Consider the following 56,654-nt stretch of genomic DNA (forward strand, 5'->3'; position numbering starts at 1 on the left):
CTGCTGTGCGGCCGGGGTGGACATCTCGCGCGGGCCGAGCGTCTTGCGGAAGATGAACTCCGCCTGTTGCACATAGGGTTCCACGTCGATGCCGTGGGTCTTCAGCACCTGTTCGAGGGCGCCGTGGTGGCTCTCGGCGTGCATGGACTCCTGCCCGATGAAGCCGATCATGGCTTCGCGCAGCTTCTCGTCCTTGACCAGTTCCAGTGCCTCGCCGAAGGTCACCAGGAACATGCGCTCGCCTTCGGGCAGCAGCATGCTCAGGGCATTGAGGACGTGCGAGCCGATCGGATCACGCTTCATCCAGACCGGTTCGGTCCGTGACCAATCGAACTGCACATTGCGTGCCTGCAGGGCTACCTCTCCGGGTTCGGTCACCGGCGAGCGACGGCCCAGCGTCGGAAGTAGCTTCATCGGTACTCCTGGATCTCGTATCCACGTTTGCTGCGTGAGCGTAGCAACATTCTACCCATGCGTGAAACCAGGAGTTACACATATATTCGATGTCGATAACGCGAACCCCCCGCCACCCCGGATGCACCCGGGACGACGAGGGGTTTACGGCGTGTCGCTACTACTAGCTGTCGACGTGGACGTGCGGGCGCTGCGAACGACGCGGGATGGCGCGACGCAGGATCTCGCGGGTCACCGGGGCCACTTCGCCCTCGCCGAAGAAGAGGAACCGCACCAGATTGGTCAGCGGATTGCCCTCGGTCCATTCGAAGTACACGTGCGGGCACTCACCGGTGCGGTCCCGGATCGCGATGAGAATCGACGCGATGCAGTTGGGCACGGCCGCGGCCTCGACGGTCAGAATGTGGTAGTCGTCCACATCCACCTCGGTGACATTGAGCGAGGTGGAGAACTCCGAGGGGTCCTTCACGATGACCTCGAGGAACAGGATCGGCTCGGACTCGGGAATGTGGCTCTCGCGCCGCTGATCGGCTTCCTTCTCCGCGTACTCCTCGGGCGAGCGGCCGTCGGTGATGTCGTGGGTGACGATGCGGATCTCGCCGCGTTCGGCGAGCTGGTCGATCATCGCGCACGCCTTCTCGTCGAAGATCACCTCGACGGCCCGCAGTTCGAAGGCCCGGCGGATACGGGAGGCCAAGGACACCACGATGATCGCGACCACGAACAAGATGGCCAGATGCAGACCCGCGGGCTTCTCGATGATGTTGTCGATCGTCGTGTAGACGAAGATCACCGACACCACGCCGAAGCCCACCACGCGCGAGTACTGCCGCTTCTTCCAGGCGGAAATGGTCACCGCGACCGCCGCCGAGGTGATGAGCACCAACACACCGGTCGCATAGGCCGCGCCCTGCGCGTCCACGCTCGCATTGAAGTACCAGGTGATGCCGAACGAGATCAGCGCGAAAACCAATGTGAGCGGTCGAATCTGGCGTGCCCACTCCGGAGCCATGCCGAAGCGTGGCAGGTAGCGCGGCACCAGGTTGAGCAGACCGGCCATGGCCGACGCGCCCGCGAACCACAGGATGGCGATGGTGCTGACGTCATAGATCGAGCCGAAGACATTGCCGAGGTACTCGTGCGCCAGATAGGCCAGCGCGCGCCCGTTGGCCTGTCCGCCCTCCTCGAATTCCTTCTCCGGAATCAGGATGGTGGTGATGAAGCTGGTGATGATGAGGAAGGCGCTCATGATGAACGCCGCGGTGGTCAGCAGCTTGCGGGTGCCGACGATCCGGGTGCGCGGGAATTCCTTGGGGTCGGCCGGATTGCCCTTGATCTGCGGCATGACCGCGACACCGGTCTCGAAGCCGGACAGGCCCAGCGCCAGTTTCGGGAAGACCAGCAGCGCCACCCCGATCATGGCGAAGATATTGCCGTGTTTGGCGGTCAGCAGATGCGACCAGTCGGTAATCAGGTGCGGGGCCTGCGCCACCTTCACGATGCCGACCACCGCGACCACCACGTTCAGCGCCAGATACGCGCCGACCAGTCCGACCGCGATGCCGATAGCCTCGCTGAAGCCCTTGAGGAACACCGCCGCCAGCAGTGCCAGCAGGACCAGGGTGATGATCATGTTCTGGTCGTGCAGGAACGACGGCACATTCGGGTTCTCGACGATGTGCGCGGCGCCGTCGGCCGCCGAGAGCGTCATGGTGATGGTGAAGTCGGTGGCCGCGAAGCCCAGCAACACCAGGATGAAGATCTTGCCCCACCAGTTCGGCAGGAACTTGGCGAACATGGCGATCGAGCCGCCGCCGTCGTGGCTCTCCTTGGCGACGCGGCGGTACACCGGCAGCGCGCCCAGCAGGGTCAGCGCCACCAGCACGATCGTCGCCAGCGGCGAGAGCACGCCCGCGGCCAGGGCCGCGATGCCGGGCTGGTAGCCCAGTGTCGAGAAGTAGTCGACACCGGTGAGGCACATGACCTTCCACCAGGAATGCTGATGTTCCTTGGGGGCCTTCTTGGCCATCGGCCCCTGAATCTGCGAGTGGTGTTCACCCGCGTCCTCGAGTAGCCAGTTCGCGAAGCGCGAGCGCGGCCGTACGTCGGTCGTGGTCAAGGAGTCCTCCCCGGAACTCTGCGGTCCGGTTGCTTTCGTGAAGCCCGAAAATATTCCGTCAATGACGTGAAGAATCTACTCACGGCAAACCGGGCGCGGACGCACCCCGCGCCGTGAGTCCTTCAGTCGGATGTGCTAGCCCAGATAGGCGGCGATGGCATTGGCGATGACCTGCGCGAATCGTGCGCGGCCGTCGGGTGATTCGAGGACGGCGATGTCACCGGGATCTCGCATATTTCCGCATTCGATGAGGGCGGTCGGGCGCTCGGAGAAGTTGAGCCCGGCCAGATCCGCGCGCGGGTCGAGGCCGTCGGAACCGACATAGTTGGAGTTCGTGAACCCGGCCCCGACCATGGTGTCGCGCAGCGTGGTGGCCAACGCGACCGACGGCCCGGACTGGGCGTCGTTGAGCGCGGGCGAGGAGTAGGCGACGTGGAAGCCGTGGTCGCCCGCGGGCGCGCCGTCGGCGTGGATGGAGACGACCGCGGCCGCGCCGACGCGATTGCCGAGGGTGCCGCGATCGTTCACGCACGGGCCGACGCCGTCGTCGCTGTCGCGGCTCATCACCACGTGGAAGCCGCGGGCGGTGAGCAGGTCGCGAACCCGCACGCCCACATCCCAATTGAATTCGTGCTCGGTGTAGCCGTCATTGGCGCTGGTGCCGGTGGTGTTGCAGGGCTTCATGCCACCGCGCCCGTCGGGCACCTGGGCATTGATCTCGTCGGCATGGGCGGCGCCGCCGCCGTTGTGGCCGGGATCGATGACCACGGTCTGGCCCGCGATGGGCAGCAGCGGTGAGGTGGGGGCGAGGGTCGAGGCGGGAGCCAGGCTCGGCCGCGGCTCGGACGCCGAAACCGGTGTGGCGGTGAGGCTCTGCCCGCAGCCCGCGATCAGCAGGGCGCCGCAGAGTGCCGCCAGGGAATGCCAGTGTCGGTGTCGCACGGGACAAACGATAACGGTTGAATCACGAAGCCGTAAGTCAGTGTTCGAGTTTGCGCAGGATCTCGTGGAGAGTGCGCAGGTCGGAAGGGGTCAGCGACGCCAGTTCCGCAGGGGCGGGGTCGGGTGTGGCGAGCGCCTCGGCCACCACTTCCTGACCCGCCCGGGTGAGCGAGATGAGCTTGGAACGCCGGTTGGACGGGTCGATCTCGCGAATCACCAGGCCGCGCTCCTCGAGATCGTTGACCACGACGGTGGTAGCAGGGGCGTCCATGGCGGCCGCCTGCGCCAGCTGCTTCGCGGTCAGCGGGCCGACCAGCAAGCGGCGCAGCACGCGAATCCGGCTGAACGGCATGCCGGTTCGCTCCACCACCGCGCGCTTCCAGCCGTCGCGGGTATCCATGACCAGGTGGGTGAGTTGCCGCCAGACCACATCGGTCGTGGGCGTATCAGCCGGCATGAGCGGGGACCTTCTGTTCGAGCAAGGGGGCGACGCGATCTCGCGTACGGTACGCCCAGTCGGTATTGGCGGCGACTCCCAACGCGATGACGGCGGTGGCGAAACCGGCGATGGTCCACCACAATCCCGCGCCGGTGAGCGCACCACACAGTGCCACACCGAGACTCACGCCGACCTGGCGGCTGGTGGAGGCCACCGCAGACGCCGCGCCCGCGCGATCGAGCGGCATGCCGCTGACCGCGGTGGTGGTGATCGGCGCGTTGACCATACCGAAACCGATGCCGAACAGGGTGAAGGTGATGATCAACTGCCAGATCGGGGTGTCCGCGTGCAGCAGGGTCAGGCCGACGGCCGCCGCGGCCATCAAGATGCCGGCGGCCAGCAGCGACGGCCGGGTGCCGTAGCGGCCCACCAGGCGGCCCGACAGCGGCGAGAAGATCAGCATGCCCAGCGCCATCGGCAGGTAGAGCAGGCCGGTGTGCACGGCCGAGAAGTGCCGCGTGCCTTGCAGATACAGCGACATGTCGAACAGGAACGCGCCGAGCGCGGCGAACGAGCAGACCGCGATCACGGTGGCCGAGGAGAACGGGAAGCTGCGGAAGAAACGTAGATCGATGAACGGCGACGGGTGGCGCGACTCGTGCCAGACGAATCCGGCCAGGGCCAGCGCGGAGATCACGAAGATCGCGGGCTTGCCCTCGATCAGGCCGAACACCAGCGTGAACAGCACGGCGATGGCCAGCACCTGACCGATCGGGTCGATGCCGCGCGGGTTGGCCGACTTCGATTCCGGCACATAGACAGTGGTGAGCACCAAGGCGACCGCCACGATCGGCAGGTTGATCCAGAACACCGACTGCCAGCCCAGGCTGTCGATGAGCACGCCGCCGACCAAGGGGCCCATGGCCGTGGAGATCCCGACCACCGCACCCCACACCCCGACCGCGCGAGCCCGCTCCACCCGGCCGGTGAAGGTGGTCGTAATGATCGACATGGCAACGGGATTAAGCATGGAACCGCCGATGGCCTGCAGGAATCGCGCGCCGATGAGAACTTCGATGGTGGGCGCCAGGCTGCACAGCAGCGAGCCGATCGCGAAGGCGAGCAGGCCGATGCGGAAGACCCGCTTACGCCCGAAACGGTCGGCGGCCGCGCCGGAGAGCATGAGCAGGCTGGCCAGGGTGAGCGTGTAGATATCGATGATCCACTGCAGCCGCGACATCGGCGCACCCAGATCGGTGCGGATGGCCGGGATGGCGACATTCACGATGGTCGCGTCCATGGAAGAGATCAGCAGGCTCAGGCAGCAGGTGATGAGAATGATCGTCTTCCGCCGCGCGCTCAGCCCCTCGACAGTTGTAAGCACACAATGATTGTGAGGACACAACTGTTCCGAATGCAAGGGTTCACCCGAGTGGCGCAGGTCACGCCGAGGAAATCGGCGTCAGCGCTTGGGCGGGGTCAGCTTTCCGATCAGGCCCCACAGCACGTTCTGCACATCCTGGGTCTGCTGTTCGGCGGTGCCGTAGGTGTGGGCGGACACCGTGAAGCCCGGACCGAAGGAGGCCGAGGCGACTTCTGGATCGCCGAGGTCCGACCAACCCCATTTGCTGCCGAGGATTTGAGGGAGGCGGGCGGTTCCCCAGTCCTGGCGGGTGCCGTCGGCGGCCTTGTCGGCCGGTTCCTCCATCCAGGCGAGGATGGGGCTGTCGGGTTCGGTGCGGACCTTGGCTGCGAGGAAGTCGGCGACGTCGGCGGTACTGGTGGTGGACAGTTCCCAGTCGCCCGCGCCGTGGGTGGCGGTCAGGCCGTATTCGCGGGCGATGTCGTCGATGGCGGAGGGGTATTTGTGCGAGAGGCGGTCTGCGGCGGCATCGTCGGATTTGCGGATCATGCGCTCGCACAGGTCTCGGTCGGCGGCCGAGCCGTCACCGTGGCGGAGCGCGTAGTCGGCGATGAACAGCTTCGAAATCGAAAGGGCCGCACGCTCTTCGGTCTCGTTCTCGGTGCCCCAGCCCACGCCCGGCACCATCGTGCGCACCGAGATCGACGTACGCTCGGGCACCTGCAGCGGCTCGATATCGGTCGGCACCGGCAGCACATCGCTCGGCGGGGGTTGGGCGGCCCCCGCAGACGCGGCCCAGCCCAGGCACGCCGCGGTGATCAGTGCCCCGACCACTCCGGTCCGTGTACGCATCGCCGCCTCCGTCTGCCCATCGTCAACTCCGCACGCCCGGTGCCATCTCTGCACGCCCGGAGCCAACTCCGCGCGTCGACTGCCAACTCCGTGCGCTTCGTCGACTCTGTGCGTTCATCGTCGACTCCGCGTGGACGTCGCGGGCGGTGGCGCGCCGTCGCCCAGTCCACCTTGCGCTGACGGACTGGGCGGTCGACTACGACACGCCGGTCAGACCGTGAGGATGGTGCGGCCCAGGGCGGTGCGGGAGGCGATGGCGGTGTGGGCGGCGGCGGCCTCTTCGAGGGGGAAGGTCTGGCCGACGACGACTTCGAGGCGACCGGCCGCGGCCTCGGCGTGGGCTCGGTCGTGCAGGCTGAGCCAGTCGGTGTCGGGGGTCGCGATATCGAACAGGGACACCAGCGTGATGCCCTGGGCCGCAGCGGATTCTGTATCCACGGCGGCGAATCCACCTGCCGAATTACCGTAGGCGATGAGCGAGCCGCCCGGGTTGATCGTGGTGAGCGCCGCCCGGCCGATCTCGCCGCCCGCGCCGTCGAAGGCCGTCTGCACGCCGCCGGTGATGGCCCGGACCTGCTCGGCCCAATCCGGTTGCGAGTAGTCGACGACCTCGTGCGCACCGAGTCGTTGCGCCAGCTCGAGTTTCGCCTCACCCCGGGCAACGGCGATGACCCGCTCCCCCGCCGCGCGTGCCAGCTGTATCAGCAGGGTGCCCAGTCCGCCCGCAGCGGCGGTGATCAGGACCCATTGGCCGGGTTGGGTATTCGCGCGGTCGGCGACCGCGAGGGCGGTGCGCCCGTCGTGGGCGAGTGCCGCCGCCTGCACGAAGGTCAGCTCTTCGGGCACGACGGCCAGGGTGGCGGCCTTGGCCAGGGCCAGTTCCGCGTAGCCGCCGATGGGCAGGCCGCCGCCGATGCCGCTGGCGGCGGTCGGGGTGGCGACCCGCCTGCCGATCCAGGCGGTGCTCACACCGGTTCCGACCGACTCTACGGTGCCCGCCACCGCGCCGCCGGGCACGAACGGCGGCACCGCCGGGAAGTAGGCGGCGGCCAGACCGCTGCGCAGTGTGGTGTCGAGGAACATCACATCCGCGGCCGCGACCCGCACCACCGCTTCACCCGGCCCGGCCACGGGATCGGGCACCTCGGTCACCGAGAGCACCTCGGGTCCGCCGAATTCCTTCGCTTGCACCACTCGCATGTCATTGCCTCCCTGTCGATCTCGACCGCTGTCGATGGATCGAGCATCGAACCTCGACCTATGTTCAGGTCAAGCGGACCGGTGGAGATTCCTCCGAGAGCGAACTCGCTATGAGTCATTTTCGAGACAAGCAGCCTTGACTTCGACTCATCACACCGCCTAGTTTGGATGGCGCGGCGAGATCCGCCGCCCACCCCCGGGGACAAGGAAGGTTGCCTCCATGCCCACCCCGCTCCTAGACGACATTCGCCAGGCCACCCGCGCCCGCGAAGCCGCCAAGCAGGCCGCTCAGGCCGCCGACGCCATCTGGCGCGACCGCATCAAGGACGCCACCGCCGCCGGCGAACGCGTCTTCCTGATCGCCAAGGCCGCCGGTGACATCACCACCTCCCGCGTGTACCAGATCCGGGACGGCGTTCGCACCGGAACCCGCTGACCCGCAGCCGTTCCACCGCCCAGCGTTTCAATCTCTGAATCTGTGCGCCGTGCCTCGATCCTGGGGCGGGGCGTGCGAGAATCACGCGGTGCAGGATCAGCTGAAGCAGTGGCTCGAGGAGCTGACGGGTGGGGACAGCACGCGGGCCATGGCGGTGGTGACGGGAATTCCGCAGGCCACGCTGGCGCGGCATCTGGCGATGCCGACCCCGCCGGTCGAGACGCTGATCGAGATCGCCCGCGCCTACAGCGCCAATCCGGTGGAGGTGCAGGTGGTGGCCGGGATCATCACCGAGGCCGAGGCGCAGCGCGCCGGATCCGGCAGTGCTATTCGCCAGGCCACCACGCGGCAGTTGCTCACGGAGTTGTTGCGGCGGGATAAAGAGGCGGAGGAAACGGCGCGGCGCAAACCCTCTCGCGGGGAGGCCGGGGCGAGGCTGTTCCGGTGAACAGTGTCGTGACCGTCCTGGCCGCGGTGTGCGCGCTCGCCGCGGCGGCCGCCCGGTTGCCCCGCTGGCGGGCTTCCGAATCGCGACCCTTCACCATCGGCTTGGCGCTGCTGGCGGTGTGGGCGCTGTTGCGCACCCCGGCGATCAATGACTCGGCCAATGAGATGTCCCTGCCGAGCGGGCATTTCGAGGGCTTTTCCGGACTGATCGCGGATGTGTCGCTGGTCGGCGCGGGCGCCCTGATCGGCGTGACGGTGGCCGACGCGTGGGGCCGGGCGCTATTGCGGCGCGCGTTCTATGTCGGCTTGGTCGCGGTGGAGGCCGGGCTACTGCTCACCTACGACCCATTGCATCCGTCGTATGTGACCATCCAGAGCCATAACTGGATCGTGGCGCTCGCGGGCCTGGCCGTGAACGGCGCGGTGGTCACCGCCTCGGTACTGAGTTATCGCACGGCCCCGGCGCGCTTCCGATTGCCGTTGGCGCTGTTCATGTTCGCGGGCCTGAGCGGTTTCACGCTGGCGGCGATGCGAGTGGTGACCCTGCTGCGCCCGGACGGACCGCAACTGAACGCGTGGTCGCCGGTCGTGTGCATCCCCGTCTTCGGATTCGCCCTGGGCTCGTTGATCGCCAGCGTGCGGATGCGCAATCAGGTGCTGGAGGATATCGACGCCTGAGCGCGCGCCTTCGATAATGCTGGAATGCAACACCCGGATTCTGTGAGCACCACCCCCGCGTCTGCCGCGAGCACCGCCCCCGAACGCGATTCCCGACTGACCGACACCACCCGCGTCGAAGCCTTCAGCGACGGCGTCATGGCCATCGCGATCACGCTGTTGGTCATCGAGATCCGGCTGCCCGAGACCGAGGGCGGCGACCTGTGGCGGCAGTTGACAGGGATGTGGCCGAGCTATCTGGCTTATGCCGGTTCGTTTCTCACCATCGGTGTGGTCTGGCTGTGCCATCACCGTTTCTTCAGCCGCATCCGGCGTGTGGACGGGCTGCTGCACTGCGGCAATCTGCTTCTGCTGCTGGCGGTGGCGTTCCTGCCGTTCCCGACCACGGTGCTGGCCCACCATCTCGAGGACGGCGGCCAGAATGCCAAGGTGGCGACCGCGTTCTATGGTGTGGTGGCATCGTTTCAGGCGGCGGCCTGGCTCGTGATGTGGGCCGCGGTGCGCCGCAATCCGGATCTGTTCGAGCCCGGCTATGACGCCGCGTTCGCACGGCGCGAAAGCCTGCAGGCGATCGTGGGTTTCGTCGCCTTCGACGTGATCGCGGCGATCGGTCTGGTGCTGCCGGCGTTGGCGTTGCTGCTGTATCTGGTGGCGGTGCTGGCCTATGGGATCAGCACGTCCCGCGACCGCGTGCTCAGTCGGTTGTGAGCGTCGTCCCGGACAGCGGGACCCAACTTGCCGGTAGGTTCGCGCTCGGGTAGCGCGAGCCGACCGGTCCGCTTATGCTCGTGCCGCAGATCCGAATCCGCTTGCCGGACCGTGGTTTTTGACCCGGCTCGCCGACGGTGACGGTCGGGGGCACCGGGGCGTTCGCCCTGGTGAAGATCGGTGCGGAAGTGCGGAGCGTGTCGGAATCAGTCAGCCCGGCGAGCGGGGAGAAACAGACCGTTCGGACACAGCGCCCACCCTTTCCGATCGGCGTACTGGCGGGCTCGCTGGCAATCACGGCCGCCGTCGTGGCGGCCGCGGTGTTCTTCGCCCCCAATGATTTCCGGATTCCGCTGGCGGTCGGTGCGGGCGCGGCGGCCTTGCTGCTGAGCGCGGCGATCACCGTGACCGCGCACTATCGGGCCCGGCTCGGCCAGATCCGCCAAGAGGTGCTGGCCCACCGGATGCAGGCCGAGGCCCAGGTGAATACCACGGTCAGCACCGCGCAGGCGCGAATCGCCGAGTCCGAGAACAGGATCGCGGGTCTGCGTGAGCAGATCGCCGAGCAGACGCGCACGACCAAGGAGACCGAGCATCGCCGCGCGGCCGCGCTGGCCGCCTTCGCCGGTGCGGCCGGTCGCATGCAGGCCATGAGCACCAGCATGCTGGCGGAGCTGCGCGAGATGGAACATCGGCACGCCGATCCCAAGGTCCTGGCCGACCTGCTGGAACTCGATCACCGCACCGCGCAGGCCGGTCGCCTGGCCGACAGCATCGCGGTGTTGAGCGGTGCGCGTTCGGGCCGCCGTTGGGCCAAACCCATTGCCATGGAGTCGATCCTGCGCGGGGCGATGGGACGGGTCGCCGGCTATCAGCGGGTCCGGTTACGCGCGGTCACCGAGATCGCGATCGCCGGTCACGCCGCCGAGGGCATCATGCACGCGCTGGCCGAGTTGCTCGACAATGCCTGCAACTTCTCCCCGCCCACCACCGAGGTGCACGTCTACGCCGCGGAAGTGCCCGCCGGCGTGGTGATCACCATCGAGGACAGCGGCCTGGTGATGAGCGAATCCGCGCTGCGCCGAGCCGAATCCGCGGTCTCGCGTCCCCGCGGCGACTCCGACCTCTCCTCCCTCTCCGGCACCCGCCTCGGCCTGGCCGTGGTCGGCCACCTGGCCCGCAAACACGACCTCACCGTCAGCTACCGCCCCTCCGCCATCGGCGGCACCGCGGTCGTGGTGGTGGTCCCCCGCGAACTCATCACCCGCCTGGACCGCCAGTCCGGCACCCTGAGCCGCCTCACCCCGGTGACGACCGGCGAGCATCCCGTCTACACCGCACCGTCGGACTCCGCCCTTCAGCCTGCCGCGCCGAAGACCGGAATCAACCCCGTCCCAGCGAGTTCCGCCCCGGCGCCCGCCGCATCCTCCGACGTCCGCATGACCGAGGTCGCCGCCCTGATGCGCGGAGCCGACGAGGCGCGAGCTGCCACGGCGGAAGCACAGACGAGCGCGGCCGAAGCCGACGATACCCGGGCGAACCGGGCTGACAACGGAATAGCTTGGGCTGGTATCGATTCCGATCGCCATGCCGATTCGACAGCCGGTCCCGAGCATGCGAAGGAGCCGGTGAGCGACCTCGGCTCACAGCCGGTGACTGCCGGCGGTCTGCCCAAGCGCCGTCGCGGCACTACCTTGGCAGCCGTGCACCCGGACGGCCTGGCCGCCCTGCGCCCCAACGCTCCTACGTCGGCGACGCCGCCGCCCGCCCCGCGCCCGCCGTCGGCACCGTCGTCCATGGCCGCCTTCCAGCGCGCCGTCAGCGGTCGCGGCGACGCCCCGGCCGCGCTGACCAATCTCGGTGCTACACCGCACGCGCTGTCGCGCTGGCTGACCGCGCCCGATGAGCAGGACGGCCAGGACGGCCCAGGTCCCGAGCCACTCGGCTCCCCCGTCCTCGACGCGCTCCGCCGCAGCGATCGACGCCGCGACATCCTCAGCGGCACACGCCCTTACGAGCCCGCACCGCAGCCGTCGGCACCAGGCCGAGGATCCGATCGCGAGGCAGCCGACAGGCCCGCCGTAGGGGATGTGATGCCGCGGGTCGATCTGCCGCGCGACGGCACCCTGGCCCCTCCGCCGTTCCCGGTGCGGTCCACGCACGAGGATGTCGACAGCACCGCGACCCTGCTGCCCTCGTCGCTGACGGAACCATTCCGAGGCGAAAGGACCGGTGCCACCGTATCTTCCACCGGTCCCGCTGCCGCAGCGCCGCCCGCGGCAGCGCCCGCCGACGGCGAATCCGGCCGCGAGTACGGCACGGGTTCGTTCCCCGCCCCTCCGACCTCCTGGGAGACCGATCGATGACAGCGTCCGCGACACATCTGGGTTGGCTGCTGGAGCAGCTGCTGGCGCGTACGCCGCGGGCGCGGCATGCGTTGTTGCTGTCGGGGGACGGTTTGAAGATCTGCCATACGCAGGGGCTGGGGATCGATAGTGCCGATCAGTTGGCGGCGATAGCCGCTGGGCTGCAGAGCCTTTCGCATGGGGCGTCGGTGGAGTTCGGGGACGGTCGGGGCGGCGTGCGGCAGTCCATGACCGAGTTCTACGGGGGGATCCTGTTCATCGTCGAGGCGGGGGTGGGCGCTCATATCGCGGTGGTGGCCGCGGAGGACGCCGACGCGGGGTTGGTCGGGCACAATATGCGCGAGCTGGTGGAACAGCTCGGTGAGCATCTTGCCGCCGCCCCGCGGGTCCCGGGAGCGAGCGTGTCGTGACCAGACCGGACGAGGCTCCGGATCGGCTCTACACGCTGACCGGCGGTCGCAGCCAACCGGATTCGGATGCCTTCGATCTGGTGACCCTGGTGGTGAGCGAATCCGCCCCGGTGCGCGGCATGCAGTCCGAGCATGCCGCCATTCTCGACATGTGCCGCGCACCCACCGCGGTGGTGGAGATCGCTGCCGAGCTGCGACTGCCGGTCGGCATCACCACCATTCTGCTGTCGGATCTGCTGCACGCGGGCAAGATCACGGTGCGCCACCCCGATCATGCCGCGCGGCAATGGAATTGGCTGCCCGACACCACCACCCTGGAAAAGGTGCTCGTTGGACTCCGCAAGCTTTGACACTCGCCCGGCGCGCGCCGACGCGCCCCTGCACGCCGATGCCCGTCAGGGCTTGAAGATCGTCATCGTGGGCGGTTTCGGCGTGGGCAAGACCACCATGGTGCGTTCGGTGAGCGAGATCCGTCCGCTGGACACCGAGGCCACCATGACGCAGGTCTCCGTCGGCGTCGACGATCCGGCGGGTGTGCCCGGAAAGTCCACCACCACTGTGGCTTTCGATTTCGGCCGCATCACCATCGACACCGAGCACGTGCTGTACCTGTTCGGCGCGCCGGGTCAGGAGCGGTTCTGGTTCCTGTGGGATCGCCTGTTCACCGGGGCGCTGGGCGCGATCGTGCTGGTGGATCAGCGCCGCATCGCCGACTCCTGGTATGCGATCGACCGGCTCGAGCATCAGCAGACGCCGTTCATCGTGGCGTGCAACAGTTTCGGGCCGGGACCATCCTTGCCGGAGGTACGTGAAGCGCTGGATCTGGACCCGCACATCCCGCTGGTCGAGTGCGACGCGCGCGACCGCGAATCCTGTAAGAACGTCCTGATCAGCCTGGTCGAGTATCTCTACCATCCGGAGCTCGCTCCCGGGAGGAGTCCAGCATGACCTCGACCGCACCGGGCAGTGCCTGCCCCGTACCGCATGCGGCGGTGGCGCTCAGCGGCCCCCGCTTCCACACCGACCCGCAGGCGCTCTATCGCGAAATGCGCAGGGACCAAGGGCCGGTGGCCGCGGTCGAGCTGCCCGGCGGCATTCCGGCCTGGCTGGTGCTGGGTTACCGGGAGATGCATCAGGTCACCAACTCTCCCGAGCTGTTTCCGCGCGATGTGAGTCTGTGGAACCAGTGGCCCAATATTCCGCCGGATTGGCCGCTGCTGCCCATGGTCGGCTCGCCCATGCCGTCGATCTATTTCACCGCGGGTGCGGAGCATCGCCGGCACCTGAGCATGGTGGAGCCCGCGCTGGAATCGGTGGATCCGTTCGAATTGCGCAGGGTCTGTGAGGCTTTGGCGGATCGGCTGATCGACCGCTTCTGTGGCCGTGGCGAGGCCGATCTGGTGGCCGATTTCGCCGAGCCGCTGCCGGTGCTGATTCTGGCGTGGCTGCTGGGGTTTCCGGACGCCGAGGGGCACGGGCTGGCCCGCGCCATGAAGGTGATGGCCGACGGCGGCGCGGACGCCCAGGGTGCGCATCTGCAGTTCATGCAGTACATGCAGCACCTGCTGGCGGTGAAACGTGCTGTGCCGGGCGATGATCTGGTGTCGCGCATGCTGGCGCATCCCGGTCAGTTCACCGACGAGGAGTTCGTCAACGACCTGATGGCCGTGACTGCCGCGGGCCATCTGCCGACCGCCGACTGGCTGGCCAACTCCATGCGTCTGATGCTCACCGACGACCGTTTCGCGGCGGCGTTGGGTGGTGGCCGGCGCAGCGTGGGGCAGGCCATGAACGAGGTGCTGTGGGAGGACTCGCCCACCTCGATCCTGGCCGGGCGCTGGGCGGCCCGTGATACCCGGTTGGCGGACAAGACGATTCGCGCCGGCGACCTGCTCCTGCTCGGGCTGGCGGCGGCCAACACCGATCCGCACGTGCGTCAGCAGGTGGGCAATGCCGCGACCCATACCGGCAACAGCGCCCATTTCGCCTTCAGTCACGGCGAATACCGCTGCCCGTTCCCGGCGCAGCAGATCGCGGAGACCATTGCCCGGACCGGTATCGAGGTGCTGCTGGATCGGCTGCCCGATATCGATCTGGCGGTGCCCGCCCAGAATCTGGTGCGGCGTCCATCGCCGTTCCTGCGTGGAATGACTTCTCTTCCTGTTGTTTTCACACCTGTTCGCGCTCTCGGAGGTTTCCAGTGAGTTCCGCATGTCCGCACGCCATCACTATCGATCCGATGGTGGGTGATCTCGCGGGTGAGACCGCCACCTTGAGCGCCGCCGGGGCGATCACCCGGATCGAGTTGTTGGGCGTCCCCGCCTGGACGATCACCGATCACACCGTCGCACGCCAATTGCTTACCGACACACGGCTTATCAAGGACATCAACGCCTGGAAGCTGTGGACCGACGGCGTGGTGACCCGCCAGTGGCCGCTGATCGGCATGATCGACGCGGGCCGCTCCATGTTCACCGTCGACGGCCCGGAGCACCGCCGGCTGCGCATCAAGACCACTCAGGCGCTGACCCCGCGCCGCCTGGAAGAGTTGCGCCCCAGCATCGAACGGCTCACCAAGGAGCTGCTCGACGATCTGGACGAGGCGGGCAACGACGGTGCGGCCGTCGACCTCAAGCAGGTCTTCGCCTACCCGCTGCCGATGCGGGTGATCTCCGAGCTCATGGGTGTGCCGCGCGCGGATCAGCCGATGCTGCTGGAGTGGTACAAGAAGTTCTTCTCCATGGTGACTCCGCAGGACGAGCGGCTGCAGATCATCGAGGACATGGACGTCTACTTCACCGAGATGGTCCGCCGCAAGACCGCCGAGCCCGGCGATGACCTCACCAGCGCGCTCATCCTGGCCGACGAGGGCGGGGAGCCGCTCACCGAGGAGGAGGTGGTCGGCAACCTCAAGGCCCTGGTGGCCGCCGGTCACGAGACCACGGTCAGCCTGATCCTGAATGCCGTGCGCGCCTTGCTGACCCACCCCGACCAACTGGCCGCGGTGCGCGCCGAAGAGGTCGAGTGGAAGCAGGTCATCGAGGAAACCCTGCGCTACGACGGCCCCGTCACCCATCTCCTCATGCGCTTCGCCACCGAGGACATCACCCTCGGCGACACTGTCATCGCCAAGGGCGACGGCGTAGTCATGTCCTACCGCGCCATCGGCCGCGACACCGCCGTCTTCGGCGACGACGCCAACGATTTCGACATCACCCGCCCCACCGCCTCCCGCAACATCTCCTTCGGCTACGGCCCCCACATCTGCCCCGGCGCAGCCCTGGCCCGCCTCGAAGCCTCCATCGGCCTCCCCGCTCTCTTCGACCGCTTCCCCAACCTCACCCTCGCCACCCCCTCCGACCAGATCCCCAACCTCCCGGTCATGACCCAGAACGACATCGCAGCCCTCCCGATCAACCTGGCCTGACCACAGCCCCGCTAGCTCGGGAACAAGCAGGGCAACCCGAACCGGTTGCCCTGCCATCCAATTGGGCCCGAACCCAGCTCGGGATACTTGGCGTTCAGGCGAACAAGAGAAGCAGGATCGGCGTCAAAGGGACGAGCAGCCCGAGTATCTCCCACCGTCGCAACAACGGCTTCGCCGGAAACGCAGCCAGCGCGGGTGATCCCGGAACAGGTGCCGCAAGCGCACCGATCCGGACGCGATTAACCAGATTCGCCAGAATAGTGACCGGATTGGCGATCAGGAACGAAATCAACCCCCACCAGCCCTGCACCAGCGTCTCGGCAGTCATCTCCCGAAACGCCGCCACCCCACAGTCACGGCAGAAGGGCCCCACCATCTTCCGGTACTGCATCACGATAATCATCCCGCGATGGGCCCGGAAATCCAGATTCGCAGCCGGCACAGACCCGCAGAACTGACAGTAAACGTTGGACAAGGCTGGACTACCCCCCCAGTTGAGCTGTGAACCGCCGTATTCAAACACACCGAGTCCCGATACAGTCCATCACCGGTCGAGACCACCGAATCCCCTGCCGCACCTCACGATTTCGCCAACGATGACGTCACCTGGCTCAAAGTCCGACTTCTGAAGGTCTCGGAAGATGAGCCCGATAGACGTATTTTCAGGAGCTCGTCGCCCGATCGTGCACGGCACATCGACCCACGAGCACGTTCCTGAAGGACCTGGTCGACCGTCCGCACGAATCACACTGAGCCGATCACCCACCCTCACCGTCCCCGACTCGACATGTCCCGCCACCGCAGTCCCCCGGCCAGTCAGTGTGAACACGTCCTCTACCTGGAACCGGAACTGCTCGCCACACGCTGTCTCATCGGCCATGGCACGATCATGAATGGCGTTGGGCCGAGCCGGTTCACGATCCTCCGTAACCCAGCCGAACACCGGAAGTCGCGGCAGACTAGGACGCTCCGGCATCCGGCCGACCCCCACCCCTCCCGCCGACACCAGCATCGTAATCGCCAGCAACGGACGATATTTCGTCGCCGAGTGGCACATCCTGGAGGGGTTTGGCCCGGTTTGTCCTGCTTTTTGTGCCACTCGGTCTTCGGCATGAGCGGACGCGGTTGGGTCCGGTACAGCACTATTCGTCGAAGCGACGGATCTGATCGGAGCGCGCACCGAAGGTCAAGCCGACCGCGCCGGTTTCCTCTTCGTGATAGTAGTCGAGCTCGAACTCGTCGCTGGTGTACAGGTCGACAATGAAGCAGATTGCGCCGCGCGGCACGCCGAGACCCTCGAAGTCGTCGGTGGTGACCACAACGCGGTCGAATTGGTTGAACACGATGCCTCCCCACGTAGTTGGGATCCGATCGACGCGGAGTCTATTAACGGCGTACTGCCGCAGGCGCGGTGACACGCACATCGGCAATTCAGTGCGTTAGCCCAGCCCCCTGCATAGCCACGGCCGACTGATCCGGCGTCCCCGCGCATGCGCATGAAGATCAGGGAGCACTCACCGCGGAATTTTGCCCACTTTCCCTCGCTGACAGCTCCCTGATCTTGTCGCTCCGGTCGGACGAGGTTCACGCCGCCTGCGGGTCGCGGAGCACGTGCTCCCAGTGCTGGGTGTTGGCGTATTCGCGGGCCCTCGTGATCAGGCCGTCCTGCACGTGGAAGATCGCGATGTTCTGATTGTGGTAGGCGTTTCCGTTGCGGACCGTGGCCATCGAATCCCATTCCACCGTGACATAGGGCTCGGCGGCGATGATATTGGTGACCTCGATCGTGGTCTCCTTTTCTGAATCCAGCAGGCCGAAGGCGGCGCCGAGGAAGCCGTCGACGATCGCCTCGCGGCCGCGCCAGGTGCCCGACATCGGAAGGTCGCCGGGGTACCAGAACGTCGCGTCCTCGGCGTAGTAGTCGGCGACGTCGCCGCCGGTGGCCAGGGCGTGGAAGTATTCGCGAACGGTCTGCTCGGCGTTGCGGTTCATGACGTGCCTCCTGGTCGGGAGCCGTTGTGGGCCCGGATGGTTCGTCGAGACCAGTTCACCGTCGATCGCGGCCGTGACCAAGAGGCATTCCGAAAATGAAGCGATAAGCAATCGCTATTGTCACTGGCTGGGCTCACGACACGAACGATGTAGGTCAATAACGGTCCCGGGTTTCCGGTCCGATACCAAACCGTCCTGCGCCACCCATCACCGCGCGAAACTCGACAATGCAGGACGCCCCTCCGGCCTCAAATCGCCTCGGCCGCTTAATGTTCGCGAGCGTCGCGCTGGCCGCCTGAGTCAGCGCGACATGCGGCAGTACAGGACGTTGGTTCGATGATTCAGGAGCCTTGTGTTTCGCGCCCGCTACCCCTGCGCCGGAATGGCCCCGGCCTCTGGCAGGAGTTGTGCGAGAGCGTCATCGATCGGGAAATCGACAGCCAGCCAAGCGTCGAGGTTGTTCGGATCAGCCGGCACCGATTGCGATCGCCAGGAAATGGCAACGCAGTGTTCGACCACTTCGCCGGGCTCGAGGCCGGGGAGTTGCCAGGTCAGCCGCGCCGGGTAGCTGGTGGCGACAAAGTACGGAGAAGAGTTGTCCGCCCACGACCGCGGCAAGTGCTGTACCCACCGGCGCGGCAAGTGTCGGCCGGTTTCCGCCTGCGCGAAAAGCAGTTCCATGTCCGGTCCGCCCATCGACAGAGTGGTGGTCGCACTGTCGATCGTCATCGCGTCGAGGCGCTCGCCGCAGTCGGGACTGCTCTGGGAGTCGGCGGGCATGTCGGTGAGCTCGGCGAGCAATTCCAGTCCGGGAACCTGAGACCGGGCGCGAATCTGCCATACCGCAGCCCACAATGCAGCGACGGTCAGCGGCCCGCGATTGATGTATCGGCGATTCCGAACCGGGCCGGTCACAAGGTTGATCGTGGCGCTCGGATAGTTCCAGCGATGCGTGATGGCACCAGAAGGCAAAGCCTGCGCCGAAGTCGAACCACCGACCACCTCCTGGCCGAGCCGGGAAGTGAAGACCACCGTTCCGACAGGGGTGACGATATCGGCTGACCGCAATGACAAATCGAACTGTTCGGACACGAAGGCACCTCGCTGTGATGATCAGGCCGGTGTCGGAGTCTACAAATTTGCCGATTGGACAGCTCCTTCGACACGCTCATCGGCATGTCAGTGCGTTCCGCGGGCCGAGATGACCTCGGCCCGTTGATCTTCGGCTGCCTCGCATCCTGGACTTCGGACCGCCCGACACGCGGCAGAATAGTGCGTTTCCCCAGCCGAACTCACCGCGCACGCTGTCAAGGATTCCGATCGCGCGGTGCGCCTCGGGTGCTGATGGCCTTTCCGGATATCAGCGGTGTTGCCGGTCTGGTCAGGAGCAGACCGCGGCCTGTAGGGAATTGGCCAGCGGCAGCAACGGGCTCGACGCGCCGCCGGTGGCCTCGATCAGAAAGACCAGGGGGTAGGAGACGATCGCGCACTGCGGCGAGGGCGGGGGCGGTGTTGCCGCAGCGGTACCGGTACCGGTGATCACCGCTCCGGCGGTTAGAGTTCCGGCGATGGCGGCGGTGGCCAGTAGTGCGCGCATATCGATCCCAGCTTTCCTCGGAGGGGCATCTTCGCTGTCGTAGACAACTCACAGCAACTATCGAATCCACGGGACTCGGTATTTCGTCATAGCGCCCACCGATGACCCATCTCTCTCCGCGAGCCGCGTAGTGATCTCGTTCACAGCAGTCACTGGTGAGGCCGCTGCCGCGGCTGCGCCGGGAGCCAGCACGCAATAGCGGTAGAGGAACCCGGCAGTTGCGGACGTTCCCGGTACGACGAAGGCCCCGAGATGATCTCGGGGCGTTGATCTTCAGCTAGGCCGCCTGGCCAGTTCGAGTCGCGCGGTATGCGGCAGACTAGGACGCTCCGGCATCCGGCCGACCCCCACCCCTCCCGCCGACACCAGCATCGTAATCGCCAGCAACGGACGATATTTCGTCGCTGAGTGGCACATCCTGGAGGGGTTTCGTCTGGTTTGTCCTCCATTTTGTGCCACTCGGCATTTGGCAGGAGAGGAGGTTCTGCACCCTCAGCTCCAAGTCTTCGGCCGCGCCTTGCTTGTCTTGCGAGAGCGGTTGGTCAGCCGTTGCATTCGGTGGCGGCGACGTGGCCTACGTCGTGCATTCCGGCGGCGCTGCCGACCGGGGGGAGGAAAGTGTATTTGTGCAGGGCGTCGAAGGCGTTCTGTTCGGCTTCCTCGCGGGTGGCACCGGTGCCGACGCCCTTGAAGGAGGGGCCGTCGTTGCCGATCACAAGCGAGCCGCAACCGTTGGTCCATTGGAGTTTGGTCGAGCAGTTGCGGGTGCCGCCGCATTCGTTGATGGCGTCGCGGTCGGCGCGGGCTTGGTCGCGGTAGTTGGCGGCGATGCCCCAGCTGCCGTTGTCGGCGTAGGCGATCGAGCCGTAGTAGACGACGCCGGCGTCAGCAGCTGGGGCGGCGAGCACGGTAAGTGTGGCCGCCGCGGCGACGAAGATGGCGGACTTGGCCAGACCAGACATCGAAATTCCCCCTGTAAGAACAGCTTCGGTGGTGAGCAGTCACGATCTTGGTATGAACCGAGGTGTTTGTCCAAACCGATTTCCCGCTGGTACGACCCTCTGCTGCTCGCGCCGCGTTCAGTTCGTGCCGTCACCACGGCCGACGCCGTCTCCTCGGCATGAGCGGATGCTGTCTGCTGCAACAAGTGTTGCCATGTCAGGATCGCAAGATGCCTGAGCCTTCGTAGTCGGCGGCATCCAGCAGTGAGATGACGTGTTCGGCCTCTGCAGCCGGGCACCATGCCAGGTAATAGCAATCGCCGACGGTGACAGATATCAGAGCAGCTCCCAGCCGCAGGCCTTGATTGCCCGTCTCCGTCAGAAAATCTCCGGCGATATCGACAGTGTCATCCGGGTATTCCTCTGTCGCCGTGGCAAATTCGGAATACCAGTGCCACGACAGGCCCGCAGGGCAGGAGTCCAGTGAGGCGAGGCATCTCCGAATCGTCTGAACATCGGCGCGCCAGTCGAGGTTGGCTACCAATGACGGCCCGATCTCGAATTCGGTGCCGTCCAGCATCTCCAGCAATCCACTTCGAGCCAGGTCGCCTTCCTCGCTGCAGAGGTAGTCGATATCGGCATATGTACCCACGTAGGTTTCCGGGTCATCGAGAACGAGACTCAACAACGCCGTGATGTCAGTCCGATCGGGAGCAAGAATGGCCGCGAGCTGAGGTAGTGCGACACGTACGGCGTCTGGAGTATGCATGTGCTGATCCATCGACGGGTCCTCCTGTGGGTCTGCGCCGATCGAGCTCAACCATTGCAAGGTCTCTCGGCGTCACTCGACGCGTTCATGATCGCAATGGACTCCGACACGCGAAGCCCAAGCTGCTCGGTCATCGGCATGAACGCGCCTTCGTCTGGGCGGCGTCCGCAGGAACACAGGACCCATCCGGTCCCACCAACGATGCCAGCGGCCAATCCCCCGCCCAGAGGACGCTTCCCGTACACCGGGCAACAGCTCCCATCACGCGCGAGCACCGAAAAGGTCCACCTCAAAATCCGCCAAGTGACGGTTCGAGCCCTTCCGGGGCACCTACAGCATCAGCCTTGGTGAACGGGTCATTGGAGCTGTCGGTGCTGCGTGATTTCATGTGTTCGGCAGCGCGGAGGATGGCTGTGCGGAACGGGATGGGGATTGGTAGCGGTGGATCGGTTGCGGGACACGACGTTCGGGGACGCGTTCGAGGCGATGGGCCAGAGTGTTCGGTTTCGGTGGGCGTGGGGGGAGGATGAGGTTCAGCGGCTTGTTGACGCGGGGTGGGAGCGGGTCAGCGACGCCGAGCTTCGGTACACGTTCGATACTGCCGAGGGGGACGAGCGCGGTGTGGATGTGTTCGCTGCGGCATATGAGAAGTTCGAGTACGACTTCGGGTCGGCGGTGCGTATGGTGCCGGGGCGGCGGCGGTCGGCTACCTGGGTTCAAGTCGATCTTCTGATGGTGCTGACGTCGCGCCAGATCAGGCTCGTGAGGCCGGTGGGTGGACCTCGAGCGGAAGAGATCGACGGAGACGGACGGGACGACGCCGGATCGGGCGAGGTCTGCGACTGCCACTGCCATTGCGAACTCACGGGGCTCGACTACTGCAACGCCCATGCCGACTGCGGTGACTACGACGAAGTCGACTGCGACGCAGACGAAGACGACGAGCACGACTGTGACGAGGAAGACTGCGGGTACAAGAAGTGCGGCGAATGCCACTGCTGTATCTGCTGGAAGAACTGCGGCTGTGATTACTACACCACTGAGGATTGCGGTTGCGGCTGCTACGAGTGCGCCTGCGCTTGCTACAGCAGCATCATCGACGTGGATGATCGGTCCGGCGACGACGAACCGGTGACCGTGATGAACGAGTGGCCCGCCTTCGTCGCCGGATTGGCTCAGGTGCTGCCCCGGCTGGGTAAGGGCGAGCGGGTCGGCTTGACTGCCCACGGACACCGTTTCGCGAGCTTCCAGGTTCGGGACAGCCACCTCGATTGTGCGATCGCCGGAAACCAAAGCGTGCCACCGGAATACCACCTGAGTTTCGAGCAAAGCACATGGCTGATTCAGCGTGGTTGGTATCAGTATCGGGAATGCGATCGGACCTATAGTGTCCCGTTCGCCGCCGGCAACGACCAGTACGTCGATACGGTCGAGTCCGTCGTCACTGTTCTGCGTGACTTCCTCGGCATCGCCCGACCAGGTGACCTCGACATCGAGACCACCGGCGCGCCCGACGGACAGCCACGATGCCGCCTGCTGATCGCGCGCTGACCGGTTTCCCACCGGCCCCGTCGATCGAGTCGAGCCGCACCCAGAGCGGCTAGAACAGCCTGACCATGTGTCGCACGTATTCGGCATTCGGTATGAGCGCGCCCTCACAGCGCACGTCGTGGACCGGTCGGTCTGGCCAATCATGCGAGAGCGGAGTTCAAAAATGGTCGGCCCGTTGATCTTCGGGGCCGACTGCCTGGCCGGTACAAGCCACGTGGCATGCGCGGACGATTGACGCCTGCGCGTGTCTGACGCGGTCGTGAGATGGCTTGTGGCAGTTGCTATTTCTTGCCTTTCTCGTTGCCATCCACCGATGGACGTGTCACTCTACTATGGTCAGTAGTAGATGTTAGGGGATGGGGAGTGACGATTAACAGCTACCGAAGTCTTCGACAGCGAGTGCAGCCGCTGGTCCGGGTTACCGCGTGGTCGCACGCGGCTACGCGAACCGCAATCGGAATCGGAGCCCTCGCCAGTCCCGCCGTCGCGGACACTTGGGTAGGCCCGACCGGGACCGGTTCCGCGACAGTGCTACGCCCCGCATTTGCGGTCCGCGATGCCGTTCTTGGCATCGGTACGCTCTGGGCCCTGTCCAGCGGCAAGCCAATTCGCCACTGGTTTGTGATCGGCACCGCGATAGAAGCCGTAGAGCTCGCCGCAATCACGCGCAATCGCACCGAATTGCCGCCGACGCTGACCAACAAAGCCTGGACGATAGCAACTGCGGCAGGGCTTCTCGGCGGCGCTCTCGTCGCTGCGCTGCTCGACGAGCACATCTGAACGAGGAGGTGGGTAACGGCCGGTCGGTGTTGAGAGCTGATGGACCGAAATTCTCGATCGAACTCGGGTGTCCATACATAGGCGTCAGGAGTACTGCGGGCACAGGTCTTGCGTCGCGATGGCTATCCACATTGCGGCGTCGTCGCGCGAATTGTCCTCCAGTAGTGGTTTCATGACCTGCGCGTCGTTCAAGCCTTTGTCGTAGGCGTGACAGATGGCCCAGCCGAGGTTGATTCCGGCCTGTTGGACGTCCTGCGAGGCGACGCTGTCCATCAGGCCCATGCGGATCAGGTCTTTTACGAAGCTCGTCTCGTCGGCGTGGGCCGCACCCGGCGAGGCGCAGACCATGACGGTTCCGATTGCGGTGAGTGCGCACACTTCAATGGCGCGGCGGGCAAGGTTCTTCACAAGTTCTTCCAGCTCGGGCAGGCAATGACCCGGCATAGGTTAGACGTCAAAGATGGTGCGGAACAACAGTATTGGAGAACTGACAGCCTCGGATCGAGGGCTCGCGCCGCGACCGATCCGGCGACCGATTCAAATAGCAGCGAGCCGCTCATACGATCGGTCGCCAACTCCTGGCAAACTCGCGCGCGTGATGACCAAGGGAGTGTTCGTGTGGGCGACCGCGGGTGCCGCGCTGCTGCTCGCCGGGTGCGGCGGAAGCGACCAATCAACCAGGTCGGATGGTCCGCCGACTACCGTGCAGGATCAACTGGTGCTGAGCGGATCCGAATTTCCCTCGGGCACCACGATGAGGAATGTGACGTCGGAGAGCGTGCGGGCCAATCTCACCGCCGTTGGCGACACCATGACGAATTCCACCGTGACCCCGGCCGAATGCAAGGGCCCGCAACTGGATTTGAGTGCTGCCGCGAAGGATGTTCTCGGCGAGTCCGCATTCGCCGTCGCGTCCTCGAACGACATGCGGGTCATGTACATCGATTACGTGTCCAGCCAGGTCATGGACCTGAAGCAGTTGGTCGAGAACTACGCGAAATGCCCCGAGGTACAGGTTTCCGCCACCGTCGGGAACATGCAGAACGACAGCACAACCAAGCTGGTAAAGCTGACGGTGCCCGCCGACCTGTCCGGCACCGACGCCGTTGCCTACAGCTCTACCAGCACCACGGGCGGCGGTTCTCCGATCCCGCGCACCACCTATGAGGGGTTTGCGACGCTGCGCGGGCTCACCGTCGGCGTCCGGATCACCGGCCTGGCAGCCGGCTCCGCACCCGATCCGGCAACCTTCGACACGTTCTTCACGGCCGCCGTCCGGAAGGTCCAGGACGCCAAGTAATTCCGCGTACGCCGCACCCCTCGCGACCGGCGCCTGAACCGAAAATGATACGTTTGAATTCGACAATGGTTCGGGCAGCGAGGGAAAGGGTTAGTGCAGCAATGACTGGGCAACACAGGAGATCCGAGCCGAATCCCCTCTCGCGCGCCATGTCGAGTCCCGCGCTGCGCACCACGCTGACCGTGGTGGCTATCCCGTTGAGCCTGATCCTGGCCCTGATGTTCGGCGTGATCGCCGGAACCCTGCTCGGGGTGTATGCGCCCGGGTCGTTGCCGCTGCCGAACTGAGCAGGTCAGGCGTGGTAGCCGAGGCGGCGGGAGATGGCCAGGGCTGAGTCCACTGCTTCCTGGGCTATTTCCGGGAAGCGATGTGCCGCAAAGCGATACGTCGGGCCGGAGACGCTCAAAGCTGCGATGATGCGGCCGTCGCTGTCGCGGATGGGGGCGGCGACGGCGTTGAGGCCGATCTCGAGTTCCTCTTCACAGCACGCCCATCCTTGTGCGCTGATCTCGACCAACTGCGCCTGCAGCACGGTCAGGTCGGTGACGGTGTTGGGTGCGAAGGATTCGAGGCGCTTGCGCAGGCGCGACTTCAGGTCGGCCGCGGGCAGGTCGGCGAGCAGCACCTTGCCGCTGGAAGTGGCGTGGGCCGGGCAGCTCTGACCGACCCAGGTGCGCAGGGCGATTCCGGCGGAGCCGACGGCCTCGGCGACATTGATGATGCGGTCGCTGTCGAGGATGGCGATATTGGTGGTCTCGCCGACGCGGGCGGCCAGTTCGTCGCAGATGTCCTGGCTCTGCCGGCGCAGATCCAGGTGGGCGCTGCTGGATCCGGCGAGCCGCACCACGGTGAAGCCGAGCCGGTATTTGCCGCGCTCGGAGAGCTGTTCGACATAGCCGCGCTGTTCGAGCACGGCCATCAGCCGCGACACCGTGGACTTGTGCACGCCGAGTTCGGCCGCGATCTCGGTGATCCCGGCCGAACCCAGCTTGGCCACGATTTCCAGGGCGGTCAGCGCCCGGTCCACGGACTGGACCGGGGCACCGGATTCCGGTTGTTTCGCCATAACACCCTCAGTTTATGCGGCACAGCGATTTCCGCTGGCCGGAGGCTCAGGGTGCGGCCGCCCGGATCAGGTCGGCACACTTCTCACCCATGGCCATGATGGTGATGTTGGGGTTCACCGCGGGCAGTTTCGGCATGGCCGAGGCGTCGACGACGCGCAGCCCGCGCACGCCCTTGACCCGCAGTTCGGGATCCAGCACCGCCATCGGATCGTCGATCGCGCCCATTCGTGCGGTGGCGGCCGGATGGTAGACGGTGTTGTGGGTCTTGTGCATGTAGTCGATGAGTTCGTCATCGGTGACCGCGTCGGGTCCGGGAGCCAATTCCCTTGCCACCCATTCCCGTAGCGGTGGCTGCTCGGCGATCCGGCGGGCAAGCCGGATACCGTGCAGCATCACCCGCTCATCGTGGCCGTCCGGATCGCTGAAGTAGCGGGGATCCACGCGCGGTTTGTCGCGGAAGTCCCGGGAGCGCAATCGCACGGTGCCGCGTGAATGTCCTTGCGTCACATTGGGTGTGAGGCAGAACCCGTTCTCCGTGGTGGGATAGCCCCAGCGCACGGTGTTCATGTCGAACGGAACGCTGCCGTAGTGCATCATCAGATCCGGCTGGGTGAGACCGGGTTCGGTGGTGGCGAACAGCCCGATCTCCCACCACTGGGTGGAGCTGGTGACCATGGGGCACGGAGACTCCCAGAACACCAGGCCCTCGACATGGTCGTCGAGGTTGGAGCCGACGCCGGGTGAATCCACGCGCACGGGAATTCCCATGTCCCGCAGGTGTTCCGCCGGGCCGATGCCCGAAAGCATGAGCAGCTTGGGGGTGTCGATCGCGCCGGTGCTGATGATCACCTCGCGGCGGGCGCGCACGGTGTCGAACCCGGTGAGATCCGGTCGCCGATAACGCGCTCCGGTGGCGGAATCCGTTTCGTCGAACAGGATTTCACTGACCCAGCACCCCGTGCGGACCTCCAGGTTCCGTCGCTGCTCCATGATCGGATGCAGGTACGCATGCGACGAGGACATGCGCACGTTCTCGGCATCGGCATTGATCTGGAACCAGCCGGCCCCGTTGGTCACCGTCGTCCCGCGATTGAACTCCACGGTCGGCAGCCCGGCCAGCGCCGCAGCCTCGAGTACCGCGTCACCGCACGGGTCCTTGGCCGGGATATCCCGAATCTCCACGGTCCGTTGCAGTTTCGGCAGATACGGCAGCAGTCCGTCGGGTCCCCATCCGGTCGCGCCCAGCGCCTCCCATTCCGCGAGCCCCTCACGCGGCGGATGGAAGGCGATGCACGAGTTGTGCGAGGAGCAGCCGCCGAGCACCTTGGCGCGGGCGTGGCGCAGGAAGCTGTTGCCACTGGCCTGCGGTTCGACCGGATAGTCCCAGTCGTACCCGGATTCGAGCAGCAGCATCCAGTCTTCCAGCCGCAGGATGCGTTCGTCGCCGACATCGCTGGGCCCGGCCTCGAGCAGACAGACGGTGACGTCCGGGTCCTCGCTCAGCCGCGCGGCCACCACGCATCCGGCCGAACCGCCGCCGACGATCACATAGTCGAAGGTGTCGCTCATGACGCGGGCACCTCCGGTACCGCCTCGACCGCCGCGTGGGAGGCGAGGATCCCGATGACGCGAGTTCCCTTGAGCAGGTACCAGAGCAGGCCCGCGACGAAGATCGCACCGATGTAGAGGAACGCGCCCCAGGTGTTGTACCAGGGTCCGCCGTAGACGGCGGTGCGCGGCCAGGCCAGGTTGATCGCCATGCCCAGACCCCAGACCACGGCGACGACGTTCACCGGGAGACCCCAGCGCCCCATGGAGAAGTACCCCTCCGCGGCGAGCTCTTCGGGCCGCCAGCCGCCTTTGATCCGCTGCCACAGCATGGGCGCGGTGACCAGCAGGTACGCGAGGTAGATCATGATGACCGCGATCGAGGTGATCACCGTGAACACCTGCGGCTGACCGATATTGATGACCAGGATCAGCGCCGACAGCACACCGATCACCACGGCAGGAATCACCGGCGTCTTGTGTTTGGCGCTGACCCGCGCCAGCTTCTCCCCGAACGGCAGGGCATTGTCGCGGGCCATGGCGAAGGTGAGCCGGATGGCGGCGGTGTGCACGGCCAACGCGCACACGGTCACCGCGATCACGATGCAGACCAGGAAGACCTTGCCCAGCCAGCCCCACATCACCTGCTGGACAATGTATTGCAGCCCGCCGTCGGCGGTGCCCAGCTTGGGTTCGTCGAGGTGCGGCGCGGACATGACCGCGAACACCAGGATCGCGCCGCCGATCACGAAGGACGCCAACAGGGCTCGCAGAATCGCCTTCGGCGCGGTGCGGCGGGGTTCCACGGTCTCCTCACCGAGCGAGGAGGCGGTGTCGAAGCCGTACATGACGTAACCCGATGCCAGTGAGGCGACCAGGAACGCGCTCAGATAGCCGCCGCTCTGCCCGGCCCCGTAGCCGTGGCTGGAGAAGAACACGCCCGGACCACGGGTGGTGTGCACCGCGAGAATGATCGCGATCAGCACGGCGGCAATGAGTTCGATGAACACCCCGGTGCTGTTGATCATGGACATGAGCCGAACGCCGAAGGCGTTCACGACCGTGGTGAAGACGATGAGCACGGTGCCGAGGATGACGGCGTTGGTGGCGAAATCATGGGTGCCGGAGCCGTCCCCGACCAGCTGGAATCCGCTCCAGAGCTGCGGCAGATTCAGCTGATACGCGAGCACTACGGCCGACAGCGTGACGATGGAGGCGGTGAGCATGAGCCAGCCCGCCGACCAGCCGACGGCCCGGCTGCCGAGTTTCTTGGCCCAGTTGTAGACCGAGCCCGCCACCGGGTATTTGGCCGACAGCTCCATGAAGCACAGGGCAACGGCGAGCTGTCCGACGAAAACCAGTGGCCACGACCACAGATAGCCGGGTCCGGCGGTGCCGAAGCCGAAGTAGAACATCTGGAAGGTGCCGGTGAGAATGGAGATATAGGAGACGCCGGCGGCGAAACTGGAGAATTTCCCGAGGCTCCGGCTCAGGGATTCCCGGTAGCCGAAGTCCGCCATCCCGTGGTCGGGGGTGGGAGCGCTGGTTTCTGAAGGGGGACGGGTGGTGGTCATGACGGACCAACTTTCGAAATTAAACGCGCAGAACCATATTCAGTTGTCGGTGAACCAGCCGCCCACCGCGGGCGCGGTGTTGTGCCAGATGTGTTTCGTCTCCTGGTATTCCGCCAGGCCGCTCGGTCCGAGCTCGCGCCCGATCCCGGAACGGCCGAAGCCGCCCCATTCGGCTGCCGGGGCGTAGTAGCCGAAGTCGTTGAGCCACACCGTGCCGTGGCGCAGGGCGCGGGTGAAGCGTTCGCCGCGGGCCGCATCAGCGGTGCGGACGCCCGCGGCCAGCCCGTAGGAGGTGTCATTGCCGAGGGCGAGGGCCTGCTCGTCGGTGCTGAAGCGTTCGACGGTCAGGATGGGGCCGAAGGTCTCCTCCTGGACGATGCGCATGCCGCGATCGCAGTGGTCGAAAATGGTGGGCGGATAGAAGCTTCCGGCTTGCAGCGCGGGATCATCGGGTCGCTTGCCACCGGTGACGAGCCGCGCACCACCCGAGAGACCGAGTGCCACATAGGCTTCCACCTTCGCCCGGTGCGCCTCGGAGACCAGCGGCCCGGTCTCGCTGGCGGGATCCATCCCCGGCCCGATCCGGATCCGTTCCGCACGGGCGACCAGGGCCGTCACGAACTCGTCGGCGATGGACTCGTGGATGATCAATCGTGTTCCGGCCGAACACACTTGACCCGAGTGCAGGAAGACGCCGGTCAGCACGGCGTCCACCGCGCTGACGAAATCGGCGTCCGGGAACACGATGTGCGGGTTCTTACCGCCGAGTTCGAGAGCGACCCGGGTGATGTGCCGGGCGGCATTCCCCGCGATGGCCGCACCCGTCGCCGCGCCACCGGTGAACGAGATGAGATCCACGTCCGGCGTATCGGTCAGCGCGGAACCAACTGTGGCACCGCTACTTTGGATCAGATTCACTACCCCCGGTGGCACCCCGGCCCGATCGATGAGCCGGACCAGCGCGATGGTGCTCAGCGGCGTGACCTCGCTGGGTTTGGCCACCATCGTGCACCCGGCTGCCAGCGCCGGCGCGATCTTCCACGACATCTGCAGCAGCGGATAGTTCCATGGCGCGATGAGCGCGCAGACACCGACGGGCTCACGCACGACGCGGCTGATGACGACCGGGTCACCGGTATCGACGAGCCGGTCCGCGCCGGTTGCGGCGAGCGCGGCGTAGTAGCGGAAGACCGCGATCACGTCGTCGATGTCGATATAGCTCTCGCGCAACGTCTTTCCGGTGTCGAGGGTCTCGATGCGGGCCAGGTGATCGCGCTCGGCGGCCAGCAGGTCCGCGATCCGCAGCAGGTATCCGATGCGCTCGGACACGGGTGTCGCGGGCCAGCCGCCGGTGTCGAAGGCGGCGCGGGCCGCCGCGACCGCCGCCACCGCGTCCGCTCGATCGGCCTCGTCCACGGTGGCGATGACGCTCCCGTCGGCGGGATTCACGATGTCACGGGTGCCACCACCCAGTGCGTTCGTCCACTTCCCATCGATGTACAGGCAAGGAGCGCAACAGAGTTCGTCGCCGTTCAGCAATATGGGATCGTTCAGCATTCCGGATCCTCGATCCGCCCCCGAGCCCAGGCATGGAATTCGGCGATATGATGTTCGGCCGGAACCAGTACCCCGCCGTTGCGGTAGGCCCGCGACGACATGGCGGGCTGGGTACGTTCGCAGGCCGCGAAATCCTGTTCGTTCACCCGATGGAACAGTTCCACGGAATGGTCGAGCACGCCGCCGGATCGCAGCACATCGGGTGCGTAGAGCCAATCGCATTCGACGACGGTGCGATCGTGGGCCAGCGGGTACATGCGGTGGAAGATGACGTGATCGGGCACGAGATTCACGAAGACCGTCGGCCGGATGGTGATGGCGAAGTACTTGCGATCCTGTTCGGGGGCGAGACCGGGCAGCGCCTCGAATCCGGCACGACCGTCCACGGTGAAGCCGTCGATGCGCTCGCCGAATTCCGCCCCGTGCCCGACGTAGTATTGCGCCGCATAGCCTTTCGCGAATTCCGGCAGCACTTCGACCAGTTCGGGGTGGATGGCCGCGCAGTGGTAGCACTCCATGAAGTTCTCGACGATCAGTTTCCAGTTGGCGGCCACGTCGTAGACCACCCGCTTGCCCAGCGCCAGCCGTTCCATGCCGTAGCCGTCGATGGCGGCCGGATCACCCAGGCGGCCGGTGACCGCGCCGATGACGTCGGTCTCGAAGGAGGGTGGTTCGTCGGCCAGGCACACCCACGCGTAACCGAGCCATTCGCGCAGCGCGACCGGGATGAGGCCGTAGGCGACCCGGTCGATGGGTGCACCCGAATCATCCTGCAGCGTCGAGATATTCGGTGCCGCGACCAGCTTGCCGTCGAGCGCGTAGGACCAGGCGTGATACGGGCAGCGCAGCGTGCGCCGCACCTGCCCCTCGCTCTCGGTGCAGATCAGTGCGCCACGGTGGCGGCACACGTTCAGGAAGGCGCGCAGTTCGCCGTCGTGGCCGCGCACGATGAGCACGCTCTCGCGTCCGACCTCGACCCGCCGGAAGGCCCCCGGTTCGGTGAGATCGGCGGATCTGGCCGCGCAGAACCACATCCGTTCGAAGATGCGCTCCTGTTCCTTGGCGAAAACCGCGGGGTCGCAGTAGTACTCGCCGCCGAGGGTGGGGATCAGTGCCGAACTCACAGGGATACCAGCCTTTGCGGGGCGAACAGGTCGATGGGGTGTCGCGTGCTACCGGTCATGGCCAGGTCGGCGAGGATCTCGCCCACGACCGGCACGAATTTGAAGCCGTGTCCGGAAAATCCGCAGGCCACGGTGACCGCGGCGTGCGCGGGATGGCGGGCGACCACGAAATGCTGGTCGGCGGTATTGGAGTACATGCAGGTGGCCGCGTGCAGGGAGCGGCCGACCAGTGCGGGCAGCAGTTCGCGGACCCGCGTGCGCATTTCGGTGATCTCCTCCGGATGCACCGTCCGATCGATGGTGTCCGGGGTACAGGGGATGCCCTTGCGGAAGAACGCGGTCTTCACGCCGCCGTCGGGACCGTCGATGGCGGGGAAGCCGTATATCTGTGCGCCATCGTCATTCTCGGCGATGTAGATGGGGTCGCCCTCGAACTTGCGGGAGCCGACGACCGGGTCGAACCAGTACATCACCTGACGTTCGATCTCGATCCCGATGCCGAGGTCGGCGAGCAGTTCCGGTGCCCAGGCTCCGGGGCAGATCACCAACTGTCCGGCGCTGAACACACCCGAGCCGGTGGTGACGCTGACACCGGACCCCGTGTCCCGCCACGATTCGACCACCTCGCCGTAGCGGAGGGTCGCACCGTGCGCGGCGGCCAAATCCAGGTGCGCCGCGACCGTGCGTTCGGGCCGGGCGAATCCGGCCAGCTCCTCGTAGAGGCCGATGAAATGCGGTTCGGGCGCGAAATTCGGGAAGCGGGAACGGATTTCGCCGGCGTCCAGGAGATCGTGCGGCAGCGACCAGGCCCGGCTGGCGCGTATGCTCCCGGCCACGGTCAGGCTCTCGGCCGGCCCGACGTAGAGGCCCCCGGTGAGCCGGTACACCTCGGCCGCCGAGTCGCGGGCCAGCTGTTCCCACAGTTCGTAGGCACGCAACAGCAGCGGCACGTAGGCGGGATCCTCGAAATAGGACTGCCGGATGATCCGCGACCCACCGTGGCTGGAGCCGCGATCGTGCGCGGGGGTGAAGCGTTCCAGGCCGAGTACGCGCTGCCCGCGCCGTGCCAGGTGGTAGGCGGCGGCACTGCCCATGCCGCCCAGGCCGATGACGATGACGTCGTAGGTTTCGGTCATGCGGTTACCTCCGAATCCGCGCGAGCTCGGGGTCGACCACCGGATCGGTGTGCACCCGTGCGGTGAATCTCTCGGTCAGATAGTCGATTTCGACCGCGTCGCCCGGTGCGACCGCTGCCGGGAGCCAGGCGTAGGCGAGGGTGCGGCCGACGGTGGACGAATAGCCGGCGCTGGTGATGTATCCGGCGACACTGCCGTCGACGGACACGGGTTCCTTGCCCAGCACGACCGCCGCCGGGTCGTCGAGGACCAGGGTGCGCAGTAGACGGTCCGGCGGCGGTGCGGCCTCCAGCGCCTTCTTCCCGAGGAAGTCGGATTTGTTCATGCGGACCGCGAACCCGAGACCGGCCGCGTCGGGGGTGTGCTCGGTGGTCATATCGGTGCCCCAGGACCGGTAGCCCTTTTCCAGGCGCAGGCTGTTGAACGCGATCCGTCCGGCCGCGATGGCCCGGTGCGCGCGACCGGACTCCCACAGTAGATCCCACAGTGCCGCACCGCATTCGGCACCGGTGTAGATCTCCCAGCCGAGTTCACCGACATAGGAGACGCGCAGCATGGTGACCGGGATCGAGCCCAGGAACGTCTGTTTGGCCTTGAAGTACCCGAAACCCTTGTGTGACAGATCATCCGGGCACAGCGGTTGCACCAGATCCCTGGCGCTCGGACCCCATACGCCGACACAGCAGGTGCCGCCGGTGATGTCGCGCAGTGTGACACTGCCGTCGCCGGGCAGGTGGCGGGCGAACCAGTCGAAGTCGAGCGGGCCGTTCACACCTACTTGGAAGAGGTTCTCTTCCAGGCGCGCGACGGTCAGATCACTGCGCACTCCCCCGTTCGCGTCCAACAGCAGCGTGTAGGTGACCGCGCCGGGCTTCTTTCCGACATCATTGGTGGTCAATTCCTGCAGGAACGCGGTCGCGCCCGCGCCGGAGATCTCGTAGCGGGTCAGCGGCGTCATGTCGTAGAGAGCGACATGCGTTCGCGTCCAGACCGCTTCGGCGATCGAGATGGGCGAGTAGAAGCGAGCCGCCCACTCGTCGCGTACCGGGACGGCCACCCCGTCGGCGGCCACCTCGTCCAGCAACGCGGCATTGGCATCGAACCAGGCCGGACGTTCCCACAGCGCGCCCTCGAAGAAGAACGCGCCCAGCTCCCGCTGCCGGGCATGGAACGGGCTGGTACGCACTTCCCTCGGCGCGCTGCGGTATTGGTGCGGATGCAGGATGTCGTACACCTCGACGAAGGCCTGCACGCTGGTCTGCCGGATGAACTCCGGACTCAGCGCCGCCGCCTCGAATCGATACAGGTCGGCCTCGTGCAGGTCGATATCGGTGCTGCCGTCCACGATCCAGTGCGCGACCGCCCGCGCCACTCCGGCCGAATGCGTCACCCAGACCGCCTCGGCCACCCAGAATCCGGCCAGCTCGCGGTGCTCGCCGAGGATCGGGTAGCCGTCGGGGGTGAAGGAGAAGATGCCGTCGAACGCCTCGTCCACGGCGGTTTCCCGCAACGCGGGCAGCAGATCGACGCTGTGCGCCCAGGCCGGATCGAACTCCGCCGGTGTGAACGGCAGCATGGACGGCATCGGCTGACCCGCGGTGTCGCGCAGCAGGGTGTCCATATCGACCGGTCGCGGTGTGTGCCCGTAGTAGCCGATGCCGATGCGGTCGCCATAGGTGCGGTAATACAGGTCGGCGTCCTGATGCCGCAGGATCGGCAGCAACGTGTGCGGGTCCAGCGCGGGCACCGGCCCGGTCTTGGCGAACTGGTGTGCCATGGGCACCAGCGGCACGGTGAGACCGACCTGCTTACCCAATTCCGCACCCCAGAATCCGGCCGCGCTCACCACGATGTCGGCCGGGATCTCCTGACCGTCACGGGTGCGCACACCGGTGACCCGGCCGTGCGCCGAAAGCACCTCGACCACTTCGCAATAGCCGATGAAGCGCGCCCCACGATCGGCAGCCGCGTCGGCCTGCCGTTCGGCGGCGCGGACCGCGTTCGCCAAACCGTCTGTGGGCGTATGGAATCCGCCGAGGATCCGGTCCGGGTCGAGCAGCGGGTGCAGTGCCGCGCATTCGCCGGCGTCCAGCAGCCGCGACTCGATGCCCCAGGCGCGGGCCCAGCCGTGGCGGCGGTGCAGTTCGGTCCAGCGCGCCGGGGTGGTGGCCACCTCCAGACCGCCGAGGGCGTCGAAAGCGTCCAGCGCGCCGAACTTCTCGACGGTGTAGCGGGCCAGCTCCGTCATGGTCTTCGACGAATTGGTCTGGAACACCAGACCCGGTGCGTGCGAAGTGGATCCGCCGGTCCGGAACAGCGGGCCCCGATCCAGGACGGTGACCTCGGTCCAGCCGAGCCGGGTGATCTCTTCCGCCAGGGCGGTGCCCACGATTCCCGCACCGATGATGACGACTCGCGGCTGCATGACCGAGCCTCCAGAGTGTTGCGTATTGCGCACCATGTGCCGTAATACGCAACTATGCTCCGCCCGGTACGCACGGCTGTCAACCGGAATGGAATTATTCGTATTCCGTTTGTTTCCCTGGCATTTCGGCGTGTGACCGGGAGTTTTCGGTTACCATTCCGAACCCCGCAGCCAGCCTCCCGAACCCCGCACGCAAGAGGCCCGGCAGCGAATCTTTCGCTGCCGGGCCTCTCATCGATCGGCCGTCAGGGGCGCATACCGGACTCCGTCCAGCGCCGGAAAACCTCCACCCGCTCGGCCGGCCACGCACCGTCGCAGGGCATGGTCCCCGCGGCCAGGCGGTCGAGAATCTCCGCGGCATGTTTGCTGACGTCGTCGAGGGACCACAGGTCGAACACGAAGCTCATCGACCGCTGATCCTGCTCGCGGAACAGGGGTTTGATGTGTGCTCCGAAACCGACGGCCTCCTCGGGGCCGGGCAATTCCGGTTCCGACGCTTCGGCGGCGGGCTGTGCGGTCGCGGCGGGCGGTCCGAGTGGACCCCAATCCCATTCCGGCGCCCCACCTTCGGCGGTCGATGCCCATTCCACGAAAGCGGCGAAGGCGGAACGGAATTCGGCCTCCTGCGGCAGTCCGCTCTCGCGTGCCGCCCGCAGGCACAGCTGCGCCCAGCGCTCCTGCTGTGCGGCGGTGAGGGCGGGCCGCTGCGGTGCATCCCCGGTGGCATCGGGTGCGCCGAAGGCCGCCGCCATCCAATCCGCTTCGCGCCGTGCGCGATCCGCGTCGGCGTCACCGAAGGTCGCCGCCAGCAGCGGATCGTCGGGAATCAGCTTCTCGTAGAGCAGCGCGGTCATCCGCCGCAGCGCGGGGTATCCGCCCGCCCATTCGAACAGTGTCGGCTCCTGTCCCGGCGCGAGGACCGGGTCCTGGAAGCCGACGTACCAGTGCATTCCGCTGCAGAACGGCTTGTTGCGGGATTGCCCGCAACGGCACAGCGCGTAATGCTCGACGGAGGCACCCTGGGCCCGCTCGATGCCGCCGCCGTCGGGTCCGGTCAAGGCGATCGAGCCGCGAATGCGGTACGGCCCGTCCTTGGTCACCTCGACTTCCGGGGCACGGGTTCCGCCCCAGTCGGTGAGGTCGCGGGCCTCGATGCCGTCGAAGGCCATACCCAGCGCACCCGAGGGGCAGGCACGCACGGCCCGGACGATCTCGTCCATCCGGCCGCCATTGGGCGCGACGAAAGGCTCTGTGCCAGTCCGGAATACGGCAGCAAGCCGGTCGGTGCAGAGCCCTGAGTGCTGGCAGATCCCGCGATTGTCGAACACCGTGACCTGTTCGCCCGCATAGTCGTCACGGTGATCCGGCACTCGGGCCGGGTCTTTGGCATCATTGAACCCGATACGGGCGTGGCTGCCGTCGCAGAGCGGTGTGAGTGCCGACGCACCGCATCGGCACAGCGCGACCGTGGGTCCGACCTCCAACGGCAGTCCGAGGTGGTCGACGATCGCCACATTCGTCCCCAGGTACGGTCCATTCTTCGCCGGACAGATCGACGCGACCATCCCGGTCTGCAGGCGCGCGAATTCCGCACGCAGCCCGCTTCTGTCACCGACGGTGCGCACCGCGCAGGCCAGATCCTGCAGCGCGGCGGTCGCCTCCACGAGTTCCGGCGAATCGAGTCGGCCCCTCAGGCGGGTGGCGGTGAGGGCGAGCGTCCGGAGCCGCTCCGCGGGGCTGGGTTGCTCGCCGGATGTGCCGGTGCGGCCCGCCTCCGCCCCGGGCAGGGACGAGACGGACGGTTCGGCGGCTCGGCCATCGGGCATGCGCGCCGCAGGCCAACCCGTCGCACCCGCAGCACCGAGTCCCTGCCGGAGCAGCGCTTCCGACAACGGCCGGAGCACACTGTCGGACAGCCGCGCGAGGACATTTGCGGGGATCCGCTGCCGGGTGAGCGCGAATACGTCGTCGAACAACTCGGCGAGCGCGCCACCGCCCTCGATTCCGCCTGTGCGCCCGGCGAATTCATCGGCCCGCTGCCGAGCAGCGGCGGCGACCGCCGGATCGGTGCCCAGGATCTCGGGCCGGGCGTGCGCTTTCCAGCTCGGGAAGTGCGCGGCCAGGGTGGCCTGAATATCGCCGAACGCCTTGCTGACCGGGGCCAGCTGCTCCCCCACCGCCGCGGGCAGATCGCCCCGGATGGCGTCGCTCAACGCCACCGCCTCCCCGAGGCGTTCGGTCAGCAGCGTCCACGCGGCCTCGCGGTGCGGCATCAAATAGTCGGTCTCGTAGAACAATTCGAAGCTGGGGCCCACCGTCTTACCGGGATGATCGGGCCCGGCAGGGAGGGTGGTGATGAGTTCGCCCAGCGGGCGGATGACCCCGAACATGAGCGAGACCGTGGCATCGGCCAGGGTCTGCAGTTGCGCGTCGGACTCCTCGGTGTGAGCGAAGAAGCGTTCGAAGATCTGCAGCAGGATCTCGTAGCCGACATTGAACAGGTCGGTGACGCGCGCGGTGTCCGGGTCGCTGATCAGCGGGACCTCGAAATCCCGTTCGGGCGCACGGACATTGGCGGCCAGGACCGGTCGGGTCGGCTGGAAGCCGGGGTTGTCGCTCATGCATTGCCGCAGCTCGTCGAGGATCTTGACGAACTGCCCGAAGTGGGCGTCACGCCAGTCGCCGCGCGCGCCCTCGCCCTGTTCGAGAATGGTGTCGATGGCCCGTTTCGCCGAGGCCACATCGGTCACCGCCACCAATTCCGGCCACTGGAAGTGCTTGCTGGTCGCCTGGGCCCGGCGTGGCCCCACGAAAAGCCAGCGCTCACCGTACTTCTCGGCCAGATGCCCGATGCCGTGTTCGATGGAACGGTACAGGTGCCCGACGGTCGCGAAATCCTGCAGCCTGGGCACGATTTCGCCCTGCTGCATATGCGCGGCGGCGCGGCCCACGGCCTCGATGCCCTCGGCATCGTCGAGCTCCATGCCCTCCGGGCGTTCCAGGAACATGAAGTGCCGCAACGCCGGTTCCCCGAACGGCAGCAGCGCCAGCTGCACGCCCGCCGGATAGTGCGCGGCCGGCAGCGGCAGATTGGGCCGGGCCATGTGCGGGGCGGCCCCGATGGCGGAGAGCAGATTGTGCACCAGCGACAGGTGCAGCATCTCCTGGGTTGCCACGTGCGACACCAGCTTTCGCCAGCGCGTCACCTTCTCGAGCTCGTCGGCGCTCAACCCCTCCGCGGTGGAGGTCTTGAGCGAGAAGGCCGCGAACAGGTACTGGCACATGATGCCGTGTTCGAGTTCGGCGGCCTGGCAGAGCATGTAGATGAGGGCCTCGCGGTGTTCGATGACGAACGGCGCTTCCGGGGCCGCGAGCCCGCCGCGGGCGGCGAGGGTCCGGGCCAGTGCGCCCTGACCCGTCTGAGGAGGGATTTCGGGCGCATATTCGCTCATGCGCGTATGCCTTTCGGAATCAGCACGAAGTCGTCCGGCTTCCATCATCGTCCCGGAATCCGGGCGTCGCCGAATGTTTCGCTGCCCGAGAAAGTGTCAATCTCCCTACCGGTACCGGGGAACCAGACCGGGCACGCTGATGTATTGCGACACGCTCATCCGCGGGTTCGGCCCTGCTACCTTCGAGAATGCGGTAACCGCAAAGGCAAGGAGCATGCCATGGGCATCATTACGATGATCATCATCGGACTGATCGCGGGCGCGATCGCCCGCCTCGTGGTCCCCGGCAAGGAGAATTTCGGCATCATCTGGACTGCGGTCCTCGGCATCGTCGGCGGCTACGTCGGCGGCACCCTGGGCAGTCTGGTCTTCTCCCCGCACCACTTCGACGTTCATCCCCCGGTCAAACACGCCTTCATCGGCGCCATCATCGGCGCGATCGTGCTGTTGGCCCTCTACAAGTGGATCCGCGCCCGGGTCTGATCCGCCGCCTCCCACCACCTCACCCAACCACAACGGGGCGGGGCCGCTGACCTGCGGCTCCGCCCCTTTGGTGTGTCGGCGTTCTTGCGCGCGATGAGGGTCCGCACAATCCCGCCGCCACGACGCCGGTCCCACGGCGCCCTCAGCCGTAGGTGGTCTACGGCCCGAGTTCTACGTATCTACTAAGTAGATACGTAGAACATATCAGTCGCCCCGACGAAGATCAATCAACGCCGACGGGTTCGATGCCCGGCCGGGGCGGTGCGGATGATCCGGACATTCATGGCGCAGACTGGGGACCGGTGTGCCCATCGACCCTCGACCGGGAGACTCCGTATGACCTCGATCGACTCGCGCCTGCCGCAGCTGCGCAACCTCGTCACCGAACTGCCGGGGCCACGCTCACAGGCCCTGACCGCCCGGCGGAAGGCGGCCGTCGCGGCGGGGGTGGGGTCTTCGGTGCCGGTGTACGCGGCGGATGCCGACGGCGGGGTCATCGTGGATGTGGACGGGAACTCGCTGATCGATCTGGGGTCCGGCATCGCGGTCACCTCGGTCGGCGCCTCGGATCCGACGGTCGCCGAGGCCGTGGCCGAGCAGGCCGCGCGCTTCACCCACACCTGCTTCATGGTCACCCCGTACGAGGGCTACATCCGGGTGGCCGAGGAACTGGCCGCGCTCACCCCCGGCGACTTCGACAAGCGGACGGTGCTGTTCAACTCGGGCGCGGAGGCGGTGGAGAACGCGGTCAAGGTGGCACGGCTGGCCACCGGCCGCAGCGCGGTGGCGGCCTTCGACCACGCCTATCACGGCCGCACCAATCTGACCATGGCGCTCACCGCGAAAGCCATGCCGTACAAGGCGAACTTCGGGCCGTTCGCGCCGGAGATCTACCGGCTGCCCATGTCCTACCCGTTCCGCGACGGCCTGACCGGGGAACAGGCTGCGCAGCGGGCGATTTCGCAACTCGAGGTGCAGATCGGGGCCGATTCGCTGGCCGCTCTGCTGATCGAGCCGATCCAGGGCGAGGGCGGATTCATCGTGCCCGCACCGGGATTCCTCGCCACGCTCGCGGAATGGGCACGCGCACACGGGGTGGTGTTCATCGCCGACGAGGTGCAGACCGGATTCGCCCGTACCGGAGCCTGGTTCGCGTGCGAGCACGAGGGCATCGTGCCCGACCTGGTCACCATGGCCAAGGGCATCGCGGGCGGCATGCCGCTCTCGGCCGTCACCGGGCGCGCCGACCTGCTGGACCGGGTGCACGCGGGCGGGCTGGGCGGAACCTACGGCGGCAATCCGGTGGCGTGCGCGGCCGCGCTGGCCAGCCTCGAGGTGATGCGGGCACTCGACCTCCCGGCACGGGCGCGGGCCATCGAGGCGGCCGTGCGGCCGGCATTGCGCGAATTGGCCGATGCCACCGGCGTTATCGGTGACGTGCGCGGGCGGGGAGCCATGCTGGCCCTCGAATTCGTCCGGCCGGGCGGCAGTACCCCCGATCCGGTCCTCACCAAAGCCGTTGCCGCCGAATCTCTCTCACGCGGGGTGGTGCTGCTCACCTGCGGCACCTTCGGAAATGTGATTCGGCTGTTGCCACCGCTGGTGATCGGCGACGAGTTGCTCGCCGAAGGCATCGAAGTGCTGGCCACGGTGGTCCGGGAGCTGACCGCGGTATAGGGACATTCGACCCGAAATAGGGATTATCCGAATCACACACTGCTCGGCCGTATTACGGAACACTTTGCCTGCCGGGAATCGGGCGTGAAAGCTGCTACTACACACCCGAATTCACTCAGGAGCAGGAATATGGTCGAAACCCCGTTCGCCGATCCGTCCGAGATCGAGATTCCGCCGGGCACCACGCTCACCGATCTCCTCGACGAACGGGCCTCGGCGCACGGGGACGCCATCGCGTATCGCTATGTCGACTATTCCCGCGAGCTCGAGGGGGAATACCGCGAGCTCACCTGGTCACAATTCCAGTTGCGGGTGTACGCGGTGGCGGCACGCATCCAGCGGGTGAGCGCGCCCGGCGACCGGGTGGCGGTGCTGTGCCCGCACGGATTGGATTATGTGGTCGCGTTTTTCGCGGCCATCGCGGCGGGCGCGATCGCGGTGCCACTGTTCACACCCGACGAACCCGGGCACACCGATCGCCTGCACGCGGTGCTCGGCGACAGCGATCCCGCGGTCATTCTCACCACCGTCTCGGCAGCGGCCGGGGTGCGCGAGTACTTCGGCCGCCGCCCCGGCACGGCCGGGCCGCGCCTCATCGCCGTCGACGCCGTCCCCGACGCGCTCGAGGCGAGCTGGAAACGCCCCGGCAGCACCGCCGATTCCATTGCCTACCTGCAATACACGTCCGGTTCGACGCGAACGCCCGCGGGCGTGGAGATCACCCATCGCGCGGTCGCCACCAACCTGTTGCAGCTGTGCGACGCGCTGGGGCTGGACGCGGATTCGCGCGGGGTGAGCTGGCTGCCGCTGTTCCATGACATGGGATTGCTGTGCGTGATCCTGCCGCTGGTGTGCGGACGGCACCTGACCCTGCTGTCACCGAGCGCGTTCATCCGGCGGCCGTACCGGTGGATCAAGGAGCTGGGCGCGGACGGCGGCGGCGTCTTCTCCGCCGCACCCAATTTCGCCTACGAGTACGCGGCCACCCGGGGCCGGCCCGCGGCGGGCACGCAGCTGGATCTCTCGAAGGTGATCGGCCTGATCAATGGCAGTGAGCCCGTGACGGTTTCGGCCATGCGGGCCTTCACCGAAGCGTTCGCGCCCTACGGGCTGCCGGAACATGCCGTGAAGCCCTGCTACGGCATGGCCGAGGCCACCGTGTTCGTCTCGGCCACCCCGGCCGCGGCGCCCGCGCGGGTCGTGCACGTGGATCGTGACCGGCTGGGCGAGGGCCGCATGACCCGCGTCGCCGCCGACCGGGAAGAGGCGGTGGCACAGGTCAGTTGCGGGCTGCCCGCGCGAGCGCAGTGGGCGGTGATCGCCGACCCGGATACCGGCCGGGAGCGGCCCGACGGCGCGGTCGGCGAAATCTGGCTGCACGGCGACAATCTCGGCACCGGATATTGGAACCGGCCCGACGAGACCGAGCAGACGTTCCGGAATCGACTGCGGCGCAAGCTGTCCGAGCAGAGTCACGCCGACGGCGCGCCCGCCGAGGCCCGCTGGCTGCGCACCGGCGACTTCGGCGCGTATCTGGGTGGTCAGCTGTATGTGACCGGCCGGGTCAAGGATCTGGTGATCGTCGGCGGCCGCAATCACTATCCGCAGGATCTCGAATACTCCGCCCAGGACGCCAGCACCGCGCTGCGACCCGGATTCGTGGCGGCCTTCGCGGTGCCCGCCAACCGCCTGCCCGAACACGCGCTGGCCCAGCGCCCGCCCACCGCACCGGATGACAGTTCGAATCAGCTGATCCTGGTGGCCGAACGGGCGGCGGGCATCGGCACGCTCGACCCGGATCTGGTCACCGCCCGGGTGCGGGCCGCCCTGTCGGTGCGCCACGGTGTGTCGATTCGGGATCTGCTGCTGGTCCCGGCCGGCACCATCCCGCGCACTTCCAGCGGCAAGATCGCGCGGCGGGCCTGCCGCGCGGCCTATCTGGACGGCACCCTCGCCCGCACGGTCCGCCGCTGATCAGCCGCCCGGTGATCAGCCGAGGCTGACGGTCATCTTGCCGCCCGCGGTGCCCGACTCCATCACCTCGTGGGCGTGCACGATCTCGTCGAAGGCGAAGGTGCGCACCGGTTTCGCGTGATAGACGCCCGCCGCGGCCTTGGCGACGAGCTCCGCCAGCGGGACGTCGGAGAGCGGGAACTCCGGGGTGCCGAGGACGAAGCTGCCGAAGAAGGACAGTTGGACTCCGCTGGGCAGGTCGGTGATCGGGTTGAAATCGGCGAGCGGCGCCAGGCCGCCGAGGAATCCGGCCTGACAGACGCGGCCGCGTGGACGCACGGCCGCGACGGAATCGCGCAGGGCGGAGTTGCCGATCAGGTCCAGTAGGGCGTCTACGGCGAGGTCGCGGTCGCGAACCTGGTCGGCGATATTGCCGTCATCGATGAGAACCGTGGTGGCCCCGATCTTTTCGAGCAACGCGGCGTTTGCCTGCGAGCGGGTGGTGGCGATGACCGTGGCCCCGAGGTCGGCGGCGATGTTCACGGCGGCCTGGCCGAGCGCGGAGGTGGCCCCACGCACCAGGACCGTTGCGCCGGACGTGACGGCGAGATTGTCGTGCAGTGTGGTCCAGGCGGTGGCGTAGACCTCGGGGACGGCCGCGAGATCGGCCCAGGCCGAACCGGTTTCGACCGGCACCACATTGCTCGCGGGGATGGTGACCAGTTCGGCATAGGCACCGTTTCGGGTGCGGCCCATCCCGCCCATGATGGCCACCACCGGGGTGCCCGGGGCGAGCCGACCCGAGGGGTCCGCGGCCACGATGCCTGCGGCCTCGATGCCGGTCACCTGGGCCACGTCGCCCCACTGGCCGGATCGCATGTAGGTCTCGGCGTGGTTGAGCCCGAAAGCCTTGACCTCGACCAGGATTTCACCCTCGGCCGGGATCGGGTCGGGGAGTTCGGTAATGGTGAGCACCTCGGGTGCACCGTAGCGGGAGATGATGATGGCCTTCATGACGGACTCGCATTCTTGAGTGAGTGTTCAAATATTGATGAGAAAGTTGGGCCGCCCGTATCGGACGGCCCGGCAACGGTTTTCGTTGCGTCAGGGAGGCGTCAGCCCGGCGAACGCGGTGTCGACGATCGCACGCAACACCGCTTCATCCGGATTCGCCTTGCCGACCACCATCAGCCCCTGGGAAGTGGCCACCAGCCCCTTCGCCACCGCCTCCGGATCGGTACCCGAGCGGATTTCCTTGCGCCGCAGTGCGTTCCGCAATGCGTCACGCATGCGATCCTCCAGCCGCTGCAGATGTCCGCGCACCACGGCGGCGGCCGCGTCATCGGTGGCGGCGTTCTCGATGGCGGTGTTCACCAGCAGGCAGCCCATCCGGCCCTCGGGCGAGAGCAGATCGGCCACCAGGCCGTCGAAATAGCCGCGCACCTGCGCCACCGAGGCATTCGGATCATCGAGCTCGCCGAGCTTGCTCGGCACGATGAGGTCTGAATACCGTTGCAGCGACGCCAGAAACAAGGCGTGCTTCCCGCCGGGAAAGGCACTGTAGAGGCTGCCGGGTTTCACCCCGGTCGCCTTGACCAGCTCCTCCACCGAGGTCGCGCGATAGCCGCGCTCCCAGAACCGGCGCATGGCGGCCTCCACGACATCGTCGGGTTCGAATTCGCGGGTGCGGGCCATGCGACCAACATACTTGAATGACTCTTCAAGAAACAGTCCCGAATGCTGACGGAAGTGTGACGCCACCTCAGGCGCGCTCGCCCCCGGTCGCCCGATAGGCGGCCGGGGTCATGCCCGACTCGCCCCGGAAAGCGCGGAAGAACTGTCGTTCGGTACTGAATCCGGCGGCGCGGGCGACCGCGGACACCGGCAGATCCGGTCGCGCGGTGAGCAATCGGCGCGCGTGCTCGAGCCGGATCTGCCGCAGCAGCACCGCCGGCCCACCCTCGAACTGTTCGAGCACCCGATACAGCGTCCGCCGCGACACCCCGCAACCCGCCGCGACAGCGTCGACCGTGAGCCCGGCCTCGGTGTGATGGCGACGCAGGAACTCCACCACCTGGCGCACGGTCAGCGTCGGGGCCACCTCCCCCGGCACCGCCCGGCCCGAGGTCAGCGCGATCGCCGAGACCAGCAGGTCCACCGCCGAAAGCGACAGCGCCGCAGCCTGTTCCGGTTCCTTGTTCTGCAGATCCGCCAATTCCAGCAGGAATCTCGACACCATGCCCGCGGGGCTGTCGCGCGTGATGACGGAGGCGACCGGTATCTCGCGTGACGTGAGGCCCGCCCGTTCCCGCAACCGGCTCAACGGCGCCTGGACGACGGCCATCTCCCAATCGTCGTCGAATTCCCAGCGATACGGCCGGGTGCTGTCGTAGAACACCATCTCCCCCGCGCCTATCTCCGCCACCCGGTCGTCCTGATACAGCCGCCCCCGGCCGCTGAGCTGAATGCTGGCGAGCAGGATCTCGTCGTCGGTGCGCGCGATCAGCGACTTGGTGCGGTCGACCCGCTGACCGCTGGACCCGATCGTCGACAGATCCACATCGCGATACTGCCCCCACACGAGCCAGCCCCGGAACTGCTCCGACCCCCTCGGCGACACCGCGAGCGGCACATACGCCTCACTCAGCCCGGCCTCCCACTGTTCGAACAGCTGCCCCGGCCGTTCTCCCGCCCCGGCCCCGATCTCGATGCGCCGAACGCCCGCCAACCCAACCACTCCGAACTCAACCGATCCACCAACCACAATGCGAATTCCGCCCCGGCCCGCGCACGCCGCCGGCCGGGCAACCACAACCCTCACTACGAAACGCAGCCACCGTCCCCGTGAACACCGTCCCCGCGATCACCGTCGGCGGCCACCACACCCACCATGATCAGCGCGAATACGAGGGGAGCGGACATCCCAGGAACCTATCAACCCCGGGCCCGCCTCACGCGGCGGCATCCTCGGAGGTGGTCGAGTGCTCGACGGTTTGCCGGGTGGCGGCCTGGGCCAGGGCCGCCCAGGCCCGGGCCTGCTGGGCGGCCAATTCGGCGATCGTCGCGGCATGCTCGGGCGGTAGGTCGTCGAGCAGGTCCGTCCAGCCGAGCGGGTCCGAGGGGATGGTGTCGAGCAGTCGCTGCAGTCGTCTTCCGGATGCGGTGCGGTGCAGGGCGGGGTCGGTGCGCAGGGCACGCAGCGCACGGGTCAACCGCGACGGATCGGAGCCGGCGCGGGCGGCGGGATGCTGGTCACGCAGGCGATCGCCGCGACAGTGGCCCGCGAGCGGCTGGGTCGCGGGACGCGTGCTCGCCCGGGAATGGTGGGCGGTCCGCTTGCGGATGAGTGCGATCGTGCGTTCTGGCAGGCCCAGTTCCTCGGCCAGCCGCCGGTTGGACCAGTCGGGGAAGTAGGACAGCGCCCGGCCGGCGGCGGCCTTGCGGTCGGCGGCGGAGAAGGGCAGTCCGTGAGTGCTGTTGAGCCGGATGGCCAGCAACAGTGCTTGCCCCTCGTCACCGTCGAAATAGACCGCGTCGATCCACTGCGCGCCGCTGAACAGCGCCGCCCGCACGCGGTGCGCGCCATCGATGACGGTCATGTGGGATCGATGCACGATGATCGGCGGCAGCGTCGCCGCCACCTCCGACAGGGCGGTGACATGACGTGAGTTCTCGCCGGATTGCCGGATCGAGTCGCCTATCCGCACGCGGTGCAGGGGAATTCGCACGATCTCCGACGGACCGGGTTCCAGCAGAGGCGAATTCGCGTCCGGGCCGGGTCGGGTGGCGATCTCGCCCGATCGCAGCACTCGGGAGAGGATCCACTGCCGGATACTGCCGCGCCCGCGAATCCGCCACGCCTGCTTCGGTGCACGCACGCTACCCTCCCAACGCCGAGCAGCCCCGGCTCCCGGGAGCATGCGGCGACAGATCTTCCGGGCAGGGCCTACCAACGACGCGCCAGGCGGCGTCACGGGGAGCGCCGACAAGATTCCCGCTCGCGCGGGTGCGTGTACGCGGCAGTGTAATGAGCGACACAGGCGCGACTCAATCGAGCAAATCTCGTGCCTGCCTGCATATTTGCGGGCGGACCGGGCTGACCTGGCATGGACGGCCGCCGCCCACCGCGGCACTGTTACATACACAACAAACATTGCCGCCGGTCTGTTTGCTGGCGGTCGAACGACCTACTCCGGCAGCGTATCCCGGACGGTGACCAAGGCGGCCGTGGTGTGCTGGTCCAACGCCATCAGCACAGCCCTGGCCTGCACCGTCCTCCAGCCGCCGTCGAGCGCGCGGACCCGCAACTGCCCGGAGGTGTGGGAGTGCGCCAGATCGCGGCTCATGGCCTTCGCGGTCCCCATATCGTCGGGATGAATCTGCGGCTCCGGTTCTCCGCTCAGCGACTGCCAGGCGACACCCGGCATGGCCGGACCCATCCAGCGCAGCAGCCGTAGCGTGCGCAGATCGACGATGGCCCGGAAGTCACCCGCGGCCGCGGCGGCGTCGAGCACCCGATGCTCGAGGATCACCGGCGGCGGCGCGGCACGCACGTCCGTGGCGTCGCCGATATCGTGGGTGACCCCGCGCAGATAGACCTCGGATCGGCCTGCGGCGGTGCGCTCTTCGAGCATCCGGCAGGAGAAGTGCGCGGCGCGTAGCGCACCGTCGTCGCGGCGCACGGTCCACACCGCCTGATGCTCGGTGCCCGGCGCGGACCGGACCACCTTGGCCAGTGCGTCGGATTCGTCGCTGTTGGTGATGACGCGGGTGAACACCCCGGCGATGGCGTGCTCACGCTCCCGATGCTCCGGTGCCACACCGTAGAGATCGAGCAGGTCGTCCGAGCGGGTGGACTTCGAGATCGACAGGTTGAAGTACCACGCCCCCACGGGATCTCGCGGCGGCACCTCCTCGTGGTCCGGGCCCGACCACACCAGGACGGAGTGCATGCGGTCCGCGGTGATCAGTTGCGGCACCGTCAGGGTTCGGCGGCCCGCACCGGTGATCTCCACCGGGGCAAGTGTTTCCGCGGTCTGCGCCACCGCGCCACGGATGGACGCCAATGTCTCACGCTGCCTGAAGATCTGCGTCAGCGGCACGAACTTCCGCGGGGCGCTCCCCAGCCCGATCACGGTCGGCTCACCACCACCGAAGGTCTCGATCAACAGCCATCGCGTCCCGGGCATCGCGTCGCCCCCTCCTCATCCCCTGACCACCAGCCGAATCAGCTTCTCGTACTGGCCGCCCGCGATCCGCGCGGCGATATCGGCCAGAATCGCGTCGGGTCCAATCAGTACACGACTGCGCCCCCGCGCGACACCATTCAGAATCACCCGGGCGGCCGCCCCCGGATCCGTCCGCGCCACCACGCTGTCGAACCGCCGCGCCGCCCGCTCCGCGTCCACCCCCGCCGCCGCCAACGCCGACCACGCGATCCCGGTCCGCACCCCACCCGGATATACGCAACTGACAGCCACATTCGGCTGTCCCCGCAACTCCGACCGCAACGACTCGCTGAACCCCCGCACCGCGAACTTCGCCGCCGTGTACGGAGCAGCCCCACCCAGCCCGATCAGACCGTATGCCGACGACAGATTCGCGATTCGCCCGGTCGGCGATTTCACCACCTGCGGCAGGAATGCCTTCGTAGTGGCCACCGTCGCACCGAAATTCGCCCGCATCACCACATCGAAGTCACTCGGCTCCGACTCGGTAACCCCGCCGTAGAACAACCTTCCCGCATTATTGATCAGCACATCGGCACCACCCAGCCGACCGGCGACATCATCCGAAACCTCCCGCATCCGAACAACATCGGCCGCGTCCGCAACCAGCTCGAGCGCCTCCCCGCCGATCTGACGGACCATCTTCCCGGTCTCCGCCAATCGCTCGCCGTCGACATCGACCAGCGCCACCGCCGCCCCGGCCTGCCCCAGCAACTTCGCGAGCTCCCGCCCGATCCCGGCCCCCGCGCCGGTGACCACTACGACGCGCCCAGCGTAAAACCCATGATTCATTCCACGAGTCTGCCCACGCGCCTTCACTTCTCGCGACCCGTGGTGACGCGAGGCATCGGCCTCGCGCCACCGATTCTCACCGTGCCATCACCCCAGCAGCTCTCGATCCAGGGTGAAGGCCACCTCGTACAGGCCAGGTTCGGCACGCCCGAATGCCTTGTTACCCTGGATCATTCCCTTCGCCACCAGGTGCTCGATGACGCGGTGGGCGGCATCGAGATCGGTACTCTGCGCGTAGTTCACAACCCGCGTGCCATCAAGGCTGCGATGCAGGCTGGCGGACAGCCAGCCGGGCACCTCGGCGGCAACGTGAGCGGCACCGGCCAGATAGTCGATCAACGGCTGCTGACGACCGGATTCGACCGTGAACACATTGATCTGGGTGACAGTGCCGTCGAGACGGATGATAGGCATTGCGACTCCTCGAATCGATTCGATTACCTGTCGCGGGTTCGCCACCGAGGTGGCGATACGGAGCCTCGCACGGAGGGGGCCGGGCTTACCGATGCCGACCCTGGTCCTTTCGACTTCTCCAGGCTATACCGAATCCGTTGGCGGGCAACGTCATGCGGCTTCCTGCCCGGCCAGAAACGCGCCTCCTACGAAACTGGCGATGATCATCGCCATGGACAGCACCGGCCAGTACCACATCAACCAACCCTTGAAGGTCGAGATCAGCAGCATCACCAACGCTGAGATGAGCGCGAAAGCCGTTCCGCCCCAGGACAACCAGATCCCCCAGTCGACATAGGCGTAGGCGCAGTCGACGCCCGAGCTGCACGAATCGGCGGCGAACGCGAAGAACACGGTGATGTAGGCGGTGAACATGCCGAGCGGAACGGCGAAGGCGTAGAGCACCCATCCGAGTACGACATCCCAGGTGCGAAGGCTCCGTTGCGGAGCAGGCCAGGTGGCGACAGCCAGAGAATCGGTCATGCGCGGAATGCTGCCGACCGGCCGCAGCCACAGACACCGCAGAACTACTCACCCCACGTGAGCAACTCCCCCAACCTATTGCATTAGGGTAGCCTTACTTTACAGTCGAGAGGAGTCGTAGTGCGGATCGTCATTCTGTTCGGATCGGAAATGGGCACGTCAGAGGGTGTTGCCGAGTGCCTGGCCGACGAGCTGTCAGCGCACGACGTATCCGTCCACGACATGTTCGACTTCGACCCCGCCGACCTCGACCCCGCCGACTTCCACATCATCGTCTGCTCCACCTACGGCGACGGCGAACTCCCCACCGGCGCCGAACCCTTCTTCAACCTCCTCCAATCCACCCCACCCAACCTCACCGGCCTACACTTCGCCCTCTTCGGCCTCGGCGACACCATCTACGGCGACTCCTTCAACCGAGGCGGCGAAATAGCCGCCACCCTCCTCACCACCCACGGCGCCACCCAGATAGGCGACCACGCCCGCCACGACGCCTCAACCCCAACCCGAGCCGAAGACATGGCCCGCGAATGGGTGAAGACCCTGCCGATCTCCACACTCGCGGCAGTCGCGAGGTGACCGTGTGCCCGGCCGTCATTCTCGGCATCGATGATCTCCGAGCCCTGCCGCAGACCAGTCGAATCGCCCGCAACAGCCGAGAGGGCATCGCCCTACTCGACGAGTATCGCCACCGCCACATCGACGAACTCTGGCTCGACCACGACCTGGGCGGCGACGACACCATCATGCCCGTTGTGACGGTGCTCGAAGAGGCGGCATTCGACGGCCACCCCTTCGACATCGGCATCATCTACGTGCACAGCGCCAATCCCATTGGCGCCGAAACGGTTGTCCGAGTGCTCAGCCGGTGGGGATACCCCGTACGGCGGGCTGCTGCCCCACTCTGAGGACTTGCGGCGAGATCGCCGCGCGTCGTAGTCATTGCCATTACCTCGGACGTAATCGCTTCTCGTAGAACAGCACTGCAGACTCATCGGTAGATCAACGAGATCGATCGATTCACGAGGAGACCTTCCGATGCCGTACCTCACCGTCGCCGCCGACGTGAACCTCTTCTACAGGGATTGGGGCACCGGCAATCCCGTGGTTTTCCTGCACAGCTGGTCGCTGAGTTCGGCCATGTGGCAGTACGAGATGGTTCGCCTGGCCGAGGCGGGAATGCGGACTGTCGCGTATGACCGGCGCGGACATGGCCGCTCCGAACAGCCCTGGGGCGGATACGATTTCGACACCCTCGCCGACGATCTGCATGCCGTATTGGAGCAGCTGGATCTACGCGAGGTCACGCTGGTCGGGCATTCCACCGGCACCGCCGAAATCGTGCGCTATCTGGCACGCCACGGCTCCGAACGGGTAGCCCGCATCGCGCTGGTCTCTTCGGCGCTGCCGTACATGACCAAGACCGAGGACAATCCGCTCGGCCAGGACCCCGAAAGCTTCGACGCCCTGCGCGCCATGTGGCGCAACGACGTTCCAGGCTGGATCCGCGCCGTCTCCGAACCCTTCTTCGGCGTCGGCCTGCCCGGCAACACCATCTCCCAAGAACTCATCGATTGGACAGTGGCCGACGCCAATTCGGTAGCGACCAACGCGATGCTGGACCTGAGCCACAGCGTCACCGAAACCGACCACCGCGACGACCTGCGCGCCATCGCCGTCCCCACCCTGATCGTCCACGGCGCCGACGACCCCTTCAACCCCCTGAACCTCTGCGGCCAACTCACCGCCGACCTCATCCCGGGCAGCGAATTGAAGGTCTACGAAAACGCCTCACACGGCCTACACCTGACCCATATGGATCAACTCAGCACCGACCTGCTCGAGTTCATCAAGAAATAGCCTCGCCACCCCGAATAGAGAAAGCTTCGCGCGCCGACGATGATTCGCCGGTTGGAGCCACGCCCTTTCAGCCTCGAAGTTTCCCGGGAACGCGAACGGCCGCGCACCTCTGGGATGCGCGGCCGTTTCACCGATCCACTGAAGTGGGATCAGGGAAGGACCTGCGGGACGACGGACGGGTTCGTCGCGCCGACGAGAGCACCGACCAGTCCGCCGGCGAGCGCGCCGGTGGCGCTACCAACGGCCGGCACCGCCGAACCGAGGGCCAATCCCACGAGCGCGCCGCCGGCGGCGCCGTTCAGCACCGGATCCGAGTTCGCCGCAGCGGGGTTCGTGGTGATCGGCTCCAGGTCGATGCCCGACGCCACCGGCTGCGCCTGCGGAGCCTGCGCGACCGGAGCAGCCTGTGCGTTGCCCGCGAACGCAATGGTGGCCGCGACCGGCAGCACGGCCAGCAGACCAGCAGAAAGAACCCGACGCTTCATGAATTTCCTCCACATCCCCGGCATCGATCCGGAATGAACCGAATGCCCATACAAATACGTAGATACTTCGTATCGGATCCGGACTCACTAGATCAACGTCGGATAACGGAGTGTGGCTTGAATCACTGCGCCGGAGCACAGTTCGGTCACCGACGGGGAAATTCACGATTCACGAGCAGTAGCCCAGCACCGGCCGGGGCTACGGATTTCATTGTCGGTAAGGCGATCCCGGTTGCACGGTCCGCAAGGTGACCCGGCTCGGCGCGGCAACGGCGACCCAGTCCAGAGCTGTTCGCCTCTGACTCGAGACGCTGCGGCTTCGAGAGACTGCCCCTCGGATAATCGAGATGCCATGCGGCAGTATTCATCTCGCTGCGATCTCCGACCGGAACGTCAGGCTCACCGAACTCACAGTCCACAGACAGCGCCGACCTCACACCGAGACAGCACCCACCGGACCCCAGCCCACGCAACCGACGAAACCACGACGAGCAGGCAGTGCTCGCAATCATCATGGTGACGCCGTTGGACGACCTGGCCGGAACTCGACGGAACCGGTCGACGAAATGTTCGGCGGTGAATTCTCGGGGGTTCCCTTGGAATGGGGTCCGATCAGGGACTGAACGAATAAAGCCCCTGACCAGATTCCCTGGTCAGGGGCTTATTCAGGCTCCCCCATCTGGACTCGAACCAGAAACCTGCCGATTAACAGTCGGCTGCTCTGCCAATTGAGCTATAGGGGATTGTTTCCCTGGCTGGATCTTCCGAACCGGCCGGGGAAAACTTTAGCGTATCGGTTGTACAGTTCCCAAATCGTGGCCCTACCTGCAGGAATACTGGTGGCTGGGAGACGGGGTGCCGGATCGACAGGTGGGGGTGGGGTCGGGCAGGATGTGGGGGCGGAATGGTCTATGGGAGGAGCTTCTCGGGATGCTGCGGTTGATCATCGGTGTGGCGGCTGGGTACGTGCTGGGCGCTAAGGCCGGGCGGGCTCGTTATGAACAGATCAGTAAGACGACCCGCGCGATCAGCGAGAGCCCCGTCACACGGAAGGTCGTGATGATCGGGCGGCAGAAGCTCTCGGACAAGCTGAGCACCCAGCCGAAGCTGGAACCCATGGTGCCGATCGACGAGCGCACCACCATCCTCGTGCCGCAGGACCAACTGCGACGCTAGGGGATTGGGGCTTCGCGCCCCCGTTGATGCTCCTATCAGCGGTCGGAGGACAATCCGTTAGGTGCAGACCGACAAGTCGAACGCGCTGTTGGCCGACCTGGACGATGCGTTCGCCCAGGTCCCGCGCCCTCAGTCCATCGACGGCTGCTCATGCTGCGTCGACGAGGAAGAGATCGCGACCCTTCTGCGCACCCCGCGCGAGCAGCTCAACGCCGGACAACTCTGGAGCTACGCCCAAAATGCCACGCTGACCTGCGGCTCCGAGCTCGACTTCCGCTACTTTCTGCCGCGCATGATCCGGCTGTCGCTGGCCGATCAGCATCCGATGCCCTGCATCGAAATCATCTTCAGCCACATCGGAAACCTGCCGTGGCAAGCCTGGCCGGAGGCCCACGCGCTACACGAATTCTTCGACGCACTCTGGTGCGATGTGCTCACGAACCATCCGCCGATGCTCAACACCGATGACCTGCTATGTTCGCTCTCCCTCGCCGAAGGTTCCGTGGCGCATCGTCTTTCGTCGTGGTCGCAGCTCGACACGCCTGCCGCGATCCGCAACCTGGCCGACTTCGTCGACGGTGTCAACTGCGGCGTTGAACTGAACAGCGGTCGACTCATCCCAAGCAACGCCTTCTGGGACAAAGACTCCGAGGCTCGATACGAACTGATCACCTGGCTCAACGACGGCCCAGCCGCCGAGGCCACCGCGCTGGCGGTCACCCGCACCGACGACCCCGAACTACTGCGGCTTCTCGGCGCCATCACCACCCGCCTTCGCACCGGGTGACATGCAGCCCTGCGTGCCGACAGCGATCATGTCTGTCGGCGCACACGGGGTTTCGATTATTCGTCGGTTGAGGCCGGTGCCCGGAAGACCGCGTAGTCGTGGGTCGTCGACAACCGAGGGTTCTCGATCGCCGAGGCGGGGTTGTCGGTCGACGGGTTCGACCAGACAGGCGTGTACTGCCGATGGTCCAGATCTTCGCTCATGTTTTCGATCATGCCCGATTAGTCGTCGCCACGGGTCCGGCCACGCCAGATAGACCCACCCTCGACGCGGTCAGCAGCAAGAGCGGACGGTCAATCTCGGGAAGTTGGCGCCGGTGGCTCACTGATCGGCGAGGGCTGCAACGGCACGGTGACGGCCGGCAGCGGCATCACTGGTGCGTTGTCGACTCTGTTCGGCTCCCAGCGCAGCAAGAACGCGACGATTGCCGACAGAACCAACAGAACCGCGGCGATCAAACGCAGGATCCTCCAGCGCAGACTGTGGAAATGCTCTCTCAGCGTTGCGGTTTCGGTAACCACGCCCCTCCCCTCCCGAATGCCTCCGCTGATCGGATCGGTCGAAAGCGTGCCCTCCGTTACCTGCGCAGTCACAGATCCGGGAACGTAGCGCTGCTACGCTCCGGCGCGTGGTGAGGGTGGAGGTGACGGACCGGGCGCTTGCCCTGCCGGCCGAGGCGGATCAGTTCGTTGCCGACGATGCAGTCGACATCGCCTTCTGCGGAACCGCTTCGGCGGCTTTCCTGTGATGCCGGCGAAGGGCTTGCGTGGGCGGGTGATCAAACGGTCGCTGATCTATTCCGCGGCTGCCCCCGAGTTGTTGGCACAGGAGCGGGCGACGATCATCGTGCACCGCGAGGCGGGTGGATGGCAGATGCGCTACAACGCCTACGGCGTCGTGGTGGACGGGCACGAAGTCGCGAGGTTGCGTAGAGGCAGGACCATCGAGATCTCGGTGCTGCCCGGCACTCATCGGGTCGAGCTGACAATCGAACTGACGCGAGCCAGCCCCACTCGGGAAGTCACGTTGTCCCCGGGTCGGCGGTGCCGTCTGGTGAATACCCCGAAATCGTATCTGCAGGCCCTGTCGACGGCGCGGACCACAGAGTTCCTCACCCTGGATGTGGAGCCGAACTCGGGGAGCTTCACGACCTAACCGACGACGACCTGCGCCAAGCCAATCGAGAAGCCTTGTATGCCAACGGATACTGATCTGCCGCCTGCTCGCCGGGCCAGTTTCCGCTCGGTAGTGGTCAGTATCGGTCGGGCTCGGTTGCGGAGAGGTCCTGGAGGCCGATGACGTGGGCCAGTGCCAGTCGCTGGGCGTCGTCGCTGTTCGGCTCGGCGGTGAACAGGGCTACTCGTAAGTCGCCGCTGTGGATGGTCAGGATGTCGTAGTCCAAATGAATCGGCCCGACCTGTGGGTGGACGATCACCGCGCGAGGGACCGATGGCATGGTCGGTGGGGTGGCGTCCCAGGCTTGGACGAAACAGGTGCTGGCCGAGCGTAAGTCCGCGATCAGCTTGGTCAGTTCACGGTCGGCCGGATAGCGGGTGGCGGCTGCACGCAGGTCGGCCACCAGGGAGGCGCGGAAGCGCTTGTTTTCTTCCGGGTCGATGACGCAGTCGTTCATTCCGAGGAACTCGCGCCACGCCAAATTGCGCTCGTGACCGCGTTGCGCATTCGGGTCGTAAAACAGTGTGGCCCAAGAGGAGTTCGCGGCGAGCTGCGTCCACGCCGCGGTGAAGACACCGACCGGGCCGGTGTCGAGCCGGTCGAGTAGCCGGCGGGCGCCGGGGCCGAGGTGGGTCGGTACGCAGCCTTCACCGGCCGGTGCGTAGCCGGCCACTATGCACAGGTGCTCGTATTCTGCGCGTGACAACCGCAAGCCTCGGCTCAGCGCATCGAGAACCGCTATCGACGGCCGCGCCCTGCCCTGTTCGAGTCGCTTGATGTAGTCGGCGGAAACTCCTGCCAGCCCGCCCAATTCCTCACGCCGCAAACCCGGAGTTCGCCGTCGGAGCGTGGATCCGGGAATTCCAACCAGGGCAGGTGACACTCGCTCTCGCCAGTCGCGGAGCAAGCGCCCGAGATCGCCGTGTGGTGCACTCACCTGATCGACGGTAACCAACGAACAGGCGGCAAGCCTGGGCCGATCTGTCCCAGGCTCGCCGCCCGTCGATGAGCGAAGCTCGCCGTCTGCTCAGAGATCAGTACTGAACGCCGTGGGCTGCTACGTGCTCGGCCCTGTGGGGAGCGGTGTTGCGGTGAACAGGTTGTCGGGGTCGAGGCGATTCTTGACCGCGAGGAGGCGGGCGCTGTGGGAGCCGTAGGCGTCGGCGGCCTGGTGCTCGTCATCGGGACCGAGGAGATTGGGGTAGCCGCCCGGTAATGCGTGCTGGGCCAGCACGGAGCCGGCCTTCTTGGGCCAGCTGACCGAAAGCGGGTCCGCGTCCGGGGCGCCGATTTCGATGAGTTCGACCATGAAGTGGTCTCGGCGTTGTCCGAAGGCGCTGCTGTCCGAGGAGATTCGGTTGGCGGCGCCATGGAAGTGGTGGATGTTGACGAATGCCGACGGGGAGGTGCGTGCGTCGTAGGCCTCGATCAGAGCCGACACGACCTCGGGTGTGAACGCGGCGACGTTACGGGTGCGGATCGCGTAT

59 protein-coding genes and 1 tRNA gene (2 of these 60 running past the window's edge) are annotated in these 56,654 nt (G+C 66.5%); 23 read left to right on the forward strand and 37 right to left on the reverse strand.

The genetic code is table 11. The annotated features are described in order from the left end of the window. From ACFXHA_RS39425 to ACFXHA_RS39455, 7 genes are all read right to left on the reverse strand, one after another. Window positions 1-414, reverse strand: partial view of a metal-dependent hydrolase gene (locus tag ACFXHA_RS39425; RefSeq protein WP_379365494.1) — the start only. It extends 495 nt beyond the left edge of the window; 414 of the gene's 909 nt are visible here — the first part of the coding sequence; its start codon is at window positions 412-414; its stop codon lies off the left edge, out of view. A gap of 163 nt (window positions 415-577) precedes the next feature. Then, on the reverse strand, window positions 578-2,533 hold the full coding sequence (locus ACFXHA_RS39430) for an amino acid transporter (protein ID WP_379365496.1): 1,956 nt from the start codon (window positions 2,531-2,533) through the stop codon (window positions 578-580). Window positions 2,534-2,668: 135 nt separating this feature from the next. Beyond that, the gene (locus tag ACFXHA_RS39435; protein WP_379365498.1) at window positions 2,669-3,475 is read right to left on the reverse strand and encodes an N-acetylmuramoyl-L-alanine amidase; all 807 of its coding nucleotides are present in this window, start codon (window positions 3,473-3,475) and stop codon (window positions 2,669-2,671) included. Window positions 3,476-3,512: 37 nt separating this feature from the next. After that, the gene (locus tag ACFXHA_RS39440; protein ID WP_379365500.1) at window positions 3,513-3,932 is read right to left on the reverse strand and encodes a MarR family winged helix-turn-helix transcriptional regulator; all 420 of its coding nucleotides are present in this window, start codon (window positions 3,930-3,932) and stop codon (window positions 3,513-3,515) included. Then, window positions 3,922-5,298 (reverse strand): MFS transporter, encoded by a 1,377-nt coding sequence (locus ACFXHA_RS39445; protein WP_379365502.1) that lies wholly within the window; start codon window positions 5,296-5,298, stop codon window positions 3,922-3,924. The genes ACFXHA_RS39440 and ACFXHA_RS39445 overlap by 11 nt, the downstream gene beginning before the upstream one ends. 78 nt (window positions 5,299-5,376) lie before the next feature. Next, the gene (locus ACFXHA_RS39450; protein WP_379365504.1) at window positions 5,377-6,129 is read right to left on the reverse strand and encodes a hypothetical protein; all 753 of its coding nucleotides are present in this window, start codon (window positions 6,127-6,129) and stop codon (window positions 5,377-5,379) included. Between the two features lie 210 nt (window positions 6,130-6,339). Next, a complete protein-coding gene (locus tag ACFXHA_RS39455; RefSeq protein WP_379365506.1) occupies window positions 6,340-7,329 on the reverse strand; it encodes a zinc-binding dehydrogenase in 990 nt (329 codons plus the stop codon). Window positions 7,330-7,549: 220 nt separating this feature from the next. Between ACFXHA_RS39455 and ACFXHA_RS39460 the strand changes: the two genes are divergently transcribed. The 10 genes from ACFXHA_RS39460 to ACFXHA_RS39505 all read left to right on the forward strand — a co-directional run bounded on the left by ACFXHA_RS39460 (window position 7,550) and on the right by ACFXHA_RS39505 (window position 15,801). Then, entirely contained in the window at window positions 7,550-7,765 is a 216-nt protein-coding gene (locus ACFXHA_RS39460; protein ID WP_379365508.1) for a hypothetical protein, read from the forward strand. Window positions 7,766-7,853: 88 nt separating this feature from the next. Beyond that, entirely contained in the window at window positions 7,854-8,213 is a 360-nt protein-coding gene (locus ACFXHA_RS39465) for a hypothetical protein (RefSeq protein ID WP_379365510.1), read from the forward strand. Further along, window positions 8,210-8,890 carry a hypothetical protein gene (locus tag ACFXHA_RS39470; RefSeq protein ID WP_379365512.1) on the forward strand — a complete coding sequence of 227 codons (681 nt, stop codon included), beginning with the start codon at window positions 8,210-8,212 and terminating at the stop codon, window positions 8,888-8,890. Before ACFXHA_RS39465 ends, ACFXHA_RS39470 begins: the two co-directional genes overlap by 4 nt. A gap of 42 nt (window positions 8,891-8,932) precedes the next feature. Beyond that, window positions 8,933-9,598 (forward strand): TMEM175 family protein, encoded by a 666-nt coding sequence (locus ACFXHA_RS39475; RefSeq protein ID WP_379365514.1) that lies wholly within the window; start codon window positions 8,933-8,935, stop codon window positions 9,596-9,598. 197 nt (window positions 9,599-9,795) lie between these two features. Beyond that, window positions 9,796-11,964 carry a sensor histidine kinase gene (locus tag ACFXHA_RS39480; protein ID WP_379365516.1) on the forward strand — a complete coding sequence of 723 codons (2,169 nt, stop codon included), beginning with the start codon at window positions 9,796-9,798 and terminating at the stop codon, window positions 11,962-11,964. Then, window positions 11,961-12,374, forward strand: a complete 414-nt coding sequence (locus tag ACFXHA_RS39485) for a roadblock/LC7 domain-containing protein (RefSeq protein WP_379365518.1) — start codon at window positions 11,961-11,963, stop codon at window positions 12,372-12,374. Before ACFXHA_RS39480 ends, ACFXHA_RS39485 begins: the two co-directional genes overlap by 4 nt. Continuing rightward, window positions 12,371-12,724: a DUF742 domain-containing protein gene (locus ACFXHA_RS39490; protein WP_379365520.1), complete on the forward strand. Its 354-nt coding sequence runs from the start codon at window positions 12,371-12,373 to the stop codon at window positions 12,722-12,724. The genes ACFXHA_RS39485 and ACFXHA_RS39490 overlap by 4 nt, the downstream gene beginning before the upstream one ends. Continuing rightward, window positions 12,705-13,322: an ATP/GTP-binding protein gene (locus ACFXHA_RS39495; protein ID WP_379365521.1), complete on the forward strand. Its 618-nt coding sequence runs from the start codon at window positions 12,705-12,707 to the stop codon at window positions 13,320-13,322. The genes ACFXHA_RS39490 and ACFXHA_RS39495 overlap by 20 nt, the downstream gene beginning before the upstream one ends. Continuing rightward, on the forward strand, window positions 13,319-14,578 hold the full coding sequence (locus tag ACFXHA_RS39500; protein ID WP_379365522.1) for a cytochrome P450: 1,260 nt from the start codon (window positions 13,319-13,321) through the stop codon (window positions 14,576-14,578). Before ACFXHA_RS39495 ends, ACFXHA_RS39500 begins: the two co-directional genes overlap by 4 nt. Before the next feature lie 35 nt (window positions 14,579-14,613). Further along, the gene (locus ACFXHA_RS39505; RefSeq protein WP_379365524.1) at window positions 14,614-15,801 is read left to right on the forward strand and encodes a cytochrome P450; all 1,188 of its coding nucleotides are present in this window, start codon (window positions 14,614-14,616) and stop codon (window positions 15,799-15,801) included. Between the two features lie 94 nt (window positions 15,802-15,895). On the opposite strand, the gene ACFXHA_RS39510 is transcribed toward ACFXHA_RS39505, so the two are convergent. The 7 genes from ACFXHA_RS39510 to ACFXHA_RS39540 form a co-directional block, all read right to left on the reverse strand. Further along, the gene (locus ACFXHA_RS39510; RefSeq protein ID WP_379365526.1) at window positions 15,896-16,192 is read right to left on the reverse strand and encodes a hypothetical protein; all 297 of its coding nucleotides are present in this window, start codon (window positions 16,190-16,192) and stop codon (window positions 15,896-15,898) included. A gap of 751 nt (window positions 16,193-16,943) precedes the next feature. Then, window positions 16,944-17,144: a hypothetical protein gene (locus ACFXHA_RS39515; protein WP_379365528.1), complete on the reverse strand. Its 201-nt coding sequence runs from the start codon at window positions 17,142-17,144 to the stop codon at window positions 16,944-16,946. A gap of 241 nt (window positions 17,145-17,385) precedes the next feature. After that, complete coding sequence (locus ACFXHA_RS39520; RefSeq protein WP_379365530.1) at window positions 17,386-17,793, reverse strand: nuclear transport factor 2 family protein; 408 nt, start codon at window positions 17,791-17,793, stop codon at window positions 17,386-17,388. A 366-nt stretch (window positions 17,794-18,159) separates the two neighbouring features. Next, on the reverse strand, window positions 18,160-18,885 hold the full coding sequence (locus tag ACFXHA_RS39525) for a hypothetical protein (protein WP_379365531.1): 726 nt from the start codon (window positions 18,883-18,885) through the stop codon (window positions 18,160-18,162). Window positions 18,886-19,174: 289 nt separating this feature from the next. Beyond that, entirely contained in the window at window positions 19,175-19,390 is a 216-nt protein-coding gene (locus ACFXHA_RS39530) for a hypothetical protein (RefSeq protein ID WP_157386494.1), read from the reverse strand. 542 nt (window positions 19,391-19,932) lie between these two features. Next, complete coding sequence (locus ACFXHA_RS39535) at window positions 19,933-20,352, reverse strand: DUF4189 domain-containing protein (RefSeq protein ID WP_379365533.1); 420 nt, start codon at window positions 20,350-20,352, stop codon at window positions 19,933-19,935. Between the two features lie 196 nt (window positions 20,353-20,548). Beyond that, window positions 20,549-21,112: a hypothetical protein gene (locus ACFXHA_RS39540; RefSeq protein ID WP_379365535.1), complete on the reverse strand. Its 564-nt coding sequence runs from the start codon at window positions 21,110-21,112 to the stop codon at window positions 20,549-20,551. A 429-nt stretch (window positions 21,113-21,541) separates the two neighbouring features. Between ACFXHA_RS39540 and ACFXHA_RS39545 the strand changes: the two genes are divergently transcribed. Next, a complete protein-coding gene (locus tag ACFXHA_RS39545) occupies window positions 21,542-22,651 on the forward strand; it encodes a hypothetical protein (RefSeq protein ID WP_379365537.1) in 1,110 nt (369 codons plus the stop codon). 528 nt (window positions 22,652-23,179) lie between these two features. Beyond that, window positions 23,180-23,431 (forward strand): hypothetical protein, encoded by a 252-nt coding sequence (locus tag ACFXHA_RS39550; RefSeq protein WP_379365538.1) that lies wholly within the window; start codon window positions 23,180-23,182, stop codon window positions 23,429-23,431. Window positions 23,432-23,515: 84 nt separating this feature from the next. Here the strand turns inward: ACFXHA_RS39550 and ACFXHA_RS39555 are convergent, their stop codons facing one another. Beyond that, entirely contained in the window at window positions 23,516-23,839 is a 324-nt protein-coding gene (locus ACFXHA_RS39555; protein WP_379365540.1) for a DUF732 domain-containing protein, read from the reverse strand. Window positions 23,840-24,026: 187 nt separating this feature from the next. Between ACFXHA_RS39555 and ACFXHA_RS39560 the strand changes: the two genes are divergently transcribed. Together ACFXHA_RS39560 and ACFXHA_RS39565 are read left to right on the forward strand one after the other, a co-directional pair. Next, entirely contained in the window at window positions 24,027-24,731 is a 705-nt protein-coding gene (locus tag ACFXHA_RS39560; protein ID WP_379365542.1) for a hypothetical protein, read from the forward strand. Between the two features lie 101 nt (window positions 24,732-24,832). Then, a complete protein-coding gene (locus ACFXHA_RS39565) occupies window positions 24,833-25,018 on the forward strand; it encodes a hypothetical protein (RefSeq protein ID WP_379365543.1) in 186 nt (61 codons plus the stop codon). 5 nt (window positions 25,019-25,023) lie between these two features. Here the strand turns inward: ACFXHA_RS39565 and ACFXHA_RS39570 are convergent, their stop codons facing one another. The 8 genes from ACFXHA_RS39570 to ACFXHA_RS39605 form a co-directional block, all read right to left on the reverse strand. Continuing rightward, window positions 25,024-25,797, reverse strand: coding sequence for an IclR family transcriptional regulator (locus ACFXHA_RS39570; protein ID WP_379365545.1), 774 nt, complete (start codon window positions 25,795-25,797; stop codon window positions 25,024-25,026). 46 nt (window positions 25,798-25,843) lie between these two features. Beyond that, a complete protein-coding gene (locus ACFXHA_RS39575) occupies window positions 25,844-27,367 on the reverse strand; it encodes a GMC family oxidoreductase (RefSeq protein WP_379365547.1) in 1,524 nt (507 codons plus the stop codon). Further along, complete coding sequence (locus ACFXHA_RS39580; protein WP_379365665.1) at window positions 27,364-28,866, reverse strand: APC family permease; 1,503 nt, start codon at window positions 28,864-28,866, stop codon at window positions 27,364-27,366. Before ACFXHA_RS39580 ends, ACFXHA_RS39575 begins: the two co-directional genes overlap by 4 nt. A 93-nt stretch (window positions 28,867-28,959) precedes the next feature. Further along, window positions 28,960-30,477, reverse strand: a complete 1,518-nt coding sequence (locus ACFXHA_RS39585; protein WP_379365549.1) for an aldehyde dehydrogenase family protein — start codon at window positions 30,475-30,477, stop codon at window positions 28,960-28,962. Beyond that, on the reverse strand, window positions 30,471-31,607 hold the full coding sequence (locus ACFXHA_RS39590; RefSeq protein WP_379365667.1) for an aromatic ring-hydroxylating dioxygenase subunit alpha: 1,137 nt from the start codon (window positions 31,605-31,607) through the stop codon (window positions 30,471-30,473). Before ACFXHA_RS39590 ends, ACFXHA_RS39585 begins: the two co-directional genes overlap by 7 nt. Further along, entirely contained in the window at window positions 31,598-32,737 is a 1,140-nt protein-coding gene (solA, locus tag ACFXHA_RS39595) for an N-methyl-L-tryptophan oxidase (RefSeq protein WP_379365551.1), read from the reverse strand. The genes ACFXHA_RS39590 and solA overlap by 10 nt, the downstream gene beginning before the upstream one ends. A 4-nt stretch (window positions 32,738-32,741) precedes the next feature. Continuing rightward, window positions 32,742-35,162: an FAD-dependent oxidoreductase gene (locus ACFXHA_RS39600; protein WP_379365553.1), complete on the reverse strand. Its 2,421-nt coding sequence runs from the start codon at window positions 35,160-35,162 to the stop codon at window positions 32,742-32,744. 245 nt (window positions 35,163-35,407) lie between these two features. Then, on the reverse strand, window positions 35,408-38,614 hold the full coding sequence (locus ACFXHA_RS39605; RefSeq protein WP_379365555.1) for a ferritin-like domain-containing protein: 3,207 nt from the start codon (window positions 38,612-38,614) through the stop codon (window positions 35,408-35,410). Window positions 38,615-38,833: 219 nt separating this feature from the next. On the opposite strand from ACFXHA_RS39605, the gene ACFXHA_RS39610 reads away from it, so the two are divergent. The 3 genes from ACFXHA_RS39610 to ACFXHA_RS39620 all read left to right on the forward strand — a co-directional run bounded on the left by ACFXHA_RS39610 (window position 38,834) and on the right by ACFXHA_RS39620 (window position 42,748). Beyond that, complete coding sequence (locus ACFXHA_RS39610; RefSeq protein WP_379365557.1) at window positions 38,834-39,097, forward strand: GlsB/YeaQ/YmgE family stress response membrane protein; 264 nt, start codon at window positions 38,834-38,836, stop codon at window positions 39,095-39,097. A gap of 336 nt (window positions 39,098-39,433) precedes the next feature. Next, window positions 39,434-40,774, forward strand: a complete 1,341-nt coding sequence (gabT, locus tag ACFXHA_RS39615; RefSeq protein ID WP_379365559.1) for a 4-aminobutyrate--2-oxoglutarate transaminase — start codon at window positions 39,434-39,436, stop codon at window positions 40,772-40,774. Between the two features lie 129 nt (window positions 40,775-40,903). Next, a complete protein-coding gene (locus ACFXHA_RS39620) occupies window positions 40,904-42,748 on the forward strand; it encodes an AMP-binding protein (protein WP_379365561.1) in 1,845 nt (614 codons plus the stop codon). Window positions 42,749-42,763: 15 nt separating this feature from the next. On the opposite strand, the gene ACFXHA_RS39625 is transcribed toward ACFXHA_RS39620, so the two are convergent. The 8 genes from ACFXHA_RS39625 to ACFXHA_RS39660 all read right to left on the reverse strand — a co-directional run bounded on the left by ACFXHA_RS39625 (window position 42,764) and on the right by ACFXHA_RS39660 (window position 49,683). Next, window positions 42,764-43,741, reverse strand: coding sequence for a zinc-binding dehydrogenase (locus ACFXHA_RS39625; RefSeq protein WP_379365563.1), 978 nt, complete (start codon window positions 43,739-43,741; stop codon window positions 42,764-42,766). A 90-nt stretch (window positions 43,742-43,831) separates the two neighbouring features. Beyond that, a complete protein-coding gene (locus ACFXHA_RS39630) occupies window positions 43,832-44,422 on the reverse strand; it encodes a TetR/AcrR family transcriptional regulator (RefSeq protein WP_379365564.1) in 591 nt (196 codons plus the stop codon). Between the two features lie 67 nt (window positions 44,423-44,489). Beyond that, window positions 44,490-45,455, reverse strand: coding sequence for a helix-turn-helix domain-containing protein (locus ACFXHA_RS39635; protein ID WP_379365566.1), 966 nt, complete (start codon window positions 45,453-45,455; stop codon window positions 44,490-44,492). Between the two features lie 223 nt (window positions 45,456-45,678). Beyond that, a complete protein-coding gene (locus tag ACFXHA_RS39640) occupies window positions 45,679-46,605 on the reverse strand; it encodes a ParB N-terminal domain-containing protein (protein ID WP_379365567.1) in 927 nt (308 codons plus the stop codon). 309 nt (window positions 46,606-46,914) lie between these two features. Further along, entirely contained in the window at window positions 46,915-47,916 is a 1,002-nt protein-coding gene (locus ACFXHA_RS39645) for a GAF domain-containing protein (protein ID WP_379365569.1), read from the reverse strand. A gap of 15 nt (window positions 47,917-47,931) precedes the next feature. Then, a complete protein-coding gene (locus tag ACFXHA_RS39650; protein ID WP_379365570.1) occupies window positions 47,932-48,747 on the reverse strand; it encodes an SDR family NAD(P)-dependent oxidoreductase in 816 nt (271 codons plus the stop codon). Between the two features lie 87 nt (window positions 48,748-48,834). Continuing rightward, window positions 48,835-49,161: an antibiotic biosynthesis monooxygenase family protein gene (locus tag ACFXHA_RS39655; protein WP_379365572.1), complete on the reverse strand. Its 327-nt coding sequence runs from the start codon at window positions 49,159-49,161 to the stop codon at window positions 48,835-48,837. A 150-nt stretch (window positions 49,162-49,311) separates the two neighbouring features. Next, window positions 49,312-49,683 (reverse strand): hypothetical protein, encoded by a 372-nt coding sequence (locus ACFXHA_RS39660; RefSeq protein ID WP_379365574.1) that lies wholly within the window; start codon window positions 49,681-49,683, stop codon window positions 49,312-49,314. 120 nt (window positions 49,684-49,803) lie between these two features. Here ACFXHA_RS39660 and ACFXHA_RS39665 point away from each other — a divergent pair, with 120 nt between their 5' ends. The 3 genes from ACFXHA_RS39665 (at window position 49,804) to ACFXHA_RS39675 (ending at window position 51,543) form a co-directional block, all read left to right on the forward strand. After that, a complete protein-coding gene (locus tag ACFXHA_RS39665; protein ID WP_379365576.1) occupies window positions 49,804-50,262 on the forward strand; it encodes a flavodoxin domain-containing protein in 459 nt (152 codons plus the stop codon). Beyond that, a complete protein-coding gene (locus ACFXHA_RS39670) occupies window positions 50,259-50,591 on the forward strand; it encodes a cyclic-phosphate processing receiver domain-containing protein (RefSeq protein WP_379365578.1) in 333 nt (110 codons plus the stop codon). The genes ACFXHA_RS39665 and ACFXHA_RS39670 overlap by 4 nt, the downstream gene beginning before the upstream one ends. A gap of 130 nt (window positions 50,592-50,721) precedes the next feature. Continuing rightward, complete coding sequence (locus ACFXHA_RS39675) at window positions 50,722-51,543, forward strand: alpha/beta fold hydrolase (RefSeq protein ID WP_379365579.1); 822 nt, start codon at window positions 50,722-50,724, stop codon at window positions 51,541-51,543. A 149-nt stretch (window positions 51,544-51,692) separates the two neighbouring features. On the opposite strand, the gene ACFXHA_RS39680 is transcribed toward ACFXHA_RS39675, so the two are convergent. After that, window positions 51,693-52,028, reverse strand: coding sequence for a glycine zipper domain-containing protein (locus tag ACFXHA_RS39680; RefSeq protein ID WP_379365581.1), 336 nt, complete (start codon window positions 52,026-52,028; stop codon window positions 51,693-51,695). A 670-nt stretch (window positions 52,029-52,698) separates the two neighbouring features. Next, window positions 52,699-52,771: transfer RNA gene (locus ACFXHA_RS39685), tRNA-Asn, on the reverse strand. 187 nt (window positions 52,772-52,958) lie between these two features. Between ACFXHA_RS39685 and ACFXHA_RS39690 the strand changes: the two genes are divergently transcribed. Both ACFXHA_RS39690 and ACFXHA_RS39695 read left to right on the forward strand, forming a co-directional pair. Beyond that, on the forward strand, window positions 52,959-53,204 hold the full coding sequence (locus ACFXHA_RS39690; protein WP_379365582.1) for a hypothetical protein: 246 nt from the start codon (window positions 52,959-52,961) through the stop codon (window positions 53,202-53,204). A gap of 61 nt (window positions 53,205-53,265) precedes the next feature. Continuing rightward, on the forward strand, window positions 53,266-53,991 hold the full coding sequence (locus tag ACFXHA_RS39695; RefSeq protein WP_379365584.1) for a hypothetical protein: 726 nt from the start codon (window positions 53,266-53,268) through the stop codon (window positions 53,989-53,991). Window positions 53,992-54,047: 56 nt separating this feature from the next. Here ACFXHA_RS39695 and ACFXHA_RS39700 read toward each other — a convergent pair whose 3' ends face one another. Together ACFXHA_RS39700 and ACFXHA_RS39705 are read right to left on the reverse strand one after the other, a co-directional pair. After that, window positions 54,048-54,194, reverse strand: coding sequence for a hypothetical protein (locus ACFXHA_RS39700; RefSeq protein WP_379365586.1), 147 nt, complete (start codon window positions 54,192-54,194; stop codon window positions 54,048-54,050). Window positions 54,195-54,284: 90 nt separating this feature from the next. Then, the gene (locus ACFXHA_RS39705) at window positions 54,285-54,512 is read right to left on the reverse strand and encodes a hypothetical protein (RefSeq protein ID WP_379365587.1); all 228 of its coding nucleotides are present in this window, start codon (window positions 54,510-54,512) and stop codon (window positions 54,285-54,287) included. 253 nt (window positions 54,513-54,765) lie between these two features. On the opposite strand from ACFXHA_RS39705, the gene ACFXHA_RS39710 reads away from it, so the two are divergent. Then, entirely contained in the window at window positions 54,766-55,146 is a 381-nt protein-coding gene (locus ACFXHA_RS39710) for a hypothetical protein (RefSeq protein ID WP_379365589.1), read from the forward strand. 97 nt (window positions 55,147-55,243) lie between these two features. Here the strand turns inward: ACFXHA_RS39710 and ACFXHA_RS39715 are convergent, their stop codons facing one another. Both ACFXHA_RS39715 and ACFXHA_RS39720 read right to left on the reverse strand, forming a co-directional pair. After that, window positions 55,244-56,104 carry a helix-turn-helix domain-containing protein gene (locus tag ACFXHA_RS39715; RefSeq protein WP_379365591.1) on the reverse strand — a complete coding sequence of 287 codons (861 nt, stop codon included), beginning with the start codon at window positions 56,102-56,104 and terminating at the stop codon, window positions 55,244-55,246. A gap of 120 nt (window positions 56,105-56,224) precedes the next feature. Further along, window positions 56,225-56,654 carry the 3' portion of an FAD-binding oxidoreductase gene (locus ACFXHA_RS39720; protein ID WP_379365593.1) on the reverse strand. 944 nt of this gene lie beyond the right edge of the window, so only the last 430 of its 1,374 coding nucleotides appear in the window; the start codon falls outside the window, past its right edge; the stop codon is at window positions 56,225-56,227.

Origin of the sequence: Nocardia sp. NPDC059240, from assembly GCF_042753865.1 — a bacterium.
In the GTDB taxonomy this organism is placed as follows: Bacteria; Actinomycetota; Actinomycetes; order Mycobacteriales; family Mycobacteriaceae; genus Nocardia.

Coding starts and splice junctions, on each gene's coding strand:
- ACFXHA_RS39440 (WP_379365500.1), bottom strand. CDS start 3,932: ATGCCGGCTGATACGCCCACGACCGATGTGGTCTGGCGGCAACTCACC.
- ACFXHA_RS39450 (WP_379365504.1), bottom strand. CDS start 6,129: ATGCGTACACGGACCGGAGTGGTCGGGGCACTGATCACCGCGGCGTGC.
- ACFXHA_RS39455 (WP_379365506.1), bottom strand. CDS start 7,329: ATGCGAGTGGTGCAAGCGAAGGAATTCGGCGGACCCGAGGTGCTCTCG.
- ACFXHA_RS39460 (WP_379365508.1), top strand. CDS start 7,550: ATGCCCACCCCGCTCCTAGACGACATTCGCCAGGCCACCCGCGCCCGC.
- ACFXHA_RS39485 (WP_379365518.1), top strand. CDS start 11,961: ATGACAGCGTCCGCGACACATCTGGGTTGGCTGCTGGAGCAGCTGCTG.
- ACFXHA_RS39500 (WP_379365522.1), top strand. CDS start 13,319: ATGACCTCGACCGCACCGGGCAGTGCCTGCCCCGTACCGCATGCGGCG.
- ACFXHA_RS39505 (WP_379365524.1), top strand. CDS start 14,614: ATGGTGGGTGATCTCGCGGGTGAGACCGCCACCTTGAGCGCCGCCGGG.
- ACFXHA_RS39510 (WP_379365526.1), bottom strand. CDS start 16,192: ATGCAGTACCGGAAGATGGTGGGGCCCTTCTGCCGTGACTGTGGGGTG.
- ACFXHA_RS39520 (WP_379365530.1), bottom strand. CDS start 17,793: ATGAACCGCAACGCCGAGCAGACCGTTCGCGAATACTTCCACGCCCTG.
- ACFXHA_RS39530 (WP_157386494.1), bottom strand. CDS start 19,390: ATGCGCGCACTACTGGCCACCGCCGCCATCGCCGGAACTCTAACCGCC.
- ACFXHA_RS39535 (WP_379365533.1), bottom strand. CDS start 20,352: ATGTCTGGTCTGGCCAAGTCCGCCATCTTCGTCGCCGCGGCGGCCACA.
- ACFXHA_RS39540 (WP_379365535.1), bottom strand. CDS start 21,112: ATGGATCAGCACATGCATACTCCAGACGCCGTACGTGTCGCACTACCT.
- ACFXHA_RS39565 (WP_379365543.1), top strand. CDS start 24,833: ATGACTGGGCAACACAGGAGATCCGAGCCGAATCCCCTCTCGCGCGCC.
- ACFXHA_RS39570 (WP_379365545.1), bottom strand. CDS start 25,797: ATGGCGAAACAACCGGAATCCGGTGCCCCGGTCCAGTCCGTGGACCGG.
- ACFXHA_RS39575 (WP_379365547.1), bottom strand. CDS start 27,367: ATGAGCGACACCTTCGACTATGTGATCGTCGGCGGCGGTTCGGCCGGA.
- ACFXHA_RS39580 (WP_379365665.1), bottom strand. CDS start 28,866: ATGGCGGACTTCGGCTACCGGGAATCCCTGAGCCGGAGCCTCGGGAAA.
- ACFXHA_RS39585 (WP_379365549.1), bottom strand. CDS start 30,477: ATGCTGAACGATCCCATATTGCTGAACGGCGACGAACTCTGTTGCGCT.
- solA (WP_379365551.1), bottom strand. CDS start 32,737: ATGACCGAAACCTACGACGTCATCGTCATCGGCCTGGGCGGCATGGGC.
- ACFXHA_RS39600 (WP_379365553.1), bottom strand. CDS start 35,162: ATGCAGCCGCGAGTCGTCATCATCGGTGCGGGAATCGTGGGCACCGCC.
- ACFXHA_RS39605 (WP_379365555.1), bottom strand. CDS start 38,614: ATGAGCGAATATGCGCCCGAAATCCCTCCTCAGACGGGTCAGGGCGCA.
- ACFXHA_RS39610 (WP_379365557.1), top strand. CDS start 38,834: ATGGGCATCATTACGATGATCATCATCGGACTGATCGCGGGCGCGATC.
- gabT (WP_379365559.1), top strand. CDS start 39,434: ATGACCTCGATCGACTCGCGCCTGCCGCAGCTGCGCAACCTCGTCACC.
- ACFXHA_RS39620 (WP_379365561.1), top strand. CDS start 40,904: ATGGTCGAAACCCCGTTCGCCGATCCGTCCGAGATCGAGATTCCGCCG.
- ACFXHA_RS39625 (WP_379365563.1), bottom strand. CDS start 43,741: ATGAAGGCCATCATCATCTCCCGCTACGGTGCACCCGAGGTGCTCACC.
- ACFXHA_RS39630 (WP_379365564.1), bottom strand. CDS start 44,422: ATGGCCCGCACCCGCGAATTCGAACCCGACGATGTCGTGGAGGCCGCC.
- ACFXHA_RS39645 (WP_379365569.1), bottom strand. CDS start 47,916: ATGCCCGGGACGCGATGGCTGTTGATCGAGACCTTCGGTGGTGGTGAG.
- ACFXHA_RS39650 (WP_379365570.1), bottom strand. CDS start 48,747: ATGAATCATGGGTTTTACGCTGGGCGCGTCGTAGTGGTCACCGGCGCG.
- ACFXHA_RS39655 (WP_379365572.1), bottom strand. CDS start 49,161: ATGCCTATCATCCGTCTCGACGGCACTGTCACCCAGATCAATGTGTTC.
- ACFXHA_RS39660 (WP_379365574.1), bottom strand. CDS start 49,683: ATGACCGATTCTCTGGCTGTCGCCACCTGGCCTGCTCCGCAACGGAGC.
- ACFXHA_RS39675 (WP_379365579.1), top strand. CDS start 50,722: ATGCCGTACCTCACCGTCGCCGCCGACGTGAACCTCTTCTACAGGGAT.
- ACFXHA_RS39680 (WP_379365581.1), bottom strand. CDS start 52,028: ATGAAGCGTCGGGTTCTTTCTGCTGGTCTGCTGGCCGTGCTGCCGGTC.
- ACFXHA_RS39690 (WP_379365582.1), top strand. CDS start 52,959: ATGCTGCGGTTGATCATCGGTGTGGCGGCTGGGTACGTGCTGGGCGCT.
- ACFXHA_RS39700 (WP_379365586.1), bottom strand. CDS start 54,194: ATGAGCGAAGATCTGGACCATCGGCAGTACACGCCTGTCTGGTCGAAC.